Below are 57,671 nucleotides of genomic sequence, written 5' to 3'. Positions count from 1 at the left end.
CCGTCGAAGACGCCGTGCGCCGCGAAGTGCACGAAGAAGCGCACGTGAACTGCGCGGAGGTCGTCTACTTCGCGTCGCAGCCGTGGCCGTTCCCGTCTTCGCTGATGATCGGCTGCTTCGCGCAGGCCAGCGACACCGACATCGTGATCGACACCACCGAACTCGAAGACGCACGCTGGTTCACGCGTACAGAAGTCGCCGCAATGCTCGAAGGCACGCATACCGACGGACTGTCGGCGCCGAAGCCGTTCGCAATCGCACATCATCTGCTGCGAGCGTATGTCGAGCACGGCGCAGCCATATTGCGCGGCCAGGCTGTCGCGCTGCATCGCCGCTTCGATGCGGCACGCCCCAGGAACTGAATCTCTCGCGCGTCACGGAAAAACCGTGGCGCGCCCCAACATGTACGCGAACGTACACGTTGATGTACAATGCGCTCTACTCCGAGTCGCACGGCCGCCGCGTTTCCGCATGTCTACCGAAGATTCCTCCGTCGTCGCAATCACCGCCGCGCAGCCGCCCGGACGCGCAGGACATCCGCGGTTCGCGGCAAGCCGGCTGCGCGAGGACTTCTTCCCTTGGGCCATCGCCCTCGCCACCGGCCTCGAGTACTTCGACAACACGATCTTCTCGTTCTTCACCAGCTATATCGCGGGCGGCATCAACGCATCGACGGACGAACTCGTGTGGTCGTCGAGCGCCTACGCGGTGGCGTCCGTGCTCGGCATCCTTCAACAGCAATGGTGGGTCGAACGGCTTGGCTACCGGCGCTATATCGGCGGATGCCTGTTGTTGTTCGCAGCCGGCTCGATGGCGGCCGCGCTGAGCGAGTCGTCGATCGAACTGGCCTTTGCGCGCGGCGCGCAGGGCTACTTCATCGGCCCGATGATGAGCGCGTGCCGCATCCTCATTCAGACGAACTTCACGGCGCAGCGGCGCCCGACCGCAGTGCGCGCGTTCCTTTGCATGATCCTGCTGGCAAGCGCGCTGGCGCCGTTGGTGGGCGGCTATCTGCTTGCGGACTTCGACTGGCGCGCGCTGTTCGTCTGCACGACGCTCGGCGGCGTCGTGCTCGCACTTGTCGTGCTGCTCGTCGTGCCGCCGTTCGGCAAGCTGCATCGCGAAGCACGCGGCGACGCGCATTTCTGGCCGTATATCGTGTTTGCGTTTGCACAGGGCGCGCTGCAGATCGCGATGCAGCAGGTGCGCTTCGAACTGTTCGCCAGTTCGCCGCTGCTGGTGGGGCTGACGGTGGCGGGACTGGTGTCGCTCGGCTGGTTCGCGTGGCATCAATGGCATCATCCGAACCCGCTCGTGCGGCTGCACGCGCTGCGCGAACGCACCTTCCAGACGGGCATCGCGCTGTACGTGTTCTTCTACTACATCAGCAATGCGTTCAGCTATCTGGTCTCGCGCTTTCTCGAAAGCGGGCTTCGTTATCCCGTCGAAAACGCGGGACGGCTGGTCGGTCTCACATCGATGGCGTCGCTGGCGATCGCGTTCGGCTATTTCCGGCTCGCACCTCTCGTCAAACACAAGCGCTGGCTGATCGTTCCGGGCTTCATGATGGCTGCCCTGCTCGGCGGCTGGATGGTCTGCATGCCGCCCGACGTCAGCGTGCCGTGGCTGCTGCCGCCCCTCCTGTTGCGCGGCATGCTGCTCGTGTTCATCGTGCTGCCTGTCGCGAATCTGGCGTTCCGCATCTTTTCCGCCGAAGAGTTCAATCACGGTTATCGCTTCAAGAACATGGTCAAGCAACTGACCTATTCGTTCTCGACGGCGACGATGATCATTCTCGAACAGCACCGCGAAGCCCTGCACCAGACGCGCCTGACGGAGTTCGTGAATCCGTTCAATCCCGTGTTCCAGCATTCGCTCGATAGTCTTACGCAAGCATTCGAAGGACACGGCCATACAGCAGGCGACGCGAACCGACTCGCGCTCGTCGAGATCGGCCGCATCGTCACGCAACAGGCGAGTTTTCTGAGCGCGCTGGACGGCTTTTACTTTCTGATCGGCATCGCCGTATGCGGCGGCCTCTTCGCGCTCTATCAGCGGCAAATCGACTGATCGCGTATTCTGCGAAGCGACATCAACAGCATACGGGCTTGAAGACAGTGCGCGGCGCGCACTGTGGAGCGCTTGACCATTGGATACTCTCACCAACATGCGGATCTTCGCTCGCGTAGCGGAGGAAGGCAGCTTTACAGGCGCTGCGCAGCGCATGAACATCACCGTGCCCGCCGTGTCGCGCGCCGTCTCCGCACTCGAAGCCTATCTGCGCGCACGCCTGTTGAACCGCAGCACACGCCGGGTCGTGCTGACGGAAGCGGGGCATCGCTATCTGCAACGCTGCGAGCAGATTCTCGCATTCGTCGATCAGGCGGAAGCCGAGGCCGCCGACGCACAGATTCGTCCCACGGGCCTGTTGCGCGTGCATGCCACGTCGAGCTTCGGTCAAACCTATGTGACGCCCGCCATCGTTCGCTACCGGCAGCGCTATCCGAGCGTCTCCGTCGAGCTGACGCTGTCGCAGCACATGCCCGATATCATCGACGAAGGCTATGACGTGAGCGTCCAGCTGAGCGTCGACGAACTGCCCGATTCGAGCCTCGTTGCGCAACGGCTCGGCACGCTGCATAGCGTGCTCTGCGCGGCGCCTTCGTATCTGCGCGAGCATGGCGTGCCGCGTGGCGTTCATGAGCTGTCGCAGCACACGTGCTTCCAGTTCGTGTCGTCCGTGTATCCGACCGATCGCTGGCTGCTCGAAGGCCCCGACGGCACCGAGACCGTGCATCTGGATGCAGCAGGTTTCCGGATCAACTCCGCAGACGGGCTGGCCGTGGCATTGAAAGAAGGCATCGGCATCGGCGCGGTGCCGATGTCGACGGCCGTGTCGGCGATGCGCGACGGTTCGCTGACGCGCGTGCTGCCCGCCTATCGTCTGCAGCCGCTCACGGCGTATGCGCTGTACACGTCACGCCGTTATCTCGATGCGAAGATCAAGAGCTTCGTCGAGTTTCTCAGAGACGAAATTCCGCAGATACTTCGCACCTATGAGGCGCATTTGTGTGAAGTGAATCAGGCGAGCGCGTAACGGTTGCAGCGCGCATTCACCGCACGTCCCTGCCAGAAACGCGCCCGACCGCACCGCGATATGTGCGGCAGCGCACAGAGCCGCCACGGCCCGCATCTTATTCTCCGATGATCTCCGCAAGGCCGCGCCCGCTCTCACCAGCGGCGTGCCGGCGCAGCGCTCTCGCGCGACGTCCCACCCGTCATCAAGGTCGTCAACTATGCGCAAGCAAACCGTTCACTATGCACTGGTTTTCGCCTGCGGATGCGCGCCTGCCGTCGACGCATGCGCAGCGGATGCGATCGGCGTCGTCAAGACGGTCAAAGGCGCGGTCCATATCGAGCGGGCCGCACAAAGCGTCGACGCGCTCATCGGTAGCGAGGTCTATGGCAACGACCGGATCGTGACGGGCCCCGCCTCTTCCGTCGGCATCACATTGCGCGACAACACGCTGCTTTCCGAGGGTTCGAGTTCCGTGCTCGAACTCAACCACTTCGCCTACAACACGACGACGCACGACGGCGCGCTCGACGCCACCATCCGGCGCGGCTCGCTCGCCGTCGTCGACGGCAAGCTGGCGAAAGCGCATCCCGAAGCCGTGCGTTTCAGCACGCCCACCACGACGCTGGGCGTACGCGGCACCGAATTCATCATCGAGGTCGGCGACGGGGAGAGCGCGCGTTGAAGGCCCCTGCATTCAACGCCTCGCGCGCGCGGCTCGCGTGGAGCGCGCTCGCGGCGGCGACCGCCTGCCTGTGCGGATGCTCGACGCCGGACAAGATCACATTGCTGCCCAATTCCGACGGCAGCGTCGGCTCCGTCGTCGTGAAAAGCGGCAACAAGACGCAAGTGCTGGATCACGCTTACGAGACGGCCGAGGTCGCGAAGAGCGGCAAGATCGAACAGGCCGTCGATACCCCGTCGAACGTCGAAACGCGCTACGGCACGCTGCTCGCTGCGCAGCCGCCGCGTCCCACCACGTTCACGATCAACTTCCTGTTCGACTCGGCGACGGAGCTGGCGCCGCAATCCGCCGCCACGGTGCAGCAGATGAAGGCCGTGCTCGCCACGTGGCCCGCGCCGCATCTGACCATCGTCGGCCACACGGACCTCGCCGGATCGCCGGAGTACGACGACCGGCTGTCGATGCAACGCGCGCAAACCGTCGCGAAGTTCCTCGTCAAGGCGGGCATTCCGGCCAAGGAGATCGAAACGGCGGCACGCGGCAAACGCGAGCCGCTCGTGCATACGGCAGACGGTGTCCCTAATCAGATGAACCGGCGCGTCGTCATTACAATTCAATGATCCGGGTGACCCGTCACCGCGTCCGTGGCCGGCATTGACGTGCCGTTGATCAGATGAAACGTTTGAGCACCGCCTGGCAGACGTATTTCCGCAAGCTGTTGAAGGCGGGACAAGGGCGCCCCGTGGCGCTCGCGGTGCTGTTCGGACTGAGCCTGCTCAACCTGTATAGCGAGTGGCCCGGCGGCATTGCGCGTCCGGCCGTCTTCGACCGATTCGACGATTTCATCCCGGACTCATTCAACTCGGCGCGGCAACTGCTGTTCGATCATTATCAGCGGCGCTTTCCGCGTGTGCCGGCTTCGCAGCCCGTGACCATCGTCGCGATCGACGACAAGACGCTTGCCGCCGTCGGCCAATGGCCGTGGCCGCGTAACCGGCTGGCCAGTCTGGTCGATGCGATCGCCGCCCAGAAGCCGCTTGCGATCGGCCTCGACCTCTACATGCCCGAAGCGGATCAGACCTCGCCCGACAAGGTGGCCGACAACCTGCCCGCTTCGGCCGCCGCGCTCGCCGCCGGTTTGCGCGCGCTGCCGAGCCACGAGACGATTCTCGCGGAAGCATTACGCGCCGCGCCGTCCGTGCTCGGTGCGGCCGCCGTCGATCACGCCGCGTTCGATACCAGCACCGATCTGCGCAGCGCACCGATTCTCGTGCATGGCGTCGATCCGCTGAACCATGTGAAACGATATGGCTATGTGCTCGCGAGCCTGCCTGAATTGCAGGCGGCCGCGCGCGGCCAGGCGATGTTGAACGTCGCGCTGGAACAAGGCACGGTGCGGCGCATTCCGCTGATTCTGGGGCTGGGCGACAAGCTGGTGCCGTGCATGCCGATCGAGATGCTGCGCGTCGTCACGCGCTCGGCGGCTGTCGATGTGTATGCGGACGCGGCGGGCATGGAGTCGGTCGGTGTCGCCGATGTTCAGGTGCCCACGCAGCCCGACGGCGACATCTGGCTGCATTTCGCGTCCATGCGTTCGACACAGCATCGCTATGTATCGGCCCGCGACGTACTGCAAGGACAGGTCGATCCCGAGCGCTTCCGCAACAAGCTCGTGCTGGTCGGACTGACGGGCACAGGTCTCACCGATATGCGCACGACCGCGCTGGGCGAACTGGTTCCGGGCATCGAAATCCAGGCTCAGATCATCGAGACGATTTTCGAAGGGCGTTTCCTGCGGCGTCCCGTCTGGGTCAAATGGGCCGAGACGCTGTTCGTGCTCGGCTTCGGGATGCTGATCATCTGGTATCTGCCGCACACCGATTCGAGACTCGCAGCGTTCGTGCGCACTGTGCCGAAGGCGACCGCGATCATCGGTGTCGTGCTGAATCTGCTGTTGCTCGCGAGCTGCCTGCTGCTGTTCAAGCTCTTCGGTTTGCTGGTCGATGCCGCGTCGATCTTCATCATCCTGTCTGCCGTGATGGGCTGCTTCTTCTCGACCGCATTGCTCGACAGTGCGCAAACCTTGCGCGATGCGCTGCTCTCGCGCCCGACCAGAGCCAAAGCGCCGGAACAGGCGCCGGCCGCACAACCCGTCCGCCATCCCGAGTGACGAACATCGCGCATCGCGAAGCGCCTCGACACGGCGCTTCGCGACGTGCGGATCAGCTTCCGCTATAGACCTGATCGTGGCGGTCGGCGGGTGCGCGACGGCCGGACTGCGTCGTCATGGTTTCGTCGCCGCCGACGGCCGCACGGTTTTCATCGGCAGCACTGGCCTGCGCTGCTTCAGCAGCCAGAGTCTGCGCGGATTGACCCGCCTGCGACGCAGGTGCGCCGGCATCCGGACGATAGTAAGGCGAAGGACCATAACCGCTTGCGAAAGCGGGGGCAGCGAGCGAGGCAGCGCTTGCGGCGAGTACGGCAACGATGATTTTCGATTTCATACGGACTCCAAATAGACAAAAGAACGCCTTGACGCGTTGCGCTCACGCTGCGCGTCAATGTTCGACGTGGATGGGACGATGTGTACGGCCGCGATGCGGCACGCTAACAAAGAGGCTCAAACAGACAACACTTTCTCGAACTCTTCACGAACTCTGATCAATGCTGCTGACGCGGTGGCAAAACGCCGGACCGGTCGTCGTTGCGCCCGCGGCTAACAATGCACGGCTTGTGCCAGTCGAGCGCGGGTTAACGTGCGACTCACGTCGGACGTTGCAAGGTGCCTGAAAACAAAGGAGATAAACGCGCCGCGCAATGGGTCTGATCATTCGCAGCGCGTGGATCGATGTCGGGATCTGGCCAACGAATCGCGGATGCATGTCCGTCATCGCCCAACAAAAAAACCGGCCGCGAGAACCGCGCATTGCGCGCGGACATCGCGGCCGGTTTCAGCGGCTCACCGAAACGCCGGCGTTATTGCGGCTCGTACCAGGAGTAAGTCGCGAGCGTATTCACTTGTGAGCCGATCTGCAGCGTGATGTCGCGGTGCGAAATCAACTCGATATCGCGCGGATCGCCCTCGTAGCGGCGCACATCGCCGTTGTCGTTGACATAGGCGACCACCGTTCCCGTCACACCCGCCACATTCGTTTTCGACAGCGTTTGCCCCCAGATGTCGAAGAACTGACCCAGCGTGAAGGTCTTCACGTTCGGCGTTTCGATGTGGATGATCCCGGTATGGTCGTGCGTGTGCATCTCGTAGTTGCACTGCGACAGAATACCGATGTTCTGCGGCAACGCGAGCCACTGCCCGTTGTTGATGATGGCCAGATGCGCGTGCACGTGATACGTCTCGGCCATGCCCGACGCGCAGACGAGACCGTCGACATCGGCGCCCGTTCCTCCCGACGAGGTGCTGCCGTCCTGCCAATGCACAGTGCCGACCGTGCCGCCGAAGCTGAGCACCGTCTGGTTCGGATCGAAGGAAGGCGGATCGGTCCACGTGAACGTGGGAATCTGGCCGAGCGGCGTGCCGATCTGTATCGACACTTCGCCATGCGGCGGCAGCACGAGGTTCGCGGGATCACCCGTGTATTTCGACAGCTGGCCGCCGTTGTTCACGTAGATGGTGATCGGCATTCCCGTCAGTCCAGCGACGTTGCTCGACGTGAGCGGCTGCCCCCAGATCGCGAAGAACTGGCCGAGCGTATAGGACGCACCCGTGCTTGCATCCATGCGGATCTTGCCCGATTCGTCGTCGGTGTGTACGGGATACGCGCAGCCCGTTTGTGCCGCCAGCGTCGGAGCCACGGCGCCGATGTTCGTCGGCAGTGCGAGCGCCCTGCCGTTCAGATAGATCGCCACATGCGAATAGGTGTAGATGTTGCCGCGCGCACCGCAATTCAGACCGCTGACTGCCTGGCCCGTTCCGCCCGATTGCGTCGAACCCGCGTCCCAATAGTCGTCGCCGACCTTGGCGCCGTCGGCGAGCGCCGTTGCGTTCGCCAGCGCCGGCTCGCTGCTGCTCGCATTAGGCGATCCCGGTGACGAGCTGGACCCTCCTCCGCCTCCACCGCAACTCGCCAACATCAGGATGGCGCCAAACGTGACGATCCGTGAAACGATGCCATACGACATATCGAACTCCGCGTGATTGAATAGAGCGAGCCCCGCGCCGATTCCCGGCATCGACGCCAGGCGAATGCGCGTGAATGCTATTCGCGGAACGAGCCCGCGTTCAGCACGCGTTTTAGCCTTTTTTTAAGCCTTGTTTTATTAGCCTTTGCGGCGAGCGCTATTGGCGAGCGCCTTCATCCGCCGCAACACGGAGGACAACATGCCTTCGTGAGTATTCTGTTTAGCCTGACGATGCGGCATGCGTTGCAGGTCTTCCCAGTCGGTTTCCAGCGAACGCGCATGGCCGGCGGCCGTATAAGGCCACACGGCTGCCGACGCTCTCACCATGCGCGTCGGCGCGCTCTCCGGCACCCGGCCTTGCGTGCTGTCGAGATAAGCGTTGATCGCGGAAGCCTCCCGCTCGGCGGCTTCACGCGACAACGTGGCAACGAAGTCGTCCAGCCCTTCGATATGAATGCACCAAAGCTCCTCGCTCAAGGCGCGTTCCTGATGAAGGGCGGCTCGATCTTCGCTCTGCGCATCGTGCCGCTCACTGCGCTCCGCTCGAATCGACGACTTTTCCAACCTGATTGCATGAGTCATGTTTGGCGCACCTGCGTTCCTCTACGCTCAATACGCGTTCTGATGAGAAATGCCCTTGAAGATGGTCGCGAGGATGATCCGCACGTCCAGTGCAAAGGACCAGTTCCGCAGATAGTAGAGATCGTGCTCGACACGTCCTTCCATCTTCTCCAGCCGATCCGTTTCGCCGCGGTAACCGTTGATCTGCGCCCAGCCGGTGATGCCGGGCTTGATACGGTAACGATGGATATAGCCCGACACGACGTTCTGATAGAGGTCGTCATGTTCCAGTGCGTGCGGACGCGGTCCCACCACCGACATATCGCCGCACAGCACGTTGAAGAATTGCGGCAGCTCGTCGAGACTCGTGCGCCGCAGGAAGCCGCCCACACGCGTGATGCGCGGATCGTTGCGCGTGGCCTGCTTGAGGACACCCGCCTTCTGCTCATGCAGACGCATCGTGCGGAACTTGTAGATCGTGAAGACGCGGCCATCCGCGCCCTTGCGCTGCTGCCTGAAGAACACCGGTCCTCTCGAACTCAGCTTCACGGCGATCGCACATCCCAGCAGAATCGGGGAAATTGCCAGCAATGCAGCCAGCGCGAACAGACGGTCGAACAGATCCTTCTTGACCATTGCGTTAGGCGGCAGCGGCGAAGCGGCGAGATTGATCGTCGGTTGATCCAGCAGACTCGTGACGCTGCCTTCGAACAACGCAAGCGCACGCACGTCCGGCATGAAGCGGATGTTGATCAGATCATTGCGAAATTCGTCGACGAGCTTCAGGATCGCGCGTTCTTCCGTCAAAGGCAGCGCAAGCCAGACTTCGCCGATGTTCTGATCGCGCACATATCGCGCGAATGCCTTCTGCTCAGTGAAGGTCGGGACGGCCGAGCCCTTCTTCGACTCCGGGCTCAGATCGTAGACCGCCCAAGGCCGGAAACCGGATTCGGCCGCGCCTTCCATCTTGTGAATGATGTCGTTGCAATGGTCTCCACACGCCGCGATGGCGACAGGCTGCAAATCGATTCCCGCATGGCGCACGCGTCCAATCAGACTATGGATGACGAGGCGGCTGATGATGAGCCCGCTGCCCGACAGAGCCGTCCAGTAGACGAACCACAGACGCGACACGAAGTCGATCCGGTGCAGCGAAAACATCAGGGCCATCGCGCAGCCTTGCACGATCAGCCAGCCCAGGGCCACCTGACCCGTCAGTACGCGTTTGGAACGCCCGCGCCATGATTGATACACGCCGAGCGCGGGAAATACCGCGAGTGAGAATGCCGCAGCAAACGCGACGAACGCCAGGTAAAAGCCACGCTGGGAAACGTCGTCGAAGCGGATTTGCGACGCCACCAGCGCACCCGCCACGATCAGCGCGACGTCGAATAGCCTCGCTAGCAGACCTGTCAATGCACGCATCACAACCCCTCTTTCACACCATACATGTTCACGACAGCCGCTCAGTTGCAGCGACCGTACTTGTCATCGAAACGGACGATGTCGTCTTCACCCAGATACGCGCCCGATTGAACCTCGATGATTTGCAGCGGAACATGGCCGGGGTTCTCGAGACGGTGCTGCACGCCGATCGGGATGTAGGTCGACTGATTCTCTGTCAGCAAGAACTGTTCTTCGCCGCGCGTCACGAGTGCCGTACCGCATACGACGACCCAATGCTCGGCGCGATGGTGATGCATCTGCAGCGAGAGCCGTGCACCAGGATTCACGACGATTCGCTTGACCTGGAAGCGTTCGCCGTTATCGATCGAATCGTAAAAACCCCATGGACGCCGTACTTTTCGATGATTGTCGGCTTCGGGCGCATTCGTCTGGCGGATGCGCGACACGAGTCCCTTCACGTCCTGCACATGCGAGCGATCGGCAACGAGCACGGCATCGTCCGTTTCGACGACGACGAGATCGCTGGTGCCCACGCACGCAACGAGCCTGCCGCCCTGCGAACGCGCATACGTGGTCGTTGCGCCTTCCATCAGCACACGGCCGTTCGCCACGTTGCCGAACTCGTCCTTCTCCATCGCTTCCCACACGGCGTCCCACGAGCCGAGATCGGACCAGCCTGCCTCGAGCGGCACCACGACGCCGATGAAAGGCGAATCGGGCTTGCCGAGGTGCTCCATCACCGCGTAGTCGATCGAATCGGAAGGCGACTGCGCGAACGCGTCCGCACCCGGTGCGATGTAGCCGTTATCACGTTTGGCGTTTTCATACGCCTGCACACACGCGCGGTACATGTCAGGCTGAAAAATCTTCAACGCTGCAAGCCATACCGACGCACGCACGACGAACATGCCGCTGTTCCACCAGTAGCCGCCCGACGCAACGTATTGCGCCGCCAGTTCGGCTGCGGGCTTTTCGACGAAGCGGTCGATGTGATGCGCGCCATCCTGCAACTGCGCGCCGAGGCGGATATAGCCGAAGCCGGTGTCCGCTCGCGTCGGCGGAACACCGAGCGTGGCGATCTCGCCTGCCTGTGCATGCTGTGCGGCGATTTCGATTGCCTGATGCAATGCAGGCACGTCCGAAATCGCGTGATCGGCAGGCATCGCGACGAGGATCGGATCGTCGCCGTCGCTGCTTGCAGTCAATGCGGCGAGCGTCAACGCAGGCGCCGTATCACGCCGCGCCGGTTCGACGACGACACGAGGCTTAACGCCACAATCGCTGGCCTGTTCGGAGGTCACATAGAAGTGCTCGACGCCGCATACGATCACGGGTTCCGCTGCCACGTCCCACGTTTTCGTGAAGCCGTCCATACGCTTCATCGTGGCCTGCAGCAGCGACTGGTCGCCGACGACATCGATCAGCTGTTTCGGATATTGCTCACGCGATACCGGCCACAGCCGCGTACCGGATCCGCCAGCGAGAATGACCTGCACGAGCCGACGTGAATCGATCGCCGTTTCGGCCGCAACAGCGGCGTTGTGTTGTTCGGCATGAGTGGTTCGTTTGTCCACTTTCAATCTCCCTGGTGTTCAAGTCCGATCCTCATCGCCCGTTACTGTCAGGACGAAGTCCATAGGATCCAACCATCGTTTTTGACTGACATCTTCCGCGTGGATCATTCAGCTATCGACGCGGGATTGTGTTGACTGCGGACCGCACAGGCCGCGAATGGCGGACGGCTCGCATGTGTCTGAGCGCATCCGGTACGCGTCGTGCTCGCGCAACCATTGGCAGATGAATTGAAAGACCGAAGATCCGGTGCAGAGGGATAAAACGATGCTGTTTTAAACGACCCAATGCGACCGCATTCGACTCGACCTGAGATAGATGATAGACACCTTACGCTGCGCTACAGCATCTCTGGCGCGAACGGTTGATGTTATGGCATATGACGCTTAGCCTTTCGGATCGAGCCTATGATTTGGCGAATCTATCTTTTTTGAAAACCGATTTGAGCTTGGAAATATAGGGGTTTTCGTGATACGTTGCGTATAGAAGGTGTTCAATGCTCTTCATTGAAGCAGACTGCAAGTGCCGCCATTCCGGCTTGATTGGCGCGTTGCAGAAGCCACATTTCCCAGATGTGGGGAACACCACACGTCAAAGCAGGTCACAACCCTGTTCGGCCCGGCCAAATCGAACACTCGATGGCTCGCCACGCGCAGTGTCGGATACATGCGTATCCATCATTGACATGCGCCGCTTTCCACCAGTGGATGTGCACAATCAATCTTCACGAGAGTCGAAATGGCTTATATATCGGTATTGGCGCTATTCCTGACGGTCACGAATCTGATACCTGTGAGCGCAGTGGGATTTTTGCCGATCATATTCTGCGCATGGCGCTTTTTCGGAAGAAGCTACCCATCGTTCATGGGTCCGCTCACTGCGCTCACACTATTCATCCTGGCGTCAACGCTCCTTTATGATCCACATTCGCTGACCGAATTCGAGTTCTATCGGCGCGACGGCAACTATTTCATTTCCTATGCGCCGATTTTCGCGGGCTGCGTGTATGCGCACCGCTGGGATATGAACAAGATGCTGCGCGCGTTCTTCGTATTCGCGGTGCTGATCAATATTCCGCCGTACATGCTGTATCTCGCGCAGAACGGTTTGCTCGCCATTTTCAAGAATCCCGGCGACAGCTTCGGCAGCTTTTTCATCGCACGTAACGCTGCGGGCGGCTTCCTCGCGATGCTGTTCTGCCTCGGCGTTGCGTGCTATCTCCAGCGGCGCAGCAGGATCATGCTCATGCTGATCGGCCTTAATGGGCTGATGCTCTTCTCCACCTATAGTCGCGGCTCGCTGCTGGGCGCGCTTGCCATCCTTCCGTATTTGTATTTCGGCCGCAAGCGCCTGATTCTCGCGTCGCTGATGTCGTGTCTCGTGGTCGCGTCCCTTGCGATGGCGCTGTATCACACGCGGGGCAACGTCGACTATATGGGCTACACGTTCTCGATCCAGAACGCGGATGCCAAGGTCGCGAATCTCGACATTCGCTACGAATGGCTGTGGCCGAGAGCGCTGGCCTACTTCCGCCAGAGCCCGATTGTCGGCATGGGATTCGGCTCGTTCGACGATACGATCCGCAATGTCACGTCCTACTTCGGCGTGCTTTCCGTGCCATCGGATATCGTCATCGAGCATAGCGACTCGCACGCACACAACTCCTATCTGAACTTCCTCGCCGAGCTTGGCGTGGTCGGTCTCACACTGGTGTTGAGCTTTTACTGGAAGCTCATCAAGTGGTGTCAGAATGGCGCCGCGCGCGCCGCACTGGTCGAACACGGGCAGAACTTCACGGCCTACCGCTTCGTCGAGCTCTCGTCCGTATGCCTGCTCGTGATGGCAGCGACGGAACACCGGCTCGTTGCACCGTCGAACGTGCTGGTTCTCTCTCTCGTGATTTCGCTGCTGCTCGCGTCGCGACCCGTGCGCGTGTTCAAGCCGGTAAGCGAACCGCGCGTGGTGCGTCCAAAGCCGCCCTATCGCGAGCACGTACAACCCGCCTACCCCACTGCTGCGACGGGCCGAAGCGTGCCCGGCTCGTAAAGCGAACGCAAGGAAGCCAAGCTTCAATATGTGGAAAATCGATCCGTGGACCGTCTATTCCAACGTCGGCGATGCCGCCGTCACGCTGCCCGTCGCCATCGTATGCGCGATCTGGCTTGCCAAGACTGACTCACGCCTCGCTTTGCGCTGGGCGTTGACGCTGGGCTGCGCGATGCTGCCCGTCGGCGCAACCAAGATCGCGTATTACGCGTGGCACGTGTCATTGCCGCTCGCGAACTTCCGCGTGATCAGCGGCCATACGATGCTATCCACGGCCGTGTGGTCAGTCGCGCTCGCCTTGCAGTTCAAATGGTGGCGCCTGCCCGCATTGCCGGGCATCGTGATGGGTCTGATAGTGGGCGCGTTGACGGGTGCTTCACGCGTGCACGGTCATTCGCACTCGGTCGCGGAGGTCGTAGTGGGTTGGGTTCTGGGCTCGATCGCGGCGACCGTGTTTCTGCGCACGGCGCTTCGCGTCGACTACAGGCCGTTTCGGCCCGTGTGGTCGACGCTCTGCCTGCTCGTCGTGTCGGCGTTGGCGTATGGACACACAGCGCCGTTTCAGGATCTCATCGAGGAGCACTCCCCGACGCTTGGAGCCCATACACCGGGGATCGTGCGCGCGCTTTCGCTCGCGCGTTTTCGCGACCACGGCTGAGTAGCCCCGGCCGGCATTCAATCACACGAGCAGATGCCGCTCGCGTTCCTCATCCTTGACTGACGCTTCTTCTTCCACGGGATACGGCAGCGTCGGATCGACGAAACTGTCGGGCATGCGCGCATCGATGAACGACATCAACGCCGTCTTGAACCTCTCCGACGAGAACCGCTCCGCGTTTCTGCGGCATTGACGCGCGTCGAACAGCCCCGAGTACTTCTCGAAACGGTCCACCGCTTCCAGCAGCGATTCAGTGGTCTGCTCCTTGAAGAACACGCCTGTCGGCCGTTCGCGCGGCAAGCCGAGCACCGACTCGAGCGCGCCGCCCCGGCCGAACGCAACGACCGGTGTGCCGCACGCCTGCGCTTCCACGACTGAAATGCCGAAATCCTCTTCGGCCGCGAACACGAATGCACGCGCGCGCTGCAAATGATCGACGAGCACGTCGAACGGCTGGTGACCGAGAATCGTCACGTTATCGCCTGCAGCGGCCTTGACCTTCTTCATATCCGGACCATCGCCGATCACCACCAGCCGGCGTTCCGGCGTCTGCGAAAAAGCCTTCACGATCAGGTCGATGCGCTTGTACGGCACCATGCGCGACGCCGTCACGTAGAAGTCGTCCTTCTTCTCGCGCAGCGGCATATGGCTCAGATCGACGGGAGGATAGATCACCGTCGCGTCGCGCTGATAGGCCTTCCTGATGCGCCGTGCAATGAACTTCGAATTGGCGAGAAGATGATCGACGCCATTCGCGGAGCGCGAATCCCAGCCGCGAATATAGTGCAGCAACACGCGCGCCATCGCCGACTTGAGACCCGCCGTCAGATGCGACTCTCGCAGGTACTGATGCTGCAAATCCCACGCATAGCGGATGGGCGAATGCACGTAGCTCACGTGCATCTGGTTCGGCCCCGTCAGCACGCCCTTCGCTACCGCATGCGAACTCGAAATGACGAGATCGTACGCGGAGAGATCGAGCTGCTCGATCGCGATGGGCATCAGGGGCAAATACGCCCGATAGCGCTTGCGCGCAAAGGGCAGCCGCTGAATGAACGACGTGTTGACCGGTTTGCCCTTGATGCAGGCCCGGTCTTCCATGAAGTCGACCAGCGAAAACAGGTCCGCGTTCGGGAAGCATTCGATTATGTTCTGCAGCACTTTCTCCGCGCCGCCCGATACCACCAACCAGTCGTGAACAATGGCAACTTTCACCGCGACCTCCCTGTTCTCGTTCAATCCATCCGTAGCTTTCTGCACCGTCTTCTCAAGCATCAATCGTCCTTGCCCGCACCCGCTCCACCTCTCGCGCCCCACGCCACACGCGCCATTGCAATGGCACGCCCGGCCCCGGGCACGAGCGTGATCAGTTCGAGCCGGATCATGATGGTCAACAACATCATCGAGAGCGACAGCTCGCCTATCACACGAGCGAATGCCATGCCTTCTGCGCCGTAGCGCGGCGCGAGCCAAAGCGCCATCAACAGATTCGTGACGCCGGATGCGGCGCCCGCAATCGCAAGCAGGCGATCCTTCTTGCGCGGCACGAACACATAGAACGCCGCGAATTCGTTGAAGGCCGCGAACGGGAACATCCATGCAAAGCACTGCAACACGTGAGCGCTCGGTGTAAATGCTTCTCCGAGAATCAACGGCAGCACGAATGGGGACAATGCCAGCGCGCCGCAGAAGACCAGCAATCCGTAGCCCAGCAGCAGCGTTGCACCGCGCCGCGTGGTGGCGTGGGCGCCCGCCTTGTCGCCTTGGGCCAACTGACGCGAAATGGTCGGAATGAAAACTTGCGACGCAGGTCCCATCAGGCTCAAGCCGATCGTCGCAAAGCGTTCGGCCGCGCCGAAGTAGCCGACCTGAGCGGGCGTGGAGAGCAGCGTCAACAGATACGTCGACGATGCAGTGAGCACGACCGAGCCCGACGAATAGCAGAAGAGCATCGTCGAGCCTTTCACGAGGTCCGTGATGCCCGCAAACGAAAGATGCGGCCGCCCGATCTGATACGTCGCCAGCCCGTATGAAATGCAGAGAGACAGCACGCCTGCCGTCAACAGACTCGCGACGACCCAGACCGAGTCCGCCGGACCGCGCACCAGAACCAGTACGAGCGCGAGACTCACCGCGAAACCGAACACCTCGATCATGATCGGCGTGCGGAAATGGTGACGTCCCTGATACAGCCAGCCCAGATTCAATGCCGACACGACACCCAGCGCCGTCGCCAGGAAGCCGATGAGAGGCCGCTCCGACAGCGTCGGCGAGCAGTACGTCGCGACGATGCCGATACAGCCGCCCAGCGCGCATAGCGCGAGGCGCGCGCTGGTGTGCAGCGAGTAAATGGCGTTGTATTCGCTATTGTTATGCGCCTTCGAAATCTCGCGCATGCCGACGAACGTGAAGCCATAGCTCGCCAGCATCCAGATGACGTTCATGAGCGACATCGCCGCGAGAACGCGCCCGTATTCGGCGACGCCCAGCACGCGTCCATAGAACGGCACGACGATGATGAGGTACACGTACCTCATCAGATAGCCGCCGTACACGAATGCTATGACGTTAGCGCTCTTCTTACCATCCATACCAGCCTCTCCTGTATCCGCGACGGTGCATGCCTGATGCCTATTGCCCGGCCGTGCTGCGACGCGCAAGCGGGTTGGTGATGTACCGGACCACGAAGTCGGAAAGCGGCGAATAAGGCAACAGGCAAAGACTCGACAGAAACAGCGTGCCCACTTTCTTTTTCAAACCCCAGAATGGATTCGCGACAATCGTGTGCCGATAGGCGCTCGAATCGTGCAGCATCCAGCGCCAGCGTGCGCCCAGCGACGCATGGTAGAGGCTCGAACCGAAGTAGGCCTTCTCGTGCGCGAAGTCATGAAATAACGGCGGCAATTCGAGATCCAGCCGGTCTTTGGCAATTTCGCGCAGCGTGACCCAACGTTCCTTGAACGCCTTCGGTGCTTTCTTGATCTGCTCCGAGTTCGCAAACGACACGCTCGGCGTCGCCGTGTGATGAACACGGTATGCGCCTAGCGATTGCGTCAACGTAGCGACGGGACCGACGAGCGCGGCGCCATAGATCGCGTAAAAGTCGGCGCCATAGCGGTTGATGCCGCCTTCAGGCACGGGAAAGACCGCCTTCAGCGCCTTCACGCTATAGGCGTTGCCCGACGCGGGCGGCGACGGATAAAGCCAGCCATCCCTCAACAGGCGGCCGCAGTCGGCGGGCGGCTCGGTGTGCGGCACGTGCGCACCCGTCTGATTGCCCGCCTCGTCGATCACGTCGAGACGGAACTGGACCTTTGCGAGACCGCCCTCCTCGAACTTGCGCATCACTTCGGTCACGACGCCGGAATACAGCACGTCGTCCGAGTCGAGGAAGATCACATACTCGGTATCGGCAATTTCGACGCCGAGGTTATAGGCGGACACCTGTCCGCCGTTTTCCTTGAACACAGCCGACACGCGCGAGCCGTATTGCTCGATGATGGCTCGCGAGCCGTCAGTCGATCCGTCATCGATGACGATCACCCGTGTGCCGGGATAGTCCTGCGCCAATGCGGAATCGATCGCTTCGGCGAGGAAGCGTTCGTAGTTGTAGTTGCAAATGACGATGGCAATCTGTTTCATAAAGCCTCGTAGCGATAAATAGGATCAGCCGGCAATCGAATCTGTTTTCGGGAATCGGACACGCAGGCCCGATCGATGCAAAAAGAACGCGTCTCCCTCAAGCTGACTTCCCCTGACCGGCACGCACGACGAGATACGCAAGGTGTCTCGGCTGCTTCCTGTCGGCGCCATTCATGTTGTCCGGCACTCGAAAACGTATGCTCATGCCGTCGTTATTCCAGTTCAGCGTGGCGTCATCCTTCGCAGCGGCCGTGCCCGTCAGCGCGTCGATGAAGAGCACCTGCGCGCCGCCCGAAGGCGGTGCGATACCCGATGCCTGCACCGTGCGCCAGCCCGAAGGCGCGCTCACCTGAATCACCATGTCCTTGTCGGATAGCAGTCCCGAGCCCGAGACCTCCGGACCGAAGTGGAGCGGCTGCGGCAACGGCGCCAGCGCGCCGGGAGCGGTCTGATTCAGAACGATCAGGCTTTGCCCCGACACGTTGTACGTCCGCGCGGGTGGGCCGCGATGCGTCAAGCGGAAAGGCTCGTAGCCGTCCCAGTGATAGACCATCGACACATACTTGTCCGGGTCGTCCCAGTTGCGCGCGAGAGCCCAGACCGCGAGCTCGAAGAAATAACGCGGCAGGTAGTGTTCATCGATCATGTACCTGTCGCCGATCTCCGTTTGCCACAAGCCGCGCGCGGGGCCCTGCTTGACATACCGGTCATACAGGCCGTCGAGATCCGAAACCGACATGTAATGCGTATCGAGGTAGTCGACCCAGTCGGCCATGCGCGCGTTCAGGCGCGGGCTTCTGTAATCGAGCCACTTGTCGAGGTTGTCGAGCCCGCCCTGATCGGGCCATCCGCCATACACGACATACCCGCCATGGCGGCGAACGATACGTGCAGCCGGAATGTGAATGCGTTCTACGTAATCCTGCATCGCCTGCTCGTAAGGACCGGAGCGGTGCTCGTCCTTGTCGAACTTCGGGCCATGCCAGAACGTCGCTTGCGGCAAGCCTCCCGACAGACGCCCTGCCGCCTCGTTCCATATCTGGAAGTGGCGCACGCCATAAGGCGCCGCGGAATACTTGCTGACCACCGCCTCCACATAGCGCTCCCAAGCCGACACATCTTGCGGCGCCGACTTCGTATCGCCGGGCACGCTTGCATTCCACTTCGGCGTATAGCCGAGGAACAGCAGCGATCGAATGCCGTTCTGGTTGTTGCGCAATATGACCGACGGCAGATCGCTGTCGTAGGCATTGCCCGTCTTGTCGACGCGCATCGTTTGCGTCGACGCATCAGGCTGCCCAGGTCCGACGGAACCACGGCCCCAACTGATGCCCATCTTTTGCCACATCGCGATGTCGGCAGCCGAGCCGGGCCAACCATTGGTGCCGATCAGGTCGGTCATCCTGCGGGGCGCGCGGGTGCCCGCCGGGCCCGATGCAGCCGCGTTGGCGGCCTCCGCGCACAAAGGCGTCACGCCCGCGCACGCGAGTGCCGCGAGCGTCGCCAGTACGCGTCTTCTGGAGGGCTGGTATGTGATTCGATCCATAGGCTGCCCCGTTCGCCGCTCAGCCCGCCGACACACGTGCCGACATCTCCGACACGGGCTCGCTCTCCTTGCCGTACAGCACATCGAGCAGCCTCTTGGCCGAGCGGTCCCAGCGATACTCGCGCGCATGCGCCATGCCTTTCGCGCGGTACTGCTGTCGAATCGCGCCGTGCGTCATCATCAGCGAGATCTTTTCCGTCATATCCGCCACCGACATCGCATCGCAGTACATCGCGGCATCGCCACATGCTTCAGGTATCGACGTGCGCGACGAAGCGATCACGGGACATCCGCAATACATCGCTTCGAGCGGCGGCAGTCCAAAGCCTTCATAGAGCGACGGAAACACCAGGCATCCCGCATGCTGATAGAGCGCCTTCAATTCGCCGTCGGTCACGAAGCCGGCCCAGATGACCTGCTTCGAGCGCGACATCGCCTCGAGTCCTTCATTGGCGAAGATGCGCTGATTGCTTCCGCCGACGATCACGAATCTGACGTCGCGCAAATGGCTCAGACCGGAGATCGCTTCGAGGACACGCTGCAGGTTCTTGCGCGGATCGAGACTGCCGACGATCACGCAATACGTGTCTTCCTTGAGCTGCAGCCGATCGAGCACGCCGGGGTCCGGCGCGACGCGATCGAGATGATCCGCTCCCGGCTGGATGACGGCAATGCGCGACTCGTCGATCTTCAGGTGATGACTGATGCGCCGCTTCGAAAACGCGGACACCGTCAACACGAGCGGCTCCATGCGAGGCAGGATCGAGAAGCACAGCCGGTACCACAGCAGAAACTTCTTCGAGAATCCGTTCGGCACGTCGTAGACGGCCATGTCGTGAACCATCACCACCTGCCGGCGCTTGAGGATGGGATTCGTGTTGCACAGATTGACGAGCGTGCGCCCTCGGGCCGCGATCGGGAGCGTGATCTGCTCCCACAGCGTGCCGCGCAGCCACGGAAAGCGCCGTTGCCGCTTGAGCGACGCGCCGGGTTCTCTCGCGTTTTGCGGCACGAAGATCTCCAGATCGCTGCCAGGGGATTCGCGCATCTGCATTGCTCGTGTGAGTTCATAAGCGACTCGCTGAACGCCCGTGATCGGCTGCGAAGTGAACTTGCCGTTGATCGCGAATGCCATGTGTTTCTCCGCCTCACGAAGTTGTACCGGTTGCCTTGCTTGCGTAAGGGACGTGCATCAGGGACAGCCCGCCGTCAGGCGGTTGTCTCGACGTCCCCGAAATCGCTCGCGTAGTTCGTCGCGTAGCCGTAGTTCTTCGTGCTGCGGCGCAACGGGATGCCGTTGAAGACCGCGCCTGCGACACGTCCGCCTGCGCGTTCGATCTTCTTGACCGTGTCGGCAATCTCTTCTTCCGATTGCATGCCGGAGCGCAGCACCAGCAGCGACGCACCCGCCTCGTTCGCGATGATCGAAGCGTCGGTCACGGCGAGGAACGGCGGCGTATCGACGATCACCAGATCGAAGTGATTGCTGAGCCGCTGCAGCACTTCCCTGAACCGAGGCCGCGTCAGCAATGCAGCGGGGTTCTCCGGGCGTGCGCCGCAGGACATGAAGGTCACGTTTTCGATACCGACATTGCGCATCGCGTCCCGTAGCGGCATCCGTTCGGCGAGCACTTCGGAGAGGCCGCCGCGATTGCTCTGGCTGAAGAACGCGGCAAGGTGCCCGCGACGCATGTCGGCGTCGACCAGTGCAACGCGCGCGCCCGCTTCCGCATGCAGCGTCGCGAGGTTCGCTGCGACAAAGCTCTTGCCCGCCGACGTGGTCGGGCCCGTCACCATCACGATGTTGTTGCGGGTGTGGACGAGATCGCGTGCCATTGCCGTGCGAACTGCACGCAGCGCCTCGACGGATGCGTCATGCGGATACCGCTCGGCAAGAATCTTGTTGCCCGAGTAGCCGAACGACGGATCGATCTTCTCGTCCGACGACGATTCGCTTCCATCCGCGTTACGCTGCACGGTCACCGCATTGCGTCCGGGCGCGCCCTGTAGCGGCTTTCGCGCGGATGCCGGCAAGCTGCGATCGAGCAGCGATTGCTGATGACTGAACAGCACTTCGCCGACGACGGGCACGCTCAGGCGGCGCTCCACATAGCGCGGGTCTGTCACGCCAACCAGCACGTGGCGACGCATGAAGACGAGGAACACACCCGACACGAGACCGAGCACGAAGCCACCCGGCAGCACGATCAGCGGATCGGGCTTGACGGGGCGATGCGGCCGCACGGCGGAATCGAGGATGTGCGCGCCACCCGTCGTGCTCGCGCGACGCACGGTCAGCTGCTCGGCCTTCTGCACCATGCCCATATAGACCGTCTCAGCGACCTTCTGCTGGCGAATCAGATCGACGCTTTCACGCTCGGACGCCGGCATGCCCTGGAAGCGGCCGTCGAACTCGGATTTCGTCTTCTTCAATTGCGCGAGCTGCGAGTCGATGCTCTGGATCCAGCGGCTGCCCGGCGCGTACTTGTCGAGCAACTGCGTACGTTGCAGTTCGAGACTCGCGATCTGCTTGTCGAGATCGAGACCGCCTTGCAAGTACGATTGCGCTTCTGCCGTCGGCTGCATCGAGTTGGCTTTCGCGCGGAACGTCTTGAGCGCTTCTTCCGACTTGCGCAAATCCGTGAGCAGTCGCGGCAATTCGCCCTTGATGAAGGTCAGCGTCTGCGTGTCGTTCACCTGACGGCTGGCTATTGCCGACGCGAGATACTGCTGGCCGAGCGCGTTCGCGACTTCAGCCGCTTTAGCCGGGCTCTTGTCGTTGTACTCGATCTGGATGAGACCGGAATCCTTCACCTTGTCGGTGATCTTCACGACATCCATGAAACGCTTGGTCGCGTCCACCTCGTTCCAGCGAATCACCTCAAAGCGCGTATCCGGACGAGCGGCGAGCTGATTGATCATCACCGAGACGCCGTTGCCTTCTGCAGGCTTGCCCACCGTGCCCTTGATCAGGAACTCGCCCGACGGGCCGAGCAGTTCATAGGCACCGTTGCCGAGCGCGACGAGACTCAGCTTCTCTTCTTCGAGCCCCTGCGGAACGTTCAGGTAGCCGAACTTGACGACTTCGCCACCCCATGCGAACGACTTGAGGCCGAGCCATGCGCCGTTCGGTTCGCCCGGCGTTGCAAACTTGTCCGCGATATCGCCGAGGATCGGCACACGGTGCGGTTTGACGGACACGTCGAAGCGGTACTTGTCGATCACGGGATCGAGCACCGAGCGGCTGCGCATCACGCCCATCTCCGTGCTCGGCGATGGCGCGGGAGGCGGAAGCTGCTCCTGGTTCTGAAGCGCAAGACCAAGCGCGTTCGCCTCGGGCGGATCGACGCGCACGAGCACGTCTGCCGAATAGATCGGCGTGGCGATGAGTTGGTACGCAACCGCAACGAGGAACACCACGACCGTGGCCGCGACGATCTCCCAGATGTGGTCCCGCATCAGGTTGAGCATCTCTCGACCGGTGAGCTGCCCGCGCTCAACCTCAGGGGCAACAGGAAGCGAGTTCGAGGGGAAATAATCCACGGGAATCATCCTTTGATAACCGGTTATCGAGCTGGCTGAGAAGCACGTGAGTCCACGACCGGATGGCGACACGAAGCCGCCGGACGGAACGCAACAGAATCTCGATCAGCCGTGCTCGGGCCGATGATGAGTTACAGGGACGGCTGACAGCAGCAACCGCGAGGCGTGAGAACGCCTGGATTGCCAAGGCCGTTTCAGAACGTCAGGACGAGAAGAGCAAGATGCTGGCGTGTTGGTTCATGCGCTATCCTTTTTCGTCACTGGCGATTGCGAAAAGCCCGCCGCTTCTCCCCTATGCGGGGACATGATCGAGTTCGCAAGACTTGTTCCTCTAAATCGACTTCCCTAAGGCAAGTCGCATGTCATGCGCGCTCGCGGCGTGAGCAATTCGCGTGAAGAGAGCTTCAGCAAATTTCAAGAATTGGCTTCTGATCCGGTAATCGCCTTTCCGTTGATGTTGCGATGAAGCATAGACGCGCAGATTTCGAATTAGTACAAACCCGGCTTAAATTCGGGTACTAATGGCCGATATCGTGGAACACGTTACATCCGCCATCGACCAAAGAAAGAGTTGTTGCGATCTGAAATTCGTGTAACAGAGTGATACGCATCGGCGCAAATCGCGTAACACAACGGTAGTGACAGTACATGCCCGCGCATTTCAGTCCGCGAAAACCCTGACTCGCCTGCGACCCTTATATGACAAGCCCCACCGGCGATATGACTCGCTTTTGACTCAGCAAAATCGGACATTTTCTCCCAGAAAATCTTGCCGCGATCAGCAAAAACACCAACCATTTAAATAACGCTGCACAGTAAAAATTTCCCAGACCCGAACGATTTCGCCACATCAATCGCGCCAATCGGACAAAGGTCGCATGGCCCATTTCTCTACGGTATTCTGATCTGGTCGAATTGTTGCGCATTAATTGGGAGAGCTAACGGTGAATGGGATTTATCAATCGCACCCGTTGCGTGCCGATGAACGGCCCGAAAACTCGAAATTTGAAAAGCACATTGGTCTGCTCATCGCTCCGCATTGCTCCATGGCAGCTGCGGGGGCGATTGGCGATGCTTTTTGCCTCGCTAACAAGCTGGAAGAGGAACTGGGCGTGGACGCGCCGTACCGCTTTTCTGTGCTGTCAGAGGCAGGAGGCTTCGTGACGGGCGGCGCCAGCTTTCCGATCTGGACGCAGAAGCTCGACCGCTATCAGCTGTCGGACTTTCATGCGTTTTTCGTCGCGTGCAGCGGCGACCCCGTAACGGAGTCGAGCGAGCAACTGGTCTCGTGGCTGTCGCGCCAGGGGCCGGGAGCGCCCGCCTGCACGCGGCAAAAGACCGACCTTTCCAGCGGTTCCGTGCAGCCCGCGGTGCCCGTATTCGTTCTGGACGACGGCCTCTCGGCGACGCGCCCCGCAGGCGCGAACCCGACGGAGATGGCGCTCGTGCAGATCGAACGCGATGTGAGTTCGGATACCGCGCGCCGCATTGCGCACGCACTGCAGCCGCAAGTACGCCAACGTATGCGGCCCGATGCCGATGATCTGAGCAGTGCGACCACGACCGAGAAGATCCGCGAATCGGCGCGCTGGATACGGGAAAACTACAGCAAGACCATCTCCGTGAGCCAGGCCGCCGACTCGGCGGCGATGAGCAAGCGCAATTATCAGCGCCGGTTCAAGGTGGAATTTGGCATGACCCCACTTGAATACCTGCTTCGCACACGCTTCGAGGTGGTGTGTTCTATGCTGATGGATACCGATCTGCCCATCGACAAGATCGCACGACGGTGCGGCATGGGCGATGGCAATCGGCTGGGGCGAATCTTCAAGGTTCGCTATGGCATGTCGCCGACCGGCTTCCGCGCGCTGCGCCATCTCGGCAACGCTAACCATGGTGCTCCTCTGCCGCCCGCAGCGGCAGGTAGCAATACCCTGCAACCCGTCGCAGCAGCAGGTTCGCTAATGAAGTCTGCTTACTAGCACGATGTCTGGAGCGCAACAATGCCAACAACGGAATATGCGCAGGCCGATGAGGAAGTTCGTGCACCCATTGCGAGCGCAGAGGTCACTGCGCCTCTCGCAAAGCTCGCCGTTCACGAATTGCCAGAGGATGCAGTCTTGAGAGGGCCAGTCCCTTCGCAGTCCGCTATCAGGAGAATGAAAGAGAAGGTCAAGCTGATGCTGCCCGACACGCTTTTTCTCAGCCTTCTGCACCGCAAGTGCATCGGACGCTATCCGCGCCTTCTCAACCCCGCCACGTTCAACGAGAAGATCCTTCAACGCAATCTTCGGCCCGATCCGCGCTATGTACGATTGACCGATAAACTCACCGTACGGGAATATGTTGCCAGCAAGCTCGGCGAGGCGCATGTCGTGCCGTTGATCGCAGCGCCTGAGACATTTACGCGCGAGGTCTTCAACAGCCTGCCCAATGCTTTCGTCATGAAAGCCAATCACGGCAGTACTTTCGTCGAGATCGTGCGCGACAAGTCGGAGACGACATTCGAGCGATTGCAAGAACTCGCTGAACGGTGGCTGTCCACGTCTTTCTATTGGGTCGCACGGGAGCGCCACTATCGGCGGATCAAGCCGCGCATCTTTTTCGAAGAACTACTGCTCGATCGAAACGGACAGATCCCGGCCGACTTCAAGATTCACTGCTTCGGCGGGCACTCTGGACACCCACTGATGTACATTCTGCTGATCACCGACCGGTTCGGACACAACACGCATGGCGACGTGTTCGACGAACAGTGGCGGCGCCTGGATGTGATGATCGGACCGTACACGCGCAGTCCGACTCCTCCGCCGCGGCCCGAGAATCTCGAGGCGGTGTTAAAGGCCGCGAGCATCATGGCCAAAGACTTCGACTACGTTCGCGTCGATCTCTATGCGCCGGATAATCGCGTGTACTTCGGTGAATTGACGTTTACGCCGGGCGCGGGTGTGTTGCCCTTCACGCCGGATAGCATCGATTACGAATGGGGGAAACTGCTGAGCGTGGAAGCAGAGGTGTGAAATGCGCCAGCCCGCTCGCTCGTAAAGCGAGCGAACGGGCTGGCGTTTTCAGATGCAGCCGTGGTGAACCGGCTGGCGATCAGCTGTCGGCGTTACCCGACACGAAGCTGGTAAATGCGCTATACGGCGGATTGAGCGCGGTACCGTTGGTCATCACGCCGTACGTGTTGTTGCCGCTATCGAGCACGTAATACATCACAGCCTGGATATTGTGCGACTTGCGCGCCTGATAGTACTTGCCGAGCGTGCTCGTGATGTAGGTTGCGCGATAAGCCTGCGTCTTCTCCGGGCCGGTGTTCCATTCGGTGATGATGAACGGAACGCCATAGCGGGCCTTGCAGTACGTCGGCAGATCGAAGCCCGGGCCCGAACCGTCGATACCGATATTGAAGATATCGCCGTACACCTCGTAGTTGTGCCACGTCGTGATGTCCCAACGCACCTTCGGATGGCCGCCCGAACCGTCCGGCTGCATGCCGTCCCACAGCGCGTCCGCCGCGCCGATATCGGCGACGCAGAAGTTGATGCCGCACTTCGCCGTCGATTGAACTGCCTTGACGCCGTCGATCATGCCGCGCATCACGCCGCGCATGGCGGGCCAGTTCGTGTTGTTGAAGTCGACGGCCTTGGTGCCCGCGTTGGTGAAGTCGAGGATCGTCGCGTTCTGACGCGTCAATTCGTTACCGCATTCGTAGATCGTCACGCCGTACGCCTTGAGCGCGTTGGCGATGGTCATCGCAGCCTGTTGCCCGCGGTTGTATGCGGCAGATTCGCTGGTGAAGACATTGCCATTCGAGTCGTACACGCCCTGGTTGATCAGCACCAGCAGCGTAATGCCCGCCGACTGGAATGCTTGCGCCAGCTTCGTGACCGCCGCGATCTGGTTCGGATCGTCGGTACAGCCCACGCGGTAACTCTTGCAGCCCATGCCCTTCAGAATCGACACGAGCTGCGCCGGCGTGTACGTATAGTCGTAATGGCCATTGATACCGTAGAACATGCCTGCCGTAGCCGCCGTCGCGATACGCGGGTCGCTGCAAGGCAGCCAGCCGCCGACGTCGGTGTTCACGTAGAACTGGCCGCCCGTGCCCTTGTGCCAGATCTTGCCGCCGTACCAGAGCAGCAGCGACACGTTGTACGTATTGCCCACCGTCTTGTTGTTGCGGTAAATGACACCGCTGACCACCGTCCACATCGCGCCCGTCTTGTCGATGATGTACGACGCGGAAGGAATCGTCGTGCCGTCGGGCGAGGTGCCGCCGAGACGCGGGTCGTTACACGCGTTCCAGGCCGAGCCGTTCCATCCATAGAACTGACCGCCCGAACCCTGGTGATAGATCACGCCGTTCATGAACAGCACGAGCGAAACGTTATACGTGTTGCCGGCTTTCGCGCCGTTCTTGTAGACCGATCCGCCCGACAGGGTCCACGTGTTACCCGAGTTGTCGACGATCGACGTTGCCGACGGAATCGTCGTGCCGCTGGCGGAAGCCGCTGCGCGAGCGGTCGCTTTGGCGACGGCATCGCCCGCACCGGCGGTGAGATCGGAACCGCCGCCACCGCATGCGGTGAGGATATAGCTACCACCGAGGGCCGTGAGAGCACCTAGAAATTGACGTCGTTTGTTCATGGCGAAACGTATCCCTGTCGAGAAATTCTCGAAAAAAAGTCCAAAGAATGACCACTGGATTTCGAGGCAAAAGGCCGGCGCGAGCGCGTCCGCATTACTCAGTAATCCTTACTGGTAATGGCACTTGACGACTCGGTTTGTAGACAGGGAGAAAGTGAATGAACCGCCCGCTAGCGCATACAACTTCAGGCGGCGACGCTAACGTCTAATGTCCCCGTGGCTGCAGGTAGATCATCCGACCCGGCGCTGCATCTGAAAGCCAGCGTGTTTAGACGATTCCCCTCACGTATTGCCACTACTGCCAACCATCCTCGTGGATCGCGCAAACGTTTCACCTTCCGCCGTAAAAAAACGCTCGGCAAAATGTTCGCATACGTCCGTTCGATCGGGGTAAATAATACCCAAGACACACGGCAAATTACACAGGAAATTAAACATGTCGGACAATTAGCAGGATTCTTCCGACTAAAACTTTCCGGAAAGGAAATTCGCCTTTGCGATTTCCAATGAGCGATTCTTACGCATGCGCGGCGGGCTATTTGACCCTATGAGGTATTTTTGTCGTCCTGATTGATTCGCGCAGTGCGGGTATTGCCGCATTGGAAATCGGTGAATGGAAAAGCGGTAGCGCAGCTTTTACCGTCCGCGACATAATTACCGAAGACACAATGCGTATCGAATGACGCAATTTTTGTCACATTGAGAATATTATTTCGGTATCGACCCTGGAAATATTACCGAAACCAGGATCAGGGTCGAATCGCGGAGGGATTATGCGGCGGCTACGAATGAGCACGCCGCGTGCAGTGAACTGGCTCTGATTTCTTATTAGCCAGGATAATTCGAATTACGCAATCGCAACTTTTTCTTCTTCGCACGCGTCCATTGCATATTCCGGCTGGGCATTGCCGCCGGCGTCGCCGCATGTATCCATCGTGTCTGGCGTGCCCCGCGTCCATGCGCGGTATTCGGTCGGAGACTTGCCGACGCAACGTCGAAACAGCTTCCCCAACCGGTCGCCGTTCGTCAGTCCCACGCGCCGCGCCACCTTGTCCGCAGGCAGGGACGTCTCCGCCAGCAGTTGGCACGCGCGCTCGAGACGCACACGCTGCAGATACTCGGAAGGAGACGCGCCCATGTGCGTCTGGAAGTTGCGAAGCAGCGTGCGCTGGCTCATCGCGCACGCTTCGGCAGCGTCGGCAACACTGACCGAGCGGTGACAGTTGTCCTGAAGCCAGCGTGCCGCGTTGCGGATTCTGTCCGCCACCGTATTCGCCGAGTCGACGGACGGCGAAAGCCATTCGCTCGAATCGACGAATGCGGTACGCCGCAATGCCTCGTGCGCAATCGACTCGCCGAAATCCGCGCGGATCACTTCGAATGCCGCTTTGACGGCGCTGCCCAACTGCGCCCGTCTCCGGCGCGCCTGCTCGTAGCCGCTCGCCACGCCCGCGCCGCCATCTGAGCCCATCACCGCGCCAAGGTTCGACGTATCGACACCCGCCGCGAGGAACCTGACGGGCGTGCCCTGTGCGCGCACCTGCTGCAACCAGGCGGCAAGCGGCGATGCATCGCATGCCTCTCTTGCATGTGTTCCGCCCGCGATGAACACGCGCGCGAAGCGTGTGTCGCTGATGTCAGGCAACTCGTCTGTCGAGACGAACATCGATCGATCGCATTTGATGTGTCCGCCGCCTTCCGACAGAAACTGCATCTCGTACTTGCGCGCCGCCGCGTTTGACTCGAGTGAACACGCGCATTCGAGAGCCTCCGCGATTGCGCCGATCCCGAGGAGATCACACGCGTCGGTGAGAACGAAAGCGATTCGTTGTGTGGCTGAAGTCGCACTGAAATGCTTGTGTGGTATCCATTGCAAGTTATTTTCGACGAACATGGTCGCTCCCGCGTGTTTTGTAATGACATGCCTTCGCATGCAATGACTACTAAGACGATCGTTAAACTCTTTTGCTTAAAGCTGTGACAGAAAACCTCCCTGGGCAAGTGCTGCTAGCGTGACCCAAGCGCCTGCGTGACGGCCTGCACTACGTCTGAGAGATCCGCCGATCGCGGGAACCATGTGTCCCATTGCGCCCAGTCGAGACGCGCGTCGTCGGTCGAGAAAGCGATCATCACAGGCCGATGTTGAGCGTCCAGGGCTTCGAGCAGATCGCCCGCATCGACGACGCCACGCGGGCTCGAACTCACGATCACACGCGGATTGAGGCGCCGCGCCTCGTTGCGCGCTTCTTCCGTCGTGAGCGCGGACATCACGTACACGCCGTGCGAAGTCAAACGGGAAACCAGTTGCGACAAACGGCCCGCATCGGGATCCAGAACCAGCACATCGACACGTGCGGCCTGCGCCACACGTCGGTGCAGGCGAGGCCGGACGCGCGAACGCACCCAACGCCTGAGCGGCCATACGGTCCGATTGATCTCGTGCTTCAGAACCAGACTTCTCCACACGTGCGCCGCGCTGAACCCCGGACGACGCGCCTGACGTTCGAGCAAGCGCTTGCAGCCTGGCAGATGCAGCAGCGAACATCCTTTGAACCAGCGAAGATCGCGGTGCGTATTTCCCGACCAGTGCCGCCCGACTGCACGATGCGCACCGAGGTCGATGATCGGAAATCCATCGTCGGCAAGCAGATTCAGTGCAGCGGAAATGAATGCTTCATCGCCGTTGTGATTCAGTTCGTGAATCACGCGCGTATAGCGTTCAAAGCAGGCGTGGGCGCGAGGCACCAGCGCAGCGATGAACCCTGCCGATGCGAGAAGGATCTCGCCGCCAAACCATCTCGGGTTCTGCAGACGCGAGCCCGCCACGGTTTCCAGATCCGCGATGACGCGTGCGTCGCCATAGGCCGAGAACTCCTGATCGGAGATATCGAATGCGCCGACGCCTATCGTCTGACAACGCAGCAGCAGTTCCTCATCGACGGGGCGAAGCGCGAGCATATCGGTATCGAGCACCATGAGCAGCTCGCCTTCACGCAGCGTCGCGCCTAACTGCTCCATCATGTCGAGCTTGAAATGCGCGCTGTAAAAGCGCGTCATCTTCGACAGCGTCAGTGTCGACGGCGATAACTGTATGACATGCGGACGCGCGTCTGCCTCGACCTTCTCCAGGTAGCGCACGACCTGCGCGGCGACATTCGTTGCGACGGTTAGAGTGGGCAGGCCCACCGCCTTGAGACTCCGGTTCAGCGTGATGGCCTGTTCGAGGTAGCAGAACGGATCGACGCTCGTGCAGTTGGGGCTTCCTGCACTATCCGTTTCGATGTAGACGAGCGCACACGGCACGACCCCGACGCCGCGATCGGACAAACCGGACGAACAATGTTTCGTCTGCCTGATTGTGGGTGCGAAGCTTTTGCGCAGGAGCGCTGCGTCGAACATCGTCGCCTCCGGGGCTGACAGGTGGTTGAGGCGCTCGTCCTCGACTCGTTGCACTCATTGCTCAAGACATGCCTTCGCAATCGGCATTCAATGCGTGGCGCATTGGAATAGCAGCATCCATGCCACATGGGTAAATGGCATGGATTCGGAGGTTCTGGAAATTCGCTGACGCTTTTTTGAAAAATTGTCGTGTAGCGCGTGCAAATTCGCGGCGCGAAATTTGCTGAATCGGCAATATTTTTACTCGATGCGAATGCAATGCACTCGCCTGAAACTCTTGCTTAAGTATCGGGGTGGCTCGCGACGAAGCTCACGAACGCGTTGTATGGCAGGTTCAACGTCACGCCGTCGATCATCACGCCATAGGTAGCGTCGCCGCTATCGAGCACGTAGTACATCACCGACTGAATGTTTTTCGTCGTTCTCGCCTGGTAGTAAGTCGCGTAGCTCGTGCTGATGTAATTCGCGCGATACGACTGGCTCTTCTCCGGCCCCGTGTTCCATTCGGTCAGCAGAAACGGCACGCCATAACGCGCCTTGCAATAGGTAGGAAGATCGAACCCTGGACCCGCACCGTCCGTGCCGATATCGAAGATGTCGCCGTAGACTTCGTAGTTGTGCCACGTCGTCAGATCCCATCGCACGGTAGGATGGCCGCTCGTGCCGTCCGGCTGCTTGCCGTCCCATAGCGCGTCGGCGGCGCCGATATCGGCCACGCAGAAGTTGATGCCGCACTTCGCGTTCGCTTGCGCCGACTTCACGCCGTCGATCATGCCGCGCATCACGCCGCGCATGATGGGCCAGTTCGCGTTGCTGAAGTCGGCGACCTTCGTACCCGCATTGGTCGAGTCGAGAATGATCGCGCTGTCGCGCGTCAGCTCATTGCCGCATTCGTACATCACGACGCCGTACTGCGATAGCGCCGCGGCGACGGTCGCGCCACATGCCTGGCCGCGGGTGTACGCCGCCGATTCGCTTGCGAACACCGTACCGTTCGCGTCGCGCACGCCGATGTTGACGAGCACGAACAGCGTCAACCCTGCCGCCTGAAATGCCTGCGCGAGCCGCGTTACGGCGCCGAGTTGGACGGGGTCGTCGGTGCAGCCGACGCGATACGTCGAGCAGCCCATGTTCTGCATGATCTGCACGACCTGCGCCGCGGTGTAGCGGTAATCGTAGTGTCCGTTGATACCGTGAAACGTGCCGCGCGTCGCCGCTACAGCGATACGCGGATCGCTGCATGGCAGCCATTGATCGAGATCCGTGCACACGTAGAACTGGCCGCCTGTCGAGCGATACCAGACCTTTCCGCCGTACCACAACAGCAGCGAAACATTCGACGTCACGCCGACATAGGCGTTGTTGCGAAGAACCATGCCGTTGGACACGGTCCATAGCGCGCCCATCTTGTCGATGATGTACGCCGCCGACGGGACGGTCGTGCCGTCCGCCGATGTGCAGCCCAGACGCGGATCGTTGCACGCGAGCCATGTCGTGCCGTTCCATCCATAGAACTGCCCGCCTGTGCCCTGGTGATAGACGCCGTTGCCGTACCACAGCAGCAGCGTCACGTTATAGGTGTTTCCCGCTGCCACGCCGTTGCGATAAACCGAACCGTTGACGAGCGTCCAGAGCGCACCCTGATTGTCGGTGATCGACGCAGCGGGCGGCACCTCCGTGCCGCTCGGCGACCCGATGGTGCTGCTGTTCGAGCCCGCGTTCGGATCGGTCGACGAACCCGAGGTCGTGCCGTTCGATGTAGTCGACGTCGCTCCGTTAACGGCCGACGACGTTCTGCCGTTTTGCGTCGTCGACGTGTTCGTGGTCGTTGTGCCCGACGTCGCGCTGCTGCCCGTCGCGCTGGCGCTGCTCGCATTGCCCTGGCCGCCCGAACCGCCGCCACCGCCGCCGCATGCAGTCAGCACATAGCTGCCGCCCACCGCGGTGACCATACCAAGAAACTGACGACGTTTAACCATGACAAATCAATCCACTGCGCGGGAATGCGCCAGACGAAGGAAGCGATAGGGAGTGGCAGCGAGCGAGGTGGCGAAAGACGTTGCGTCTTCCGCATTCGATTCGCGATCCTTATCAATCGATTCTGTATTCCGCTAACTGATCGATCGACAAGCTTCGCTTTAGGGCTTCCGCTGGAGAGAATTGCGGTAAATCTTCCCGCCATTGATGCAGGTCTTGCAGTTAGTGTATGGATGTCGGCACGACAAAGCTAAGTGCGCAGGGTGTTCCCGAAATAACAGGATTCTTGCGATATTCGGTAAGCCACAGGAATGATTCACTTCGCCCTGCGGGACGGACCTTCATCGATTGACTTGTTAATTCCCTTTTAAACGCGCCGATGAATTTTTATTCAGCCGCTTTAGCGTTTTCGTAATTCGAAAAGCGGCATTTTTTTCCATTCCCGCGCTTGCTCGTTCACAACGTGAGGACGCTCGCTGAAAGATCCCAAAGGAATTCCGTCGCACGCGAGCAAACTCGCTTACCCCTCCCCCTCATGGTGCCTTCATTGATCGCACCAGCGCCTGTCTGTATCGTGAAACCGTACATCAGCACGACACTCGACAACACGCACGAGGTTCATCCATGACAACTCCGGCAAACACTCCGACCGCCTCACCGGTCAGCACCGACGTGCTGATCATCGGCGCGGGGCCCGTGGGCCTGTTCGCTGCTTTCGAGGCAGGCGTGATCGGGCTTTCGAGCCTGATCGTCGACAATATCGAGCGCGTGGGCGGCCAGTGCATCGAGCTGTATCCGGACAAGCCGATCTACGACATCCCCGCCATTCCCTCGTGCACCGCGCGCGAACTGGTCGACCGGCTGCTCGAGCAATGCCGTCCTTTCGCACCGCCGCTGCATCTCGGCCATCGCGTCGAAACGGTCGATCGACTGGATAACGGACATTGGCTCGCGCGCACGGACAAGGGGCTCGCAGTGGAAGCAGCCGCCATTCTGATCGCGGCCGGCAACGGGTCGTTTGTGCCGCAACGCTTGCAGCTAGACGATGCTGCACCGCTCGAAGGCCGCCATGTGCACTACAGTGTCAGCAATCTCGACGACTTCGCCGGAAAGAACGTGGTGGTGGCAGGTGGAGGCGATTCCGCACTCGATTGGACATTGGCGCTGCGCACTGTCGCGCAGCACGTCACGCTCGTGCATCGGCGCAATGGCTTCAGCGCGACGGACTCGAGCGTGGCCAACATGCGCCGCGCCGTCGAAGCAGGCGAAATGAACTTCGCCGTCGGCACGATTGCGAGCCTGAATGCACCGGGCGGACGACTCGAATCAATCGAGCTTCGTCAGGCGGAAGGTTCCGTGCAACTTGCCACCGACCATCTGCTCGTGCTGTTCGGTCTCGTAGCCGACCTTGGTCCGATCGCCCAGTGGGGCATCGAAGTCCAGGGCGGCCGCATCACAGTCGATACATCGAACTATGAGAGTTCGCGTCCCGGCATCTTCGCAGCAGGCGATATCGCGGGCTATCCAAACAAGCAGAAGCTGATTCTGTCAGGATTTCACGAGGCTTCGCTCGCGCTTCGTAAAGCGTACAGCTACGCGTTTCCGGACAAGAAGCGCGTACATATCCACTCCAGCTACGATGCGAAGCTCGCAGAGCGCGTCGCCGCGTCTCACGCGTAGCAATTGACCTTCCACCGGACTTCCGTCGGGTTCCGTGCAGCGCTCTTCGTGTATAAAGGAGGGAGCCAGAATCCACGGAGCCCGACGTGTCCGAAACGCCGCCGTCAAGCACGCCCCCCGCCGCCGAAGACCTGCCTGCTTCTACATGGCGTCGCCTGACTCCGTGGGCGATGGGTGGCGCAGTCGTGCTGCTGCTCATCGTTCTGTTCGTCGCCTTCAACCCGGCGCGAAAGAGTCCGGATGAACGCGCGCTGAGCGAGCTGGGATTCATCAAGGGCACCTGCAACGACAGCGACACCTCAACGGCAAAGCCCGATTCGACATGCCTCGCACTGCGAGCACAGCCGACGCTGACGGCTTCGCAGGTCATAGCCGCCGTGCCGCATCTGAAGGATTCCGACCGCAAGATCGAGCTGAATCTCGCCAACACGCAGATCGACAATCTCGATGCGCTAAAGGAACTGGACACGCTGGAGTCGCTCGACCTGACGGGAACGCCTATCTGGAACATCGACGCGCTCAAGGACATGCATTCGCTGAAGCGACTCGTGCTTCATCGCACGGAAGTCGAGAACATTGCCGCGCTCAAAGGACTGACCGGTCTGCAATCGCTCACGCTGTGGGACACGCGCGTGTCGAATCTCGACGCGCTGAAGAATCTCACCGACTTGCGGCAACTCGACCTGCGCGACACGCAGGTGCGCGACCTCGATCCGCTAGAAGATCTGCCTCACCTGGAAACGCTGAAACTCGGTGGCGCGCGGAACGTGCGGGACATCGACGCGCTCAGCCAGCTCACGACGCTGAAAACCCTCGACCTGAACGAGACTCAGGTCGACAGCATCAAGCCGTTGAAGAAACTGCGCGACATGCAAGCGCTGTATCTCGCGAACACGCCGCTGCGCGACATCGATGCGATAAAGAACATGCCCTCGCTCAAGACGCTGGTGCTCGATGGTTCGCGCGTGGACGATATCGACGGCGTGCGCGGACTGCAACAGATTGACACGCTCGTGCTCGCGCGCACCCAGATCACGAACATCGACGCGTTGAAGGGACTCACCGGCCTGCAAAGACTGAATCTCGCCGACACGCGTGTCGACAATATCGACGCGCTCAAAGACCTGAAAAACCTTCGCATGCTCAACCTTTTTCGCACGAGAGTTCGAAATATCGATGCGCTAAAGGGCTTGACGAATCTGCAAGAGCTTTATCTTGCGAATACGCCTGTCGAAGACGTCGATGTACTCAAGGGTTTAGCGGGTTTGCGCGAACTCGTCCTCTATGGCACCAAGGCCAGAAACGTCGACGATCTCAAGGCGGCGCTGCCTAAAACACGGATCGTCTGGTAAGCATTCGACATTTTTGCAACAGGTGCGCAAGGTCACACAGCAGCGGGCCGGATTTTGATAGTCTGTATCTGCCGGTAAGCGATGCAATGCACCGGCAAAGAAATTCGACCAGGTGTCTGAGTACCGGAGGGTACGCTCATGCTTAACTGGCTTGCAAACCTCATCTCCCATCACGCACCCACCCCAGAAAAACAGGCCGAACGGGCCTTGAGCGAACTTCGAATGGGTCTCTTCCAGGCCGAACAGCGGGTTCTGGATGCGCAGTTGCAGGCCGATTATTACCGATCCCGCATCGCCTTTTGCGAACAGGTTGCAAAAGGCGGCATCGAGCAGGTATCGGATCGTCGCAAGAGCCCGCCGCAAGAAGCCGCCGTCGACAATCTGCGCCCAAGCCTCAAACTGACCGCCGCGCAATAGCCATAACGCCTGGCCAAAGCGGTGGCGCATAGCGCGCGTCACCGTCGATCGACATGATGTATCGTCAGGTGCCGGAATACGGCTTGCCGTCCTTGTGCAAGAACCGGCCGTCGCTGCTCGGGCTCATCATGTCGATGTCCGCGCACGTGATGACATCCACAGGCGAACGCGAGCCGACTTCCAGATAGACGGCGGTCGCGTTCGACCGGTTGATCATGTGATGGCCGTTGCCGGAGTTCTTCGGAAAAGCCGCACAGTCGCCTGCGCGCAGCACGGTCTCGCCTCCATCTTCGATCAGCGTCAATTCGCCTTCGAGCACATAGACGAATTCGTCTTCGGCCGAATGCCAATGACGCTGGCTCGACCAGTTGCCGGGCGGCAGGCGCATGAGGTTCACACCGAAATCGGCGAGGCCGCCGGCATCGCCCAACCGCTGTCGTACGCGCTCGGCGCATGGCGCGTCATACGGCGGCGGGTAACCCGTGCCTTGAATTTCCGGTACGTCGGCGATATCGATTCTGGGCATCTGCAACTCCGTCGATGCGGGCAACCCGATCATTCTAGTTCGCTCCATCGCTGCTTCGTCATTCGCGCTTTAGCCCTGCGGCGCGGCGCCCTTTTCTGCCGGATGGGTGCAACTCGTCGTACGATGCATACCGCTCCGTATGCACTGATCCCGCACTCACCCCTTACCTCATGAAAGATTCATCACGCTCCGGTTCGCTCGGGCCGCTGCCTTATGTCGTTGCCGCGACCTTCTTCATGGAGTATCTCGACACGACCATCATCGCCACCGCGCTGCCGCAGATGGCCCAGTCGTTCGGCACGAGCCCGAACGCGCTCAGCCTCGGCATGAGTGCCTACATGATCGCGCTCGCGATCTTCATCCCGGCGAGCGGCTGGGTCGCCGACCGCTTCGGCTCCCGCAGCGTGTTCTTCTCGGCCATCGTCACGTTCACGCTCGCTTCGCTGTTATGCGGCATTTCGCAGAATGTGGTCGAATTTACCGCTGCGCGCGTGCTGCAAGGCATCGGCGGCGCGCTGATGGTGCCCGTTGGAAGGCTCACCGTCGTGCGCAGCATCGACAAGAAACAGTTGATGCAGGCCATCTCGACGATCACCTGGCCTGGCATCGTCGCGCCCGTAATCGGGCCGCCTGTGGGCGGTTTCATCACGACCTATGCGTCGTGGCGCTGGATCTTCCTGCTCAACCTGCCCGTTTGTCTCGCCGTGCTGGTCGCCGTGCTCAAATGGGTGCCGAATCTGCGCAGCGCCGAACGTCGCCCGTTCGATGTGGTCGGCCTCGTGCTCAGCGCGCTGACCTTGACGGCGATTCTGTACGGAGCGGATATGGCGAGTCAGCCGGATACGAATCCGTTCGTCGGACTCGGTGTCGTCGTCATCGGTCTGGCCATCGGCTGCGTCGCGTTTTATCAGGCGCGCCGCCAGCGGCATCCGCTGATCGACGTGAGCACGCTGAAAATCCCGACGTTCTCGGTCACCGTCGTCACAGGGACGATCACGCGCATCGGCATCGGCGCCGTGCCGTATCTGATGCCGTTGCTGTTCCAGATCGGCTTCGGCCTGTCGGCGTTCAAGTCGGGCTTGCTGCTGCTCGTCAGCGCTACCGGCAACCTCGGCATGAAGGCGCTCACGACACGGATCCTGCAACGCTACGGCTTCCGGCGCGTCGCGATAGCGGCGAGTGCGACATGCGGCATCTTTACGATCGTATGCGGCATGCTTACGCCCGATTCGCCGCTCGCGTGGATTCTGGTGGTCGTGTTCATCTACGGGCTCGGACGTTCGCTGCAGTTTTCCACGCTCGCCACGCTTGCCTACGCGGATGTCCCGTCCGAGCAGACGAGCGCGGCCAACACGCTGTGGAATGCGGCCGCGCAAATGAGCATCGGTCTGGGCATTGCGTTCGGCGCGGTGGCGTTGCGCGCGGCGTCAGCGGTCAATGGAAATGGAAGTGGCATCGGCAACGGCGCCGATCACGCGCAGGTGTTCACGCTCGGCGACTTCCGCTTCGCGTTCCTGTGCGCAGGCGTGCTGACCATCCTCTCGGTGTACGGCTACGTGAAGCTTGCCCGCGACGCCGGAAACAGGCTAAGAACCGTATCGAACTAAACGCATGAATTAGAGGCGCCATTCAGTTTCGACGCACATTGCGCATAAAGCAGCACTTGATGCTCAAGCTTCGATCGCCCACGCCGATATCCGGTGCATGAAAGAAAATGAACTTGACAAGCGCTTTCCCGAAGATCCGATGTGGAATGTCGCACAGGCAATCGAAGGCAGCGTGCGCGCGATCCGCAAGGCGCGCGGCAAGCTGAATCCCGAAGATTGCACCCCCGGCACGCTCGAATACGAAGCGGTCACGATGGACTTCATCGACGACTGCATCCGCTCGCTGGGCGGCGATCCGGATGCCGAAGACGACGACGATTTCGGCATCGGAGCCGCGGGCTGACCGCTCTTTCAGCCGGCGCCGTCATCGCGAGTGGAGAATCGCCGATGCACGCGCTCGGTCAGGTCGGCAATGGCTCGCCCATCTGCTCACGGACGATGTACTCAGCGTACCAGTCGGCCCAGTTTTCATCGTGTTCGCCGGTGCGCTTCTCATGCTCGCCGTGCGCGGCGGCAGCGCGCCGAAGCGCACTCGCCAGTTCGACGGGCGACACGAAGGTCGTGGCATCCGCATCCACTCTTCCGGGCAGTCGTGCTGTCACTTCCTGGAACACCCAGCCGTTCCCATCTGGATCAATGAACGCAGCGAAGGAGCCATAACTCCTGCGCTCCGGATGCGGACCGCTCACACGCCCTTCCTCTCCGGCATGATGGAATACGCCGCCGACGTCGTGAAAAATTTCGCTCACCGTCACGCCGCGGCCGATCAGTTCCGCACGCGCTGCTTCGACGTCGGACACGATCAGGTGAAGCCCCTGCACCGAGCCCGGTTCTTCCGTTGTCACGCCCTTGCCGAACAGGATCGAGCATGACGATCCCGTGGGCGTGAAATGCACGACGCGGAAGTCGTCGCCTTTGACGATATCGACGTCGAGCCGCCATCCGAGTCCCGCATAAAACTGTATCGCGCGATCGACGTCCGACACGGGAATGACCACGACCTCCAGCTTCATGTCGACCGTTTTGGCACGGCCGGCAGCCGTTGCCGCGTGACTGCGCGTCTGTTCATTGCTCATGTAAAGCTCCTTGCGATTGAGGAATCTAACGATGGCAAATGCAAACAAGCAAACCAAGGCAGAAACAGGCGGTCGCGTCGTTCGCTTCCTGATACGGGTTGTGCGCAGATCAGCCGGACCGAATCTTCTTACGAGAAGACTTACCGTGAATTGCCGTTTCTCACGCAAAAGTGTGTGAAAGACGACTACGTCCGTCAAGGAGATTCGCTGTACGCGAGGGAGCAAATGGACACGCGGCACCTGTGCTGCAAGCGCGCGGAGTTCCGGATATTTTCGAGGGTTTGGTCGCGAACGTGCGCGAGGTCAGTGTCGCGCGCGAGTAAAACGCGGTGAACGCACCGCGCCATGTCACGAAGGAAGACGACCCGGCTTCACTCTTCAGAATCGGCAGAGCCAACCTGAATATCGACGAACGGCGTCGCCGTCATCGTCACGGCGACATGGTCCGATGCCGGCAGCAGGCCGGCGAACGCGGCGACGCCTGTCGCGCACAGCACCGCAATAGAAAGCGCAGCGACGGCGACGAGCGAATGGCGGGTTGCGAGCAATCTGAAAAGGTTGGGCGACGTGAACATGAGCATTCTCCGGTATCGGCGCTGCGGCTATCTGTGAAGACTTCCGCAATATCCGCGCCAATGGAGATGGCTTCTGCTGCATTGCCTCGTGCTTGCTGGCTTTGCGCGTTCTTCCCCGTGGCAGGAGACGCATGGGCGAGCGGCGCGATGTCGGTTTCATCCCAACACCGCGCCGCACCTTTTCTGCCCAGGGCCAACACCTTCAGACGCGCTAGTGACCGCCCGCGTCGATGTCGCTCAGTTGCATGCCCTTGGTTTCGCGCACCGATCTGAGAATCACGATAGCCGCCAGTGCCGCCACGATGGTGAAGACGGCGATACCCAGCGCAATCGTCATGTTCGCGGCCTTGACTGTCGACAGCACGATGTACGGTGCAATGCCGCCGCCTACGACGCCGATGTTGTAAAGGAAGCCGACGCCCGACGCACGGACGTCGCGCGGCAGGTTCTCCGTCAAGATCGTTCCCCAGATGCCCGATGACCCGACGAGGAAAAAGCCACTCAGGAACGCGAAGCACTCGGCCAGCAGGAACTGGTTCACGCTGTACACGAGCGCGACGACGCATAGCGCCCCGACACAGAGCATGACGCTGATACCCGCGCGCCGCCCAAGCCGCTCCGCGATGAAACCGGACGCGAAGAAACCGAAGACCTGACCGACAGCCGAGGTCATCGTGAGCCACGTGATCGCGATCGGCTCGAACGACAACGACTTCAGATAGGTGGGAAAGAGTCCTTGGAACGGCCATGAACCGAAGCACAGCACCAGCATCAGCAACGCGAGGTAACTCACGCGGCCAGGGTAGCGACGGAACAGCACCACGGCGGGGTTGTCGCGCAACGGGGTGCGAATGCTCCGGGCGCCGTTCCTGAAGGCCTGCGATTCAGGCACGCACAACAGGATGAAGACGCTGAGCAGCAGCGCGGGAATCACGCCGACGAAGAACATCCCGCGCCATCCGAAATGCGGATAGACGAGATCGTAGGCAATCGCCGCGCCGATCGCGCCGAGACCCCAGCCGGTATCGAGAATGCCGATGCCGATCGCGCGATGCCGCTCCGGCCACGACTCGGCGACCATCGTCGCGCCCAGAGAAAAGCCGGGCGCCATGCCAAAACCGAGCAGCAAACGGAAGACGGCAAGCGATGCGAAGCTCCACGACAGCCCCGTCAACACCGCGCCTGCCGTGAACCACGCGAGCGTGATCACGAGCGGGATCTTGCGGCCGATCCGATCGCTCAGACTGCCGAACATCAGGCCGCCGATCCAGCGCACGCCATACGTCGCAAACAGCAGCAGCGACGCCGTGCTCAACGGCACGCTGAAATGCTTCGCGATGTCGTTCAGCACGAACGTGATCGCCAGAAAATCAACCGCGTCCATCACCCACACGCCCCACGCTGCGATCAGCACGCGCCACTGCGGCCATGAGATTTCCCTGTACCAGGGCAACGCGGTTCTCGATACATTCACGGTTGCATCGGCGGCTTTCATCACACCTCCTCCTGACCGGTTGTCCATACCGGGTCTCCTTTGTCTCTTGCGTCTCTTCGATGGGATGCCGCACCGGCTCACGACGCGCTGCGCGTGACCGGCGAGCCCGAGCGCTTCAGGCGAGCGCCGAATCTTCGAATGCGAGTACGGTCTGCTTTTGCTTGCCGAGTCCTTGCACGCCGAGTTCCATCACGTCACCCGGTTTCAGGAAGCGTTCGGGCTTCATGCCGAGTCCGACGCCGGGCGGCGTGCCCGTGGTGATCACGTCGCCGGGCTGCAGCAGCACGTGACGGCTCACATATGACACGATCGTCGCGATACGAAAAATCATGTCGGAGGTCGACGAGTCCTGGATACGCTTGCCGTTGAGTTCGAGCCACAGACCGAGGTTCTGCACATCGTCGATTTCGTCCGGCGTCACGAGCCATGGACCGAGCGGCCCGAACGTCGGAAACATCTTGCCCTTCACCCATTGGCCGCCGTGTTCGAGCTGCATCTCCCGCTCGGACACGTCGTTGCAGACGCAATAGCCCGCTACGTAGTCGAGCGCATTCTCCTCTGACACATACAACGCGCGCCGCCCGATCACCAGCGCGATTTCCACTTCCCAGTCGCACTTCGTCGACGCGCGCGGCAGGATCACGGGATCGTCCGGTCCCGACAGGGACGACGGCGCCTTGTTGAAGATGATCGGCTCAGCGGGAATCGGCGCGTTGGTTTCGATCGCGTGCTGAACATAGTTGAGACCGATCGCAATGAAATTGCCCGGCTGCGCAATGCATGAACCGAGGCGCGGCTTGCCCTCGACGACAGGCAGACGCGCGAGGTCCGCGCGGCGCAGCGTGTCGAGCCCGCCGCCTGCGAAGAACGCAGGCGTGTAGTCGGCGCATAGCGACGACGCGTCGCGCATCACGCCTTGTGCGTCGAGCAGGCCGGGCTTCTCGTGTCCTTCCGGTCCGAATCGGAGTAGCTTCATCGTGTTTCCTGAGGTGGATGGTTGGGAGTGGCGAGGCGGCTGATCTCGAGCGTGAATACGCCCGCGCCTGCCGCCGCTGCGTCGCGCTGTGCGGGGTCGAGGCCCGCGAGCAAATGCGTCAACTGCTTGCGCGCCGCATCGAGCGTCGATGTTTCGACAAGCAGCACGCGAGACGGCACGACGTAGGCGCGCTCGCGTGCCTCGCGCGTGTCGAGATGGCTCGCCGCGTCGTCGGCGACGAACAGATGCGCGGCGAGCACGCCTGTATCGGCGGTAATCGCAGGCACATCGCCGGCGAAAAGCGGCGTCGCATCGAATCCGGCGGGCACCGGCAACGTCAGTGCATGGCCGCCCGTGCTCGCGCCCGTCGTTTGCTCGACGACGCAGATCGAGCGCGCCGTGTTGCGGAACGCGCGCACGGTGCTTTGCGTGAGCGGCGTCGGGTGATTCAAACGTTCGAGGTAGGCGTGACTCGTCAGCACCGCGACGTGCTCGGCTTCATACAACGTCAGCCACTCCGTCACACCGCTGCCGCGATAGCGGCGTCCGCGCAGAAACCCAGGCAGCGCGAGGCGCTCGGGAATGTGTTCCTTGTCGTGCCAGCGATAGAACGCATCGCGCTCTGTCTCCAGCACGTCGTTCCAGATCAGCACGGCTGCCTTGCCAAGCAGGGACATCATCGGGCTCCTTTGAAAAACGCGGAGATCGCGTCGAGCTGGCCGCCGTGCATCTCCTGCCCCGTGACGACCTGCGCGCCAGCATCCCGCGCGAATCTCACGAGCGCGGTAGGCGTTGCGGGCGGCCTCAGTACGACATCGCCGACGAGCGTGCGCGGGCCGACTTCGCCAGGATCGCCGGGCAGGCCGTCACCGTCTTTCATGCCGACGATGGACGCGTTGATCACGATGTCGTGCAGCGCGCCGTCATGGTCGACCGTCACGTCGCAGCCGTCGAATTGCGCGGCCAATGCAGCGCGAAGCGCCTGCGCGCGGTCTGTGTCGGGATCGACGAGCGAGATCGAACGCGCGCCGTGCGCCGCGAGTTCCGCGGCAATCGCGGCGCCCGCTCCGCCGCAGCCGAACAGCAACGCGCGCTTTCCCTCTATCGTCGAGATCTTTTGCGCCGCGCTCACGAAGCCGACGCCGTCGAACATATCGCCCGTCCAGCTGCCATCCGCTTCGCGGCGCAATGCGTTGATTGCGCCGACGATCTTCGCGCGTGTCGATAACGCGTCGGCGAAGGCCAATGCCGCAGTCTTGTGCGGCGATGTGATCAGCAGGCCGTCGAGATTGCCGAGCGCCATCAGACCGCGCATCGCCGTATCGAACGATTCACGGCTGGCTTGTGCCGCGACCATCACGGCATTCACGTCGTGCTGCGCGAAGTGCGCGGTGTACACGGCGGGGGACCGCACCTGCACGACGGGGTCGCCGATGATCGCGTACAGCCGCGTTGCGCCGTCGATGTTCATCGCTGCTTCTCCGCAACCGTCTGCGCATGCCATTGCGCGATGCGCGCGGAACGGAAGCGCCGCGCGCGCGCGACCACTTCGTCGTGAATGCCGAGCCGTACCGGATAGAACAGACGTGCATCCATCGTCTTGAGATCCGTCGACACATGCGGGCGAAATTCCATCTGCGCAAACACGTCGCGTTCGAGATCGACGCCGGGCGCAACCTCGATCAGTTCGAGCCCTTGAGCGCCGATTTTGAACACGGCGCGCTCGGTCACATACAGCGCCGTTTGTCCGCGTTCGCGAGCAAACGTGGCGTTGTAGCAGACCTGTTCGAGCTTGCGCACGAACTTCTTATGCCTGCCCTCTTCACGAATGATCGTCTGGCCCGCTTCCCAGCCGATGTCGAGGCCGCCCGCCGTCAGCGTGCCGCTGAAGATCACGCACTTCGCGTTCTGGCTGATGTTGATGAAGCCGCCGACGCCGATGATCTTGTCGCCGAAACGGCTGATGTTCACGTTGCCTTGCGCGTCGACTTCGGCAAACGACAGGAACGCCAGATCGAGTCCACCGCCGTCGTAGAAGTCGAACTGCGAAGGCTGTTCGATCATCGCAGCGAAGTTCTGCGCGCCGCCGGAATCGCGGCCCGTGATCGGCGCCCCGCCGATCAACCCTTGCTCGTTGGTCAGCACGACCTTGTCGAGAAGGCCTTCCTCGGCAGCCACCGTCGATAGTCCCGTCGACACGCCCGCGCCGAGATTGCAGACAGCGCCCGGATAGAGCTCGAGCGCCGCGCGCCGCACGATGACCTTGCGCGGCCCGAACGGCAACGGCTTGATTTCCGACAGCGGCACGCGCAATTCGCCCGCGTAGCTCGGGTCGTAGTCCGTCGCATAGGTCTGGCGCTGTTCGGGCACGACGACGACGAAGTCCACGAGGATGCCGGGAATCTTCACCTGCTTCGGCGGCAACGTATTGCGCGTGGCCATGCGCTTGACCTGCACGACCACGATGCCGCCCGCGCGGCGCGTCGCTTGCGCCATCGCGAGCATCTCGCCAAGCACGGCCTCCTGTTCCATCGTGATGTTGCCGTCTTCGTCGGCCGTCGTGCCGCGCAGGAACGCGACATCGATCGGGACGGGCTTGAAGCGCAGCCACTCTTCACCGTCGAGTTCGATGAGTTCGACGAAATCGGCAGGTGTACTCGGGCTTTGACGCGCACCCTGCTGACGCGGATCGACAAAGGTGTGCAGCCCCGTTTTCGTGATCAGGCCCGGACGTCCGCCCGCCATGTCGCGCATCAGTTGCGACAGCACGCCTTGCGGAAACGTGTAGGCCTCGATCTTGTCCTCGGCGGCAAGCGTCACGAGGCCGGGCGAATCGACGAGCGCGCTCGTGATCGCGCGGCGCAGCAAGCCTTCGTGTGCGAGGTGGCTGGCACCGAGCGCCGCGCGGTCGCCTACGCCGACCACGCTGATCGACGTGAGATTGCGCGGTTCGCCCACGCTCATGAAGCGTGTCTCCAGCGCGGCGAGCAAGGCCTCGGGAACCGAATGCCCGCCGCCCGAACCGCTGATCAGAACGGCGTCTTCGTCGCGTACCAGCGAAGCCGCTTCAGTCGTTGAAATGATGTGCATGTCACGTGTCCCGCTACGTTGAAATGAACCGGCCCGCCTGAGAGTGCTGAAAGCTCGCGTCCGGTCGATTCAATGTAACCGGTTACAGCGATGATGCAAAGCGGTTTCATAAAACTCCAGGGAAAACCACTAAATGTGCTTCATAACACTAATTTTTCTAGTACATTGATCAGCACCGGACGCATCTGCAACCGGTTTCATCATGAACCGAAATATGACGCGGATCGTCGCGCGGACCCGATGGCTGGCCGTCGGCGGACAGCGAAGCCGCTTTTTCAGGAGCATCGAGCATGAGCATCAAAGGCGTGGAGATCGGGCAGGAATTCAGGTTTGCCAAGACGGTCGGCGAAGCCGACGTGACGCTATTCGCGGGGTTGACGGGCGACTTCAGCGACACCCACATCAACGAGCAGTACATGCAGGAGAAGTCGTCGATCGGCACGCGCATCGCGCATGGCGCGCTGCTGGTCGGCTACATGTCGACGGCCTCGACGATCAGCATCGCGCACGTGATCCATCGCACCGATATCGATGAATTCCCCGTGTCCGCCGGGTACGACCGCATCCGTTTCATTCGTCCCGTCCTGCTCGGCGATACCGTCACGGTGGTCTACAGGGTCGCCGAAATCGACGAGGACAAGCGCCGCAGCACGGCGGATATGGAAGTCGTGAACCAGCGCGGCGAAGTCGTGGCGGCGGGCCGGCACATCATGAAGTGGGCGAAGAAGCTTTCGTCGAAGTAACGGCGTGCCGTGCGCGGTTTTCACATGCGATTGTCCACGCGTTTGCCCAATGAACCGGCCGGTATAATCGGAACGGAAAACACTACGGCAATCGATATGGCAAAGGCCGCGCGCCCCACCCGAAATGAACAGCCGGCCGCGCCATCCGTAGCGAGCCGACCCGGCACCGCGACGCTTCGCGAAGTGGCGGAGCTTGCGTGTGTGTCGAAGGCGACGGTGTCGCGCTTCATCAACACGCCGGAGATCGTTTCGCCGAGCGTGCGCGAGCGGATCCAGGTCGCCATCGATCATCTCGGCTGGGTGCCGCATGCCGCTGCGCGCGCGCTCGCCACGCAGCGAACGGGCACCGTCGGCGCCGTCGTCCCCACGCTCGCCAACGAGCACTTCGCCACCGCCATTCAGGTCTTGCAGGACGAACTGGAAGAAAAGGGCTACACGCTGCTGCTCGGATGCTCCGAGTACGATCTGCAGCGCGAATACCGGCAGGTTCGCAAGATGCTCGAACGTGGCGTCGATGCGATCGCCGTGGTGGGCGAAGGGCATCATCCCGATCTCTATCCGCTGCTCGAACAACGCGATGTGCCTTGCGTCAGCACCTTCACGTTCGCATCATCGCAGCGTTCGATCTGCGTGGGCGTCGACAACTATCGTGCGTTCTATGACGCGACGAAGTATTTGCTCGATCTCGGCCATCGGCGTATCGCGATGATCGCGCAGAACGCCGACACCAACGACCGCGCCGCCGCGCGTCGCGAAGGCGTTCGGGTCGCGCTGGCCGAACATGGCATCGCGATCCATCCTGCGCATATGGCCGAGGGTTATTGGGGCGTGCACGAAGGGCGCAAGCTCTTCGGCCAGATCATGGCGGCCCCGATCGAGCCGCCGACAGCCATCGTGTGCGGCAACGGATCGTTCGCGACGGGCGCGATGCTCGAAGCGATGGCGGCCGGCTACGACGTGCCCGGCCATCTCAGCCTGATCGGCTTCGACGATTTCGAAGTGATGGCCGAACTGCCCATCCCGATCACGACCGTGCGGGTGCCGAGCGCGGAGATCGGCAGACGCACGGCGGATCTGCTGATCGCACAACTCAATGGCGAAGCGGCCACGCAAAGCATCGAATGCGAAGCGACGCTGATCGTGCGCGAGTCGTGCGCACGGCCGCGCTCCGCCTGAATTTGCCGGCGCTCAGCGTTGCGGGGGCACGATACCGGGCAACGCACTGAGCGCACGCGTCCAGATCTGCCGCGTGCGCGTCCACACCAGTTCGCGCCAGTCCTCGTCGGCGGGCATGAACGCGTCGAACAGCGCGCGGCTGATCGCGCGGCCGCGTGCATCGTGCGGATCGCCGTACAGATGCAGCCAATGATCGTTGCGTAGCGCGGTGTGCATCGGCGCTTCCGGATAGGTGCCGCATTCGATGACGAGCTGCAGCAGATGCGTGTCGGGCAGCGCGTTCAGCAACGCCTGCGACGTGTAGCCCGTCGACCTCGCGACGACGCCCGTCTCGCTCACCGCCGCATCCGCATGCGTGAACAGCGTATAGAGCCACGGACCGTACAGGCGCTGCGCATCGGCGAGACCGGGATAAGCCGATTGCGTGATCGACATCAGCATCGGATGGCCGAACGCGCCCGCACCCGTATGCAGGTCGAACGCGATGGCAACCTGAGCCGGCTTGAGAAAGCGTTCGGCAATGTCGCGCAACGTGCGGTTCGACCACGTGGCCTGCTGTCCGCCGTAGAAGAGTCCATCGGCATGCAGGTACTGCCCGGTGCCCACGATCGCCTGCACTTCCGTCCAGCCCAGCGCCTCGACCTGCTTCGCCAGCAGCGCATCGGCGTGCTGCCGTTGCGGACCGTCGATATCGCGGCAGGTGTAGATTTCATGCAGCGCTTCGTAGCGCGGATTGACGGGCAGCGCTGCATCGAAGTCGACGAAATTGCGATTCAGGTCGACATTGTCTTCGTTCACGCGCCGCACCCACGCAGTGCCCCACGGGTTGATCAGATGCACCATCAGCACGGCGACATCGTCGGGCAGGCGTTGCACCGCCAGTTCATGCAGCCATTGCGTCTGGCACGTCGAGCCGTAGTAGCCCTCGACGCCGTGCGTGCCGGACAGCATCATCAGCACATGGCGTGCGTCCGGGTTGCCGAGCCATGCAACGTCCGTCGCGAGCGCTTCGCCGTTCGGCCCTTTCAGCGGATGCGCGAAAGTCGTCACGCGCGCGCCGGCCGTTTGCGCCGCGTGCAGGAAATGATTGCGTAGCGTGTCGAAATCGGGTTCGACGGGAAAGCCGATCTTCATGAAGTCCTCGGATGATCAAACATGTCTGCGTCATCGGATAGCGCCAACGTCACGTTTCCCGACGGCTTCGCGCAGCATAGCAAGACTGTTCCTTCCGGGGGCGTTTCGAGCGGTGTCTCCGTGTATTCCACATCACCGTCGACGAGGCGCATCACGCACGTATTGCAAATGCCGATACGGCAGCTGAATGCAGGTTCATAGCCGTTCTGCTCGGCAAACTCCAGCAGCGATCCGCACGCGGGATCCCATGCGACGGGCTCGCCTTGCGGGCTGAAACGAACCGTTGTCGTGTGCATCGCCGCCGATTCGATGCGAGCCGGAGGTACGCGCGCCGACGCAACGTCCGCGTCCTGCTCGAGCACGGCTGCAGGCCCGAAGAACTCATAGTGGATGCGTTCACGCGCGACGCCCAGGTTGCGCAGCAAACCCCAGTTCGCCTGCATGAACGCGGGCGGGCCGCATAAATAGACCTCGTAGTCGTCGAGCGGCAACAGGCTCTGCAAGGTCTCGCGCGATAGCAGACCTTCGCTATGGAAATGCCGCGCAATTCGATCCTGCTCCGAAGGCTGCCGATAGCAGAAGTGTGCGAGCACGTCAGGATGCGCGGCCGCGACTTGCTCGACTTCGTGACGAAACGCGTGCACAGCCCCGTTCTCGCAAGCGTGAATGAAGTGAACGCGACGCGCGCCGTCCATCGCGCGCAACCGGTGCAGCATGCTGACGAGCGGCGTCAACCCGACGCCGCCGCTCATCAGCACGACAGGCCGCGCCGTGTCGTCGCCACACACGAAAGCGCCCGACGGTCCAGCCAGTTCGAGTTCGTCGCCGACGCAGACGTGCTCGTGCAGATACGCCGATCCGCGTCCCGCTGGCGCGCCGTCGCGTGCGGACTCACGCTTGACCGAGATGCGCCAGCGCGTCGCGTCGGCGGGGTCGCCCGACAGACTGTAAGTGCGCAACAGCGTCTCTGCCGGCGACAGCGGCAGACGCAGCGTGACGTACTGTCCCGCGAGAAACGACGGCAGCGCAACGCCATCGGCGGGAACGAGTTCGAACGAAACGATCGATTCGCTTTCCTGCTTGCGTCCGGTCACGCGAAAGCGCCTGAAACCCGGCGCTGCGCCACGCTCTACACGCGGTGCCCGCTCAGCGACGACATTCATGTCAATGCCCCGCACGCTGCCGGCTAACGACGTACACAGGCGCCTGCTGCTCTCGCTCGATCATCTGCGCGAGCGCGCGACGGAAACGCAGCGGTCCCGCATCGATCGCGAGATCGATGTTCGGCGTGCGCGCGTTCTTCATGCCCGCGTGAACCGCCGTCAACACGACGCGGTCTTCTTCGAAAGCGTGGCGCACGTCCGCGTCGAACTGGCGCGACACCTGCTCGTCGTCCGGCGCGAAGTTGCGCGTTTGAAACCAGTAGTAGCGCGTGTTCGAATCGTCGACGGGCGTCATGAAGTTATACGAGTTCATCAGGAACACATCGGGATGAAGCGGCGCATCGTCACCGCCCGTTCCCGCAGGCGTGAAGATCGCCTTGATGATCGCGTGAGACGGAAAGCGCACCTCGTAATGCTGCTTGCGGTCGCAGCGTCCCTCAAAGCGAACGAACTGCGCATAGAACGGCGCGACGTCCACATCGTGCATCCAGCGCGAAACGGTGACGCCATCGGCAGCGACTTCCGTCTTCAGCGGCTCGGCTTCACACGCGGCATTGCCGAACGACGACGGATGCACCCATGCGACATGCGAAGGGTCGAGCAGGTTGTCCGTCACGTACAGGTAGTGACAGGCAACCGTCATCGCATCGCCGCGATTCACGCCCCATGCAGGATCGCCCCATTCATCGATCTGCACGATCGTCGAGGCGTCCGCGTCTTCCGCATTGCCCATCCAGATCCAGAGCAGACCGTAGCGCTCGGCCAGCGGATAGCTGCGCACCTTCGCGGCGGGCGGAATCCGTGGACTGCCTGGCGCGCGCACGCACGCGCCTTCGCAGTCGAACGTGAGGCCGTGATAGCCGCATTCGACGTGATCGCCGATCAGCCGTCCCATCGACAACGGCAGTTTGCGATGCGGACACGCATCTTCGAGCGCGACGGGCGTGCCGTCCTCGCGTCGATACAGCACGACAGGTTCGCCGAGGATCGTCACGGACATCAACGCGTGCGTCACCTCTGCGTCCCATGCTGCGACGTACCATGCATTCCTCAGAAACATTGCACTGCCTCCGTTGTCCCGTTTCGCTTCGTCCATGCGTTGCATTCAGGCATCCGCGCCTGCCCAGTCTGCAGCACAGGATAAAAAGCCAAATCGCAAAAGAACAGATGTCAAACTCTGGCTGTTCGTTTAGAGTTTCTAAATCGTCGACCCTTCCCCACCCTACGATGACGACGAACAGCTTTCCTCCCTTGCGCGCACTTCAGGTCTTCGAAGCAGTCGGCCGATGCGGCGGCGTCACGGAAGCGGCGCGCAGGCTCGGCATCTCGGCGGGCGCGGTGAGCCAGCAGATCAAGCTGCTCGAAGACACACTCGGTCTGCACCTCACGGAAAAGGACGGCAAGCGGCTGCGTCTGACGGCGATCGGACGTCAGTACCACGAGAGCTGCGCTGCGGCGTTTGAAAGCCTGCGTGTCGCGCACGCGGAAATTGAACGCGCGAAGAACATGCGCAATCTCAGCGTCAGCGCATTGCCTTCGCTGCTCTCGAAGTGGCTCGCGCCGCGCATGCTCGAATGGCAGAGCCAGCATGCCGATCTGAGCGTGTACCTCGACGGCACGCATACGGAGCCGTCGCCGGATGGCTACGACATCGACTTTCGCATCAGCTATGGCGAACGCATTGCGAACGTCGAGAATTCGGTCGAGCTGTTCCGCGATTGCGTGGTGCCCGTGTGCAGTCCGCGCCTGCTCGCAGCGGGCGCGCCGCTCGCCACGCCGGCGGATATCCTCGGCTATCCGCTGATCTCGGTGGACTGGCGGCCCAAGTTCGCGTCGCCGCCTTCATGGCGCGAGTGGCTGGTCGCCAATGATGTCGATTGCAGCGCGCTGAACGAGAACCGTCAGGTGTTCTCGTTGTCGAGCGTCGCGATACAAGCGGCAATCGACGGCTATGGCTTCGTGCTCGCGCAAAGCTCGATGGTCTGCGACGATCTCGCCGCAGGCCGCCTCGTCATGCCATTCGCGCTCGGCCTGTCATTGCCGTGGCCGTATTTCCTCACATGGAAGCCGAACACGTTCGACAAGCCGCATTGCCGTAGTTTTCATCGCTGGCTCGTGATGCGCGGCAAAGAACAACAACAGCTCAACGACACGATGCTGAATGTGATTGCGTGAAGCGCGCGGCGCGGTGTGTGTTCAGCTTGCGCGCCAGAGCACGGGAAACAGCGGATGATCCATCGGCGCGCCTTCGGGCAACGCCGCATCGAGACCAGGAAAGTCAGGCGATGTGCGCCAGCGCCGCGGCGCATGGCGAATGTCGTCGCCGATGAAGCGGACCGAGAATGCACGGCGCCGCGTGTTGCCGCCCACACCGCCTGACGCGTGCAAGGTCAGCATGTTGAAGCACACCATGTCGCCGGGTTCGAGCGCCCAGCCGACGATCGGATACGCAGCACGGTCCGCTTCGATATCGGGCAGGTCGGCCAGGCTCCCTTCGGGAAACCACTTCGCTTCGTTATCCATGAACGTGCGCGGCATCAGCCACGGGCCGAGATGCGAGCCCGCGACGAATTCGAGCGTCGATTCGCGCGCGACGGGATCGACGGGGATCCACATGCTGACGTTCTGCGAGCCGGCGATGTTGTAATACGGCTGATCCTGATGCCATGGCGTGCGCTGACGCGTATTCGGTTCCTTCACGAGCAGATGGTCGTGATAGAGCCGCACCGTCTCGCAGCCGATCAACGCGCCCGCTACCGCAGGCGCCGCCGACTCGCCGATGAAACGCCGATACGCGTCGTTATCCTGCCAGTTGCAGAAGTCTTCGAAGAACCAGCCCGGATCGTCGGGACGGCTCGCCACTTTGGCGCGCGGACTTGGCTGCGCGAGGTTCCGCTCGATACCTTCGCGCAGCAGCGCAACGTCGTCGTCCGTGAAAATGCCGCGAATGCAGACCGCACCGTCGCGACGGAAATCCGCGATCAGTTCGGGCGTCAGCGCGCGTTCGATGCGCGCGTCGATGTCTTGCTGCATGTCTCCTCCGTGATGTCGCGGCGCGCATCGCTCGCGCCGCGTTCAATCATTCAACCGTTCAGCACGTCGAAATCGAAATAGCGGCGTTCGATCTGCTTGTACGTGCCATCCTTGATCATGTCGCTGATAGCCTGGTTGATCATCGTGCGCAGTGCCGCATCGTCCTTGCGCAAACCGATGGCGGCGCCTTTACCGAGCGTCTTCGGATCATTGACGGGCGAGCCGAGAAACGCGTAGCCCTTTCCCTGCGGCGTTTTCAGAAAGCCTTCGCTGCCTGAGATCATATCGGTCAAGGTCGCATCGAGCCGGCCCGCGCGGAGATCGGTGTAGACCAGCTCCTGATTGCCATACGAGACCACGTTGACGCCCGCGGGTGCCCAGTAGGCATTAGCGTACGCTTCCTGGGTCGAGCCTTGCGCAACGCCGATGTTCTTGCCCTTCAGAGAATCGACCGACGGCAAAATGTTGGCGCCCGCTCGTCCGATCAAACTGCTTGGTGTGTTGAACAGCGATGTCGAGAATGCGACCTGCGTTTCGCGTTTCGGCGTGACGGACATCGCGGACAGAATCGCGTCGAACTTGCGCCCTTGCAAAGCGGGAATAATGCCGTCGAATGCCGTTTCGACCCACACGCATTTCGTATGCAGACGCCGGCAGATTTCGTTGCCTAGATCGATTTCGAAGCCGACGAGTTTGCCGTCCGGCGCCTTCGATTCGAACGGCGCATAAGTCGGATCGACACCGAATCGAAGCTCGGTCAATTCCTTGGCGTGGGTGGACAGCGCTGCGCACAATAGCGCGAGGCAAACCAGTGTCTTCTTCATGAGCATTCCCGTCTGAGAACATCGCCGCGGTTCGAGGACCATGAGTCCGCCCTACGGCGCCGGTTAGAAAAAGAACGGATGCGCGGCCCGTTCGTCGATGACGGGTCAAGCATATGAACTCAAAAAAGCGAAGAATAGTGGCCTGAGAGTGATGGATGATTTAGATTTTCTAAAGCACGCGCCGTCTACCACGGCACCGTGCGGCCGAGATAGTCGACATATTGCAGGCCGGGCGTGCCTTGCTTCGATAGCAGGACGTCCACGAGGCTCGGCACGCTTTCCTCGATGCTCAAGCGTCCTTCCGGCCCACCGAGTTCCGTGCGGACCCAGCCCGGCGCCATCAGCACCATTGCGCGCGACGACGCAGCGTGCCGCGCCGCGAAGCTGCGCATGAACATGTTCAGCGCGGCCTTGCTGCCCCGATACACTTCGCGCTGACCCGACTCGTTGTTGCTGACGCTTCCCTGCCCCGACGACATCACGCCGATGATCCCCGTCGACGAGACATTCGATTCCAGCGACTCGACGACGCGCATCGGACTCAGCGCGTTGGTGAGCATCACGTGCATGAAATCTTCGGTCGACACTTCGCCGATGGTTTGCGTCGGGTCGCTGTTGGTGGTGCCCGCGTTGACGAACAGGATGTCGAAGCTCCGGCCCGACAACCGTTGCTTCAGCGCGGCAAGTTGATCCGGCTCGCAGATGTCGAGCACTTCGATCTCGACCCGGCCGCGGTACTCGTCAGCCAGATCGTGCAGCAAGGTCCGTGTCGTTCCTCCGCGAACCGTGCCGACCACGTTCCAGCCTTTCTTCAGAAACTCGCAGGCCATCGCGTGGCCAAGACCGCGCGACGCACCGATCAGCAGGATCGTGCGTGGAGTAGATGCTGTCGACATGACGCTTTCATCCTTCAATGACGTGTTCGATTTGCGATCGTGTCACACGCATACAGCATGCACAAGACGCAGCAAACTCAATCGATAGTTGCACACGACGCCATGTCTCGCGAATCGTTGCGTTATGCTGGAAGTATGGACAATGTGGATCTGAATCTCCTCGTCGCATTGGACGTGTTGCTTGCCGAAGGCAGCGTGACACGTGCGGCGCATCGCCTTGGATTGAGTTCGTCTGCGATGAGCCGCACGCTCGCGCGCTTGCGAGCGGCAACGGGCGACCCGCTGCTCGTGCGTGCAGGACGCGGACTCGTGCCGACACCGTATGCCGCTGCGCTGCGCGATCGCGTTCATGAACTGACCCGCGATGCGCAGGCAATGCTTCGGCCGCAAAGCGGGCAGCTCGACGTCGCATCGCTCGATCTGAGCTTCACGATCCGCGCAAGCGAAGCATTTATCGAGTTCTTTTCCGTTCCATTGTGGGCCGCCATCGCCGAGGCTGCGCCGCGCGTGCGCCTGTGTTTTGCAGCGAAGCCGAACAAGGATGCCGGTCCGTTGCGCGAAGGCATGATCGACCTGGAAATCGGCTTGATCGAAACGTCCGCACCGGAGATGTGCACGGAAGTTCTATTCCATGACCGGTTCGTCGGCGTCGTTCGGGCAGGCCATCCGTTGCTCGCCGGGGAGCGCATGACACCCGAGCGATACGCTGCCTGCAAACACGTCGTCGCTTCGCGTAGAGGGGACTTCACAGGGCCTGTCGACGAAGCCCTGGATAAGCTTGGATTGCGGCGCGAAATCGCCGTTGTCGTACCGGGCTTTCCAGATGCCATGCGAATAGCGCGTCACTCTGATCTGGTCGCGCTCGTGCCGCAGTCCTCTCTCGGCAACGCATTGGCCGGCGATCACGCGGCCGGGTTGGGTCTCCAGGCCTTCGACCTTCCCGTCAAGACACCCGCATTCACGATCTCCGCGATGTGGCATCCACGCGTCGACGCGGACCCGGCGCATCGCTGGCTGCGTAGTGTCGTCATGTCGCTCTGCCGGGCCGCTTATCCAGCATCGCGGGAGCAATGAGGCTTCGTCTTTTGCTGGCGACGATATTTTTTGAAGCTGCGCACAATATCCGAGCTTCTGAAACGTCTTCAGCCTCATGGAACCGCCACCCACCTCGGACACGATGAACGATCGGGACAGCGACATCACCGCCACCGTGGTGCGTGAGCGCTCGAGGCTCGTCAATTTCATCCGGCGCCGCATTCGCGATCCCGACGATGCGGAAGACGTCCTGCAGGACGTCTTTCACGAATTCGTGCAGGCCTATCGCCTTCCCGCTCCGATCGAACAGGCGAGCGCGTGGCTGTTTCGTGCCGCGCGCAATCGCATCATCGACCGTTATCGGAAGAAGAAGGAACAGCCGTTGACGGATCTGTCCGGAATCGATGACGACGCGAGCGGCGAGTATCGGCTCGATCTCGCTTTACCGGCGCACGATGCAGGTCCCGAAGCGCTGTATGCCCGCACCGTGTTGCTCAAGGCCTTGCAGGATGCACTCGATGAGTTGCCGCGGAATCAGCGCGAAGTGTTCGTCGCTCACGAACTGGAAGGGCGGAGCTTCAAGGACATGGCTGCCGAAACCGGCGTCACGCTCAATACGCTACTCGCGCGAAAACGCTATGCAGTCTTGCATCTGCGGGCGCGGTTGCAGACCGCTTATGAAGAACTGGATATTTGAAGGAGTGAATGGATGAAATTTCGAATCAGATGTGTGGGGAAAATCCTGCTCGTGCTGGTCGGTATCGGCGTGCTCGGTTTTGCCGTGATGTCGCTATGGAACTGGGTGATGCCGGCGCTATTCGTCGGCGCGCGCGCGATCGATTTCGCACATGCACTCGGCTTGCTGGTGCTGAGCAGAATCCTGTTTGGCGGTTTCCGCGGACACGGTGGTTGGCGCGGGCGGCGGCATTGGCGCAAGTGGGAGGCCATGACGCCGGAGGAACGCGAGCGCTTCCAGGCAGCATGGCAATCGCGCTCGACGCCGCGCTCCGGTGAATGAGTTGTAACTTTCCGCTTGTTTAGATGATCTGGTTTAACGGGGAATGTATGACATCCACGGCTACGGTGCTTCTACGTCGGCTGCATGAACAGAGTCAAACGGAAGTGATGGCGCGCGTGCGGGCGCAGTTTGATGGATCGAACGAGGCGCTTCTAACGCTTGCGGAGGAATACGACACGCTCGCACCACGACTGCGCGGACGGTTTCTTGAAACGCTCGGGCTATCTACCGAAGACTTCGAGTCCTCCCAGGGCACGGCCATGTCGTTGGCCGTGTCCGAGGAAACGGGGCGGTTTTTGCACAACATGGTACTGTCGCACAAGCCGGCTCGCATTCTCGAACTGGGTAGTTCTTGCGGCGTTTCCACCCTGTATTTCGCAGAGGCGCTTCGAACGTTGGGTAGCGGTGCTGTCGTCGCGACGGAGCTCGATGCCGCGAAGTGCGCACGCCTTCGTGCTCATGTCCGGGCGGCGGGTGTACATGCTTATGTCGATCTGCGGGAAGGCGACGTGTTCCGGACGGTCTCCGAACTGGACGGCACGTTCGATATGGTGTTCATCGATGTGTGGGCGAACACGTATCTGAATCTGTTCAAGCGGATTGAACATCTGCTGCGCCCCGGATCCATCGTACTCGCCGACAACATGTACACAGCCGAAGATGCTGTGCGGCCATACAAGCAATATCTCGACGACAATCCGCGCTTTTCGAGCACGACGCTGAATTTCGAGTCGGGGATCGAGTTTACGGTTGTGGTTTCTTAGGTGTTTGGCTTCTTGAGCCGTTCGACAGCGGATGCGGTTGGCGTGTGAAACTTCACGCCCAGAAACGCCAAGACCCCGCTTTTGAGGGCGGGGTCTTGGACTGGGTAAGGAGCCTGACGATTACCTACTTTCACACGGGCAATCCGCACTATCATCGGCGTGGAGTCGTTTCACGGTCCTGTTCGGGAT

Annotated in this window: 51 protein-coding genes (1 of these 51 running past the window's edge); 22 read left to right on the top strand and 29 right to left on the bottom strand. The window is 61.3% G+C overall.

Going from position 1 to position 57,671, the window contains the following annotated elements; translation table 11 throughout:
* The 6 genes from nudC to G3N95_RS27195 form a co-directional block, all read left to right on the top strand.
* Positions 1–362, top strand: the final stretch of a protein-coding gene (nudC, locus tag G3N95_RS27220) for an NAD(+) diphosphatase (protein WP_205973185.1). It extends 646 nt beyond the left edge of the window; only the last 362 of its 1,008 coding nucleotides appear in the window; the start codon falls outside the window, past its left edge; the stop codon is at positions 360–362.
* Between the two features lie 109 nt (positions 363–471).
* The gene (locus G3N95_RS27215) at positions 472–2,070 is read left to right on the top strand and encodes an MFS transporter (protein ID WP_205973184.1); all 1,599 of its coding nucleotides are present in this window, start codon (positions 472–474) and stop codon (positions 2,068–2,070) included.
* Positions 2,071–2,149: 79 nt separating this feature from the next.
* Positions 2,150–3,097: a LysR family transcriptional regulator gene (locus G3N95_RS27210; protein WP_205973183.1), complete on the top strand. Its 948-nt coding sequence runs from the start codon at positions 2,150–2,152 to the stop codon at positions 3,095–3,097.
* Between the two features lie 199 nt (positions 3,098–3,296).
* Positions 3,297–3,761 carry a FecR domain-containing protein gene (locus G3N95_RS27205; protein ID WP_205973182.1) on the top strand — a complete coding sequence of 155 codons (465 nt, stop codon included), beginning with the start codon at positions 3,297–3,299 and terminating at the stop codon, positions 3,759–3,761.
* Positions 3,758–4,381 carry an OmpA family protein gene (locus G3N95_RS27200; protein WP_205973181.1) on the top strand — a complete coding sequence of 208 codons (624 nt, stop codon included), beginning with the start codon at positions 3,758–3,760 and terminating at the stop codon, positions 4,379–4,381. Before G3N95_RS27205 ends, G3N95_RS27200 begins: the two co-directional genes overlap by 4 nt.
* A gap of 53 nt (positions 4,382–4,434) precedes the next feature.
* On the top strand, positions 4,435–5,931 hold the full coding sequence (locus G3N95_RS27195; protein WP_205973180.1) for a CHASE2 domain-containing protein: 1,497 nt from the start codon (positions 4,435–4,437) through the stop codon (positions 5,929–5,931).
* Positions 5,932–5,983: 52 nt separating this feature from the next.
* Here the strand turns inward: G3N95_RS27195 and G3N95_RS27190 are convergent, their stop codons facing one another.
* From G3N95_RS27190 to G3N95_RS27170, 5 genes are all read right to left on the bottom strand, one after another.
* Positions 5,984–6,265, bottom strand: coding sequence for a hypothetical protein (locus tag G3N95_RS27190; protein WP_205973179.1), 282 nt, complete (start codon positions 6,263–6,265; stop codon positions 5,984–5,986).
* A gap of 472 nt (positions 6,266–6,737) precedes the next feature.
* Positions 6,738–7,901: a hypothetical protein gene (locus G3N95_RS27185; RefSeq protein ID WP_205973255.1), complete on the bottom strand. Its 1,164-nt coding sequence runs from the start codon at positions 7,899–7,901 to the stop codon at positions 6,738–6,740.
* A 138-nt stretch (positions 7,902–8,039) separates the two neighbouring features.
* Entirely contained in the window at positions 8,040–8,378 is a 339-nt protein-coding gene (locus G3N95_RS27180; RefSeq protein ID WP_205973178.1) for a hypothetical protein, read from the bottom strand.
* 132 nt (positions 8,379–8,510) lie between these two features.
* Entirely contained in the window at positions 8,511–9,887 is a 1,377-nt protein-coding gene (locus tag G3N95_RS27175; RefSeq protein WP_205973177.1) for an undecaprenyl-phosphate glucose phosphotransferase, read from the bottom strand.
* 41 nt (positions 9,888–9,928) lie between these two features.
* A complete protein-coding gene (locus tag G3N95_RS27170) occupies positions 9,929–11,383 on the bottom strand; it encodes a mannose-1-phosphate guanylyltransferase/mannose-6-phosphate isomerase (RefSeq protein ID WP_346778418.1) in 1,455 nt (484 codons plus the stop codon).
* A 796-nt stretch (positions 11,384–12,179) separates the two neighbouring features.
* Here G3N95_RS27170 and G3N95_RS27165 point away from each other — a divergent pair.
* Positions 12,180–13,487 (top strand): O-antigen ligase family protein, encoded by a 1,308-nt coding sequence (locus G3N95_RS27165; protein ID WP_205973174.1) that lies wholly within the window; start codon positions 12,180–12,182, stop codon positions 13,485–13,487.
* A 28-nt stretch (positions 13,488–13,515) separates the two neighbouring features.
* The gene (locus tag G3N95_RS27160; protein WP_205973172.1) at positions 13,516–14,145 is read left to right on the top strand and encodes a phosphatase PAP2 family protein; all 630 of its coding nucleotides are present in this window, start codon (positions 13,516–13,518) and stop codon (positions 14,143–14,145) included.
* Positions 14,146–14,166: 21 nt separating this feature from the next.
* Here G3N95_RS27160 and G3N95_RS27155 read toward each other — a convergent pair whose 3' ends face one another.
* From G3N95_RS27155 to G3N95_RS27130, 6 genes are all read right to left on the bottom strand, one after another.
* Positions 14,167–15,360, bottom strand: a complete 1,194-nt coding sequence (locus tag G3N95_RS27155) for a glycosyltransferase family 4 protein (protein ID WP_205973170.1) — start codon at positions 15,358–15,360, stop codon at positions 14,167–14,169.
* A gap of 59 nt (positions 15,361–15,419) precedes the next feature.
* Positions 15,420–16,736, bottom strand: a complete 1,317-nt coding sequence (locus tag G3N95_RS27150; RefSeq protein WP_205973168.1) for a lipopolysaccharide biosynthesis protein — start codon at positions 16,734–16,736, stop codon at positions 15,420–15,422.
* A 40-nt stretch (positions 16,737–16,776) separates the two neighbouring features.
* A complete protein-coding gene (locus G3N95_RS27145) occupies positions 16,777–17,787 on the bottom strand; it encodes a glycosyltransferase family A protein (protein WP_205973167.1) in 1,011 nt (336 codons plus the stop codon).
* Between the two features lie 97 nt (positions 17,788–17,884).
* Positions 17,885–19,333, bottom strand: coding sequence for a hypothetical protein (locus G3N95_RS27140; RefSeq protein WP_205973166.1), 1,449 nt, complete (start codon positions 19,331–19,333; stop codon positions 17,885–17,887).
* A 19-nt stretch (positions 19,334–19,352) separates the two neighbouring features.
* Positions 19,353–20,468 carry a glycosyltransferase family 1 protein gene (locus G3N95_RS27135; protein WP_205973165.1) on the bottom strand — a complete coding sequence of 372 codons (1,116 nt, stop codon included), beginning with the start codon at positions 20,466–20,468 and terminating at the stop codon, positions 19,353–19,355.
* Positions 20,469–20,542: 74 nt separating this feature from the next.
* Complete coding sequence (locus tag G3N95_RS27130; RefSeq protein ID WP_241018977.1) at positions 20,543–22,885, bottom strand: polysaccharide biosynthesis tyrosine autokinase; 2,343 nt, start codon at positions 22,883–22,885, stop codon at positions 20,543–20,545.
* Between the two features lie 1,037 nt (positions 22,886–23,922).
* Between G3N95_RS27130 and G3N95_RS27125 the strand changes: the two genes are divergently transcribed.
* Together G3N95_RS27125 and G3N95_RS27120 are read left to right on the top strand one after the other, a co-directional pair.
* Positions 23,923–24,858, top strand: coding sequence for a helix-turn-helix domain-containing protein (locus tag G3N95_RS27125; RefSeq protein ID WP_241018982.1), 936 nt, complete (start codon positions 23,923–23,925; stop codon positions 24,856–24,858).
* Positions 24,859–24,879: 21 nt separating this feature from the next.
* A complete protein-coding gene (locus tag G3N95_RS27120; protein ID WP_205973163.1) occupies positions 24,880–25,896 on the top strand; it encodes an ATP-grasp fold amidoligase family protein in 1,017 nt (338 codons plus the stop codon).
* 79 nt (positions 25,897–25,975) lie between these two features.
* Here G3N95_RS27120 and G3N95_RS27115 read toward each other — a convergent pair whose 3' ends face one another.
* The 4 genes from G3N95_RS27115 to G3N95_RS27100 all read right to left on the bottom strand — a co-directional run bounded on the left by G3N95_RS27115 (position 25,976) and on the right by G3N95_RS27100 (position 32,904).
* Positions 25,976–27,526, bottom strand: a complete 1,551-nt coding sequence (locus G3N95_RS27115; RefSeq protein ID WP_205973162.1) for a hypothetical protein — start codon at positions 27,524–27,526, stop codon at positions 25,976–25,978.
* A gap of 847 nt (positions 27,527–28,373) precedes the next feature.
* Complete coding sequence (locus tag G3N95_RS27110; RefSeq protein ID WP_241018976.1) at positions 28,374–29,192, bottom strand: helix-turn-helix domain-containing protein; 819 nt, start codon at positions 29,190–29,192, stop codon at positions 28,374–28,376.
* A gap of 341 nt (positions 29,193–29,533) precedes the next feature.
* Positions 29,534–30,925: a response regulator receiver protein gene (locus G3N95_RS27105; RefSeq protein WP_205973160.1), complete on the bottom strand. Its 1,392-nt coding sequence runs from the start codon at positions 30,923–30,925 to the stop codon at positions 29,534–29,536.
* A gap of 281 nt (positions 30,926–31,206) precedes the next feature.
* The gene (locus tag G3N95_RS27100) at positions 31,207–32,904 is read right to left on the bottom strand and encodes a hypothetical protein (protein WP_205973159.1); all 1,698 of its coding nucleotides are present in this window, start codon (positions 32,902–32,904) and stop codon (positions 31,207–31,209) included.
* A 622-nt stretch (positions 32,905–33,526) separates the two neighbouring features.
* Here G3N95_RS27100 and G3N95_RS27095 point away from each other — a divergent pair.
* The 3 genes from G3N95_RS27095 (at position 33,527) to G3N95_RS27085 (ending at position 36,351) form a co-directional block, all read left to right on the top strand.
* On the top strand, positions 33,527–34,582 hold the full coding sequence (locus G3N95_RS27095) for an NAD(P)/FAD-dependent oxidoreductase (RefSeq protein ID WP_205973158.1): 1,056 nt from the start codon (positions 33,527–33,529) through the stop codon (positions 34,580–34,582).
* Between the two features lie 86 nt (positions 34,583–34,668).
* Positions 34,669–35,934, top strand: a complete 1,266-nt coding sequence (locus G3N95_RS27090) for a leucine-rich repeat domain-containing protein (RefSeq protein ID WP_205973157.1) — start codon at positions 34,669–34,671, stop codon at positions 35,932–35,934.
* 138 nt (positions 35,935–36,072) lie between these two features.
* Positions 36,073–36,351, top strand: a complete 279-nt coding sequence (locus G3N95_RS27085) for a hypothetical protein (protein ID WP_205973156.1) — start codon at positions 36,073–36,075, stop codon at positions 36,349–36,351.
* A 64-nt stretch (positions 36,352–36,415) separates the two neighbouring features.
* On the opposite strand, the gene G3N95_RS27080 is transcribed toward G3N95_RS27085, so the two are convergent.
* Positions 36,416–36,877: a cupin domain-containing protein gene (locus G3N95_RS27080; protein WP_205973155.1), complete on the bottom strand. Its 462-nt coding sequence runs from the start codon at positions 36,875–36,877 to the stop codon at positions 36,416–36,418.
* A gap of 170 nt (positions 36,878–37,047) precedes the next feature.
* Between G3N95_RS27080 and G3N95_RS27075 the strand changes: the two genes are divergently transcribed.
* Both G3N95_RS27075 and G3N95_RS27070 read left to right on the top strand, forming a co-directional pair.
* On the top strand, positions 37,048–38,484 hold the full coding sequence (locus G3N95_RS27075; protein WP_205973154.1) for a DHA2 family efflux MFS transporter permease subunit: 1,437 nt from the start codon (positions 37,048–37,050) through the stop codon (positions 38,482–38,484).
* 97 nt (positions 38,485–38,581) lie between these two features.
* On the top strand, positions 38,582–38,827 hold the full coding sequence (locus G3N95_RS27070; protein WP_205973153.1) for a hypothetical protein: 246 nt from the start codon (positions 38,582–38,584) through the stop codon (positions 38,825–38,827).
* Between the two features lie 58 nt (positions 38,828–38,885).
* Here G3N95_RS27070 and G3N95_RS27065 read toward each other — a convergent pair whose 3' ends face one another.
* From G3N95_RS27065 to G3N95_RS27035, 7 genes are all read right to left on the bottom strand, one after another.
* On the bottom strand, positions 38,886–39,560 hold the full coding sequence (locus G3N95_RS27065; RefSeq protein ID WP_205973152.1) for a VOC family protein: 675 nt from the start codon (positions 39,558–39,560) through the stop codon (positions 38,886–38,888).
* Positions 39,561–39,931: 371 nt separating this feature from the next.
* Complete coding sequence (locus G3N95_RS27060; RefSeq protein ID WP_205973151.1) at positions 39,932–40,135, bottom strand: hypothetical protein; 204 nt, start codon at positions 40,133–40,135, stop codon at positions 39,932–39,934.
* 211 nt (positions 40,136–40,346) lie between these two features.
* A complete protein-coding gene (locus G3N95_RS27055; protein ID WP_205973150.1) occupies positions 40,347–41,630 on the bottom strand; it encodes an MFS transporter in 1,284 nt (427 codons plus the stop codon).
* A 115-nt stretch (positions 41,631–41,745) separates the two neighbouring features.
* Entirely contained in the window at positions 41,746–42,606 is an 861-nt protein-coding gene (locus tag G3N95_RS27050) for a fumarylacetoacetate hydrolase family protein (RefSeq protein ID WP_205973149.1), read from the bottom strand.
* Positions 42,603–43,286, bottom strand: a complete 684-nt coding sequence (locus G3N95_RS27045) for a hypothetical protein (protein WP_241018975.1) — start codon at positions 43,284–43,286, stop codon at positions 42,603–42,605. Before G3N95_RS27045 ends, G3N95_RS27050 begins: the two co-directional genes overlap by 4 nt.
* Entirely contained in the window at positions 43,283–44,077 is a 795-nt protein-coding gene (locus tag G3N95_RS27040) for a shikimate dehydrogenase (protein ID WP_205973148.1), read from the bottom strand. Before G3N95_RS27040 ends, G3N95_RS27045 begins: the two co-directional genes overlap by 4 nt.
* Positions 44,074–45,696 (bottom strand): CoA-transferase, encoded by a 1,623-nt coding sequence (locus G3N95_RS27035; RefSeq protein WP_205973147.1) that lies wholly within the window; start codon positions 45,694–45,696, stop codon positions 44,074–44,076. The genes G3N95_RS27040 and G3N95_RS27035 overlap by 4 nt, the downstream gene beginning before the upstream one ends.
* Before the next feature lie 290 nt (positions 45,697–45,986).
* On the opposite strand from G3N95_RS27035, the gene G3N95_RS27030 reads away from it, so the two are divergent.
* A complete protein-coding gene (locus G3N95_RS27030) occupies positions 45,987–46,439 on the top strand; it encodes a MaoC/PaaZ C-terminal domain-containing protein (protein ID WP_205973146.1) in 453 nt (150 codons plus the stop codon).
* A gap of 96 nt (positions 46,440–46,535) precedes the next feature.
* Positions 46,536–47,615: a LacI family DNA-binding transcriptional regulator gene (locus G3N95_RS27025; protein ID WP_205973145.1), complete on the top strand. Its 1,080-nt coding sequence runs from the start codon at positions 46,536–46,538 to the stop codon at positions 47,613–47,615.
* Positions 47,616–47,627: 12 nt separating this feature from the next.
* On the opposite strand, the gene G3N95_RS27020 is transcribed toward G3N95_RS27025, so the two are convergent.
* The 3 genes from G3N95_RS27020 to G3N95_RS27010 are packed head-to-tail and all read right to left on the bottom strand — an operon-like array spanning position 47,628 to position 50,972.
* On the bottom strand, positions 47,628–48,749 hold the full coding sequence (locus G3N95_RS27020) for a DUF2817 domain-containing protein (protein ID WP_205973144.1): 1,122 nt from the start codon (positions 48,747–48,749) through the stop codon (positions 47,628–47,630).
* On the bottom strand, positions 48,746–49,912 hold the full coding sequence (locus G3N95_RS27015) for a 2Fe-2S iron-sulfur cluster-binding protein (protein ID WP_205973143.1): 1,167 nt from the start codon (positions 49,910–49,912) through the stop codon (positions 48,746–48,748). The genes G3N95_RS27020 and G3N95_RS27015 overlap by 4 nt, the downstream gene beginning before the upstream one ends.
* Before the next feature lies 1 nt (position 49,913).
* On the bottom strand, positions 49,914–50,972 hold the full coding sequence (locus G3N95_RS27010; RefSeq protein WP_205973142.1) for an aromatic ring-hydroxylating dioxygenase subunit alpha: 1,059 nt from the start codon (positions 50,970–50,972) through the stop codon (positions 49,914–49,916).
* A gap of 167 nt (positions 50,973–51,139) precedes the next feature.
* Here G3N95_RS27010 and G3N95_RS27005 point away from each other — a divergent pair, with 167 nt between their 5' ends.
* Positions 51,140–52,087 carry a LysR substrate-binding domain-containing protein gene (locus G3N95_RS27005; protein WP_205973141.1) on the top strand — a complete coding sequence of 316 codons (948 nt, stop codon included), beginning with the start codon at positions 51,140–51,142 and terminating at the stop codon, positions 52,085–52,087.
* A gap of 21 nt (positions 52,088–52,108) precedes the next feature.
* Here the strand turns inward: G3N95_RS27005 and G3N95_RS27000 are convergent, their stop codons facing one another.
* The 3 genes from G3N95_RS27000 to G3N95_RS26990 all read right to left on the bottom strand — a co-directional run bounded on the left by G3N95_RS27000 (position 52,109) and on the right by G3N95_RS26990 (position 54,665).
* The gene (locus G3N95_RS27000; protein ID WP_205973140.1) at positions 52,109–52,945 is read right to left on the bottom strand and encodes a phytanoyl-CoA dioxygenase family protein; all 837 of its coding nucleotides are present in this window, start codon (positions 52,943–52,945) and stop codon (positions 52,109–52,111) included.
* A 50-nt stretch (positions 52,946–52,995) separates the two neighbouring features.
* A complete protein-coding gene (locus G3N95_RS26995; protein ID WP_205973139.1) occupies positions 52,996–53,769 on the bottom strand; it encodes an ABC transporter substrate-binding protein in 774 nt (257 codons plus the stop codon).
* 185 nt (positions 53,770–53,954) lie between these two features.
* Entirely contained in the window at positions 53,955–54,665 is a 711-nt protein-coding gene (locus G3N95_RS26990) for an SDR family NAD(P)-dependent oxidoreductase (protein WP_205973138.1), read from the bottom strand.
* A 135-nt stretch (positions 54,666–54,800) separates the two neighbouring features.
* Here G3N95_RS26990 and G3N95_RS26985 point away from each other — a divergent pair, with 135 nt between their 5' ends.
* The 4 genes from G3N95_RS26985 (at position 54,801) to G3N95_RS26970 (ending at position 57,482) form a co-directional block, all read left to right on the top strand.
* On the top strand, positions 54,801–55,739 hold the full coding sequence (locus G3N95_RS26985; protein ID WP_205973137.1) for a LysR family transcriptional regulator: 939 nt from the start codon (positions 54,801–54,803) through the stop codon (positions 55,737–55,739).
* Between the two features lie 76 nt (positions 55,740–55,815).
* Positions 55,816–56,397: a sigma-70 family RNA polymerase sigma factor gene (locus G3N95_RS26980; RefSeq protein WP_205973136.1), complete on the top strand. Its 582-nt coding sequence runs from the start codon at positions 55,816–55,818 to the stop codon at positions 56,395–56,397.
* Positions 56,398–56,409: 12 nt separating this feature from the next.
* Entirely contained in the window at positions 56,410–56,718 is a 309-nt protein-coding gene (locus tag G3N95_RS26975; RefSeq protein ID WP_205973135.1) for a hypothetical protein, read from the top strand.
* 47 nt (positions 56,719–56,765) lie between these two features.
* Positions 56,766–57,482 carry a class I SAM-dependent methyltransferase gene (locus G3N95_RS26970; RefSeq protein ID WP_205973252.1) on the top strand — a complete coding sequence of 239 codons (717 nt, stop codon included), beginning with the start codon at positions 56,766–56,768 and terminating at the stop codon, positions 57,480–57,482.
* The last annotated feature ends 189 nt before the right edge of the window (positions 57,483–57,671 follow it).

The sequence above is a fragment of the Paraburkholderia sp. Tr-20389 genome, assembly GCF_017104565.1.
GTDB lineage: Bacteria > Pseudomonadota > Gammaproteobacteria > Burkholderiales > Burkholderiaceae > Paraburkholderia.
The sequence above is the reverse complement of the archived record's forward strand: the minus strand, read 5'-3'. Positions and strand labels throughout refer to the sequence as shown.

Bases quoted from the DNA above. Each gene is read 5' to 3' on its own strand.
- G3N95_RS27215 (WP_205973184.1), top strand. From the start codon at position 472: ATGTCTACCGAAGATTCCTCCGTCGTCGCAATCACCGCCGCGCAGCCG.
- G3N95_RS27205 (WP_205973182.1), top strand. From the start codon at position 3,297: ATGCGCAAGCAAACCGTTCACTATGCACTGGTTTTCGCCTGCGGATGC.
- G3N95_RS27195 (WP_205973180.1), top strand. From the start codon at position 4,435: ATGAAACGTTTGAGCACCGCCTGGCAGACGTATTTCCGCAAGCTGTTG.
- G3N95_RS27190 (WP_205973179.1), bottom strand. From the start codon at position 6,265: ATGAAATCGAAAATCATCGTTGCCGTACTCGCCGCAAGCGCTGCCTCG.
- G3N95_RS27185 (WP_205973255.1), bottom strand. From the start codon at position 7,901: ATGTCGTATGGCATCGTTTCACGGATCGTCACGTTTGGCGCCATCCTG.
- G3N95_RS27175 (WP_205973177.1), bottom strand. From the start codon at position 9,887: ATGCGTGCATTGACAGGTCTGCTAGCGAGGCTATTCGACGTCGCGCTG.
- G3N95_RS27165 (WP_205973174.1), top strand. From the start codon at position 12,180: ATGGCTTATATATCGGTATTGGCGCTATTCCTGACGGTCACGAATCTG.
- G3N95_RS27160 (WP_205973172.1), top strand. From the start codon at position 13,516: ATGTGGAAAATCGATCCGTGGACCGTCTATTCCAACGTCGGCGATGCC.
- G3N95_RS27150 (WP_205973168.1), bottom strand. From the start codon at position 16,736: ATGGATGGTAAGAAGAGCGCTAACGTCATAGCATTCGTGTACGGCGGC.
- G3N95_RS27145 (WP_205973167.1), bottom strand. From the start codon at position 17,787: ATGAAACAGATTGCCATCGTCATTTGCAACTACAACTACGAACGCTTC.
- G3N95_RS27140 (WP_205973166.1), bottom strand. From the start codon at position 19,333: ATGGATCGAATCACATACCAGCCCTCCAGAAGACGCGTACTGGCGACG.
- G3N95_RS27135 (WP_205973165.1), bottom strand. From the start codon at position 20,468: ATGGCATTCGCGATCAACGGCAAGTTCACTTCGCAGCCGATCACGGGC.
- G3N95_RS27130 (WP_241018977.1), bottom strand. From the start codon at position 22,885: ATGATTCCCGTGGATTATTTCCCCTCGAACTCGCTTCCTGTTGCCCCT.
- G3N95_RS27125 (WP_241018982.1), top strand. From the start codon at position 23,923: ATGGCAGCTGCGGGGGCGATTGGCGATGCTTTTTGCCTCGCTAACAAG.
- G3N95_RS27120 (WP_205973163.1), top strand. From the start codon at position 24,880: ATGCCAACAACGGAATATGCGCAGGCCGATGAGGAAGTTCGTGCACCC.
- G3N95_RS27115 (WP_205973162.1), bottom strand. From the start codon at position 27,526: ATGAACAAACGACGTCAATTTCTAGGTGCTCTCACGGCCCTCGGTGGT.
- G3N95_RS27110 (WP_241018976.1), bottom strand. From the start codon at position 29,192: ATGTTCGTCTCGACAGACGAGTTGCCTGACATCAGCGACACACGCTTC.
- G3N95_RS27105 (WP_205973160.1), bottom strand. From the start codon at position 30,925: ATGTTCGACGCAGCGCTCCTGCGCAAAAGCTTCGCACCCACAATCAGG.
- G3N95_RS27100 (WP_205973159.1), bottom strand. From the start codon at position 32,904: ATGGTTAAACGTCGTCAGTTTCTTGGTATGGTCACCGCGGTGGGCGGC.
- G3N95_RS27095 (WP_205973158.1), top strand. From the start codon at position 33,527: ATGACAACTCCGGCAAACACTCCGACCGCCTCACCGGTCAGCACCGAC.
- G3N95_RS27085 (WP_205973156.1), top strand. From the start codon at position 36,073: ATGCTTAACTGGCTTGCAAACCTCATCTCCCATCACGCACCCACCCCA.
- G3N95_RS27080 (WP_205973155.1), bottom strand. From the start codon at position 36,877: ATGCCCAGAATCGATATCGCCGACGTACCGGAAATTCAAGGCACGGGT.
- G3N95_RS27075 (WP_205973154.1), top strand. From the start codon at position 37,048: ATGAAAGATTCATCACGCTCCGGTTCGCTCGGGCCGCTGCCTTATGTC.
- G3N95_RS27070 (WP_205973153.1), top strand. From the start codon at position 38,582: ATGAAAGAAAATGAACTTGACAAGCGCTTTCCCGAAGATCCGATGTGG.
- G3N95_RS27065 (WP_205973152.1), bottom strand. From the start codon at position 39,560: ATGAGCAATGAACAGACGCGCAGTCACGCGGCAACGGCTGCCGGCCGT.
- G3N95_RS27060 (WP_205973151.1), bottom strand. From the start codon at position 40,135: ATGTTCACGTCGCCCAACCTTTTCAGATTGCTCGCAACCCGCCATTCG.
- G3N95_RS27055 (WP_205973150.1), bottom strand. From the start codon at position 41,630: ATGAAAGCCGCCGATGCAACCGTGAATGTATCGAGAACCGCGTTGCCC.
- G3N95_RS27050 (WP_205973149.1), bottom strand. From the start codon at position 42,606: ATGAAGCTACTCCGATTCGGACCGGAAGGACACGAGAAGCCCGGCCTG.
- G3N95_RS27045 (WP_241018975.1), bottom strand. From the start codon at position 43,286: ATGATGTCCCTGCTTGGCAAGGCAGCCGTGCTGATCTGGAACGACGTG.
- G3N95_RS27040 (WP_205973148.1), bottom strand. From the start codon at position 44,077: ATGAACATCGACGGCGCAACGCGGCTGTACGCGATCATCGGCGACCCC.
- G3N95_RS27035 (WP_205973147.1), bottom strand. From the start codon at position 45,696: ATGCACATCATTTCAACGACTGAAGCGGCTTCGCTGGTACGCGACGAA.
- G3N95_RS27030 (WP_205973146.1), top strand. From the start codon at position 45,987: ATGAGCATCAAAGGCGTGGAGATCGGGCAGGAATTCAGGTTTGCCAAG.
- G3N95_RS27025 (WP_205973145.1), top strand. From the start codon at position 46,536: ATGGCAAAGGCCGCGCGCCCCACCCGAAATGAACAGCCGGCCGCGCCA.
- G3N95_RS27020 (WP_205973144.1), bottom strand. From the start codon at position 48,749: ATGAAGATCGGCTTTCCCGTCGAACCCGATTTCGACACGCTACGCAAT.
- G3N95_RS27015 (WP_205973143.1), bottom strand. From the start codon at position 49,912: ATGAATGTCGTCGCTGAGCGGGCACCGCGTGTAGAGCGTGGCGCAGCG.
- G3N95_RS27010 (WP_205973142.1), bottom strand. From the start codon at position 50,972: ATGTTTCTGAGGAATGCATGGTACGTCGCAGCATGGGACGCAGAGGTG.
- G3N95_RS27005 (WP_205973141.1), top strand. From the start codon at position 51,140: ATGACGACGAACAGCTTTCCTCCCTTGCGCGCACTTCAGGTCTTCGAA.
- G3N95_RS27000 (WP_205973140.1), bottom strand. From the start codon at position 52,945: ATGCAGCAAGACATCGACGCGCGCATCGAACGCGCGCTGACGCCCGAA.
- G3N95_RS26995 (WP_205973139.1), bottom strand. From the start codon at position 53,769: ATGAAGAAGACACTGGTTTGCCTCGCGCTATTGTGCGCAGCGCTGTCC.
- G3N95_RS26990 (WP_205973138.1), bottom strand. From the start codon at position 54,665: ATGTCGACAGCATCTACTCCACGCACGATCCTGCTGATCGGTGCGTCG.
- G3N95_RS26985 (WP_205973137.1), top strand. From the start codon at position 54,801: ATGGACAATGTGGATCTGAATCTCCTCGTCGCATTGGACGTGTTGCTT.
- G3N95_RS26980 (WP_205973136.1), top strand. From the start codon at position 55,816: ATGGAACCGCCACCCACCTCGGACACGATGAACGATCGGGACAGCGAC.
- G3N95_RS26975 (WP_205973135.1), top strand. From the start codon at position 56,410: ATGAAATTTCGAATCAGATGTGTGGGGAAAATCCTGCTCGTGCTGGTC.
- G3N95_RS26970 (WP_205973252.1), top strand. From the start codon at position 56,766: ATGACATCCACGGCTACGGTGCTTCTACGTCGGCTGCATGAACAGAGT.